Raw genomic sequence first — 54,566 nt, 5'->3', positions numbered from 1 at the left:
CATCACGACGCCCTGACGGGACTGCCGAACCGTTCTATGTTTACCGAGCGGCTACAGCAAGCTCTGAACCAAAAACGCCGGTTTCCAAGCCACAATTTTGCGGTATTGTTCGTTGATCTTGATCGTTTTAAAGATATTAACGATTCCTTAGGCCACTCGGCTGGCGATGAGTTTTTGCTTGAAGCCAGTCGTCGTATCGGTGAGTGTGTGCGTGACAATGACACAGTCGCGCGTCTGGGCGGTGATGAGTTCGTTATACTACTCAACCTAGTGCGGCATATTGACGACGCCAAAGATGTTGCGTCGCGCATTATCGAACACATGCGGCAGCCGTTCGTGTTTGGTGAAACAGAGCATTATTCGGGGGCTAGCGTTGGTATCGCCGAATGCAAGTCACGCAATGATACCGCCGAGCGGTTGCTGCGCGATGCCGATGCTGCCATGTACCAAGCGAAAAGCATGGGCCGCGGACGTTATGTGGTATTTGACGAAAGTATCCACAAAGACCTGGTGGCATCGTTGCATCGTGAAGCGGAATTGCGTCATGCACAATTCGATCAGGACTTTGTGTTGCAACAGTTTGATTTAGTCGCTCTGGAAGATGGTAAGCCGCAGGCACGTGAAGTTCTGGTGCGGTGGCAGCGTGGTGATCAGTTGTTGACTGCACAGAGTTTCCTCAATGTGGCCGAAAAAACCGGCATGATTTTGTCACTCGATCATTGGATGCTGACTCGGTGCTGCGAAATACTTAGTGAACGAAAAGCAGATGTACCGATTTATATCAGCCTATCCACTAAGCATCTGTATAAATTGGCTGATGTGAAAGCCTTGCTCGAGATTATTAAAAACGCTGGCGTATCACCAAAGCGTTTGGTGTTTGAATTTAGTGAAACAGAACTTAGCGACAACTCCAAGCGCCAGTTGGCTGCATTAAAAACTCTGGCAGATGCGGGCGTTGGCTTGGCATTAAATGAATTTGGTCGCAGCTCTGGTGCACTGCAGTATTTGCTCAACTATCCTTTTACTCACGTTAAATTAGACCCTCGTTTCGTCAGTGAAACGGTAAATAATGAGCGCGCAGGTGTAATGGTTCGCAATGTGGTGAAGCTGTGTAACGAGTTGGCGATTACTATTGCTGCGGCGGGTATCGACACCCCAGAGCAACTGCAAGCCTTGCGAGAAGCTGGTGTGCAGATTGGTGTCGGTAAACAGCTTGGCGAACCGGTTTGGCTGCACAGTAAAGAAAAGCAAGAAGTTATTTAAGCGCGTTGCGTAACATCGATAGTCCATCGTTGCGCGACTCTTCTTCGCGCTCAGGTGTTACTGGCGTTTTTCCTTCCCATTCTATATCGTCCTGAGGCAACTCAAATAGGAATCTGCTCGGTTCCGGCCGCAGGATATCGCCATACTGGCGGCGTTCTTTTGCCATAGTAAAAATCAGTGACTGCTGGGCGCGAGTAATACCAACGTACGCCAGGCGCCGTTCTTCCTCGACCATATTGTCGTCAACGCTCGACTGGTGCGGTAATAACCCTTCTTCCATGCCGACCAAAAACACATGAGGAAACTCAAGGCCTTTCGAGGCGTGCAGGGTCATAAGTTGCACTTGGTCGCCAAACTCTTCTTCTTCATGACGTGACATCAAATCACGTAAGCACAACTTGGCAACGGCTTGTTCAAAGTTTAACGGCTCATGGTCCTCGTCACCTTTGAGCATCTCTCCGACCCAGCGCAGTAATTCGTTGATATTTTTATAACGCATCTCCGCAGCACTTTGGCTTGGACTCGCCTCGTACAGCCACTCTTCGTACCCTACATCTTTAATCAAATGGTAAAGCGCGGCCATCACCTCAGTGGTGTCTTCGCAGCGTCGTGCGGTTTTGCTGATTAAATGGGTGAACAACTGCACTGACTGATACTCACGGCTACCCAGACGCGTTTTCAGCGCCTGATGTTGCGCAGCTTCAAGTAAGCTGGTGTGCAGTTCATGAGACAGTTCGCCGATACGTTCGACGGTATGAGGGCCAATGCCGCGCTTCGGCACATTGACGATGCGAATAAAGGCAGTGTCGTCCGTCGGGTTCATCAACAGGCGTAGATACGCCATGATATCTTTGACTTCGGCGCGGGCAAAAAAGCTTTGGCCGCCGGTCATACGATAGGGAATGCGATTGGTCAGTAGCGCTTTTTCAAAAATCCTGGACTGATGGTTGCCACGATACAGCACCGCAAAATGCGAGTAGGGAGTGCGTTCCAAAAAGCGGCGCCGGACAATTTCGGCGACCACGCGCTCGGCTTCATGTTCTTCATTACGACCATAAATGACCCGCAATGGGACGCCATACTCCATCTCGGAGAATAACTTCTTCTCAAAGACGTGGGGATTGTTCTCAATGAGAATATTCGCCGACTTAAGAATGCGACCATGCGAACGGTAGTTTTGCTCGAGCTTGATCACCTGCAAGGTAGAGAAATCTTTTTGCAGCAGTGCCAGATTTTGTGGCTGCGCACCACGCCAGGAGTAAATCGATTGGTCGTCATCGCCAACCACGGTGAAACGCGCGCGCGCACCCACCAGGAGTTTTACCAGCTGGTATTGCGAGGTATTGGTATCCTGATATTCATCGACTAATAAATATTGAAATTTCTTCTGCCAGCGTTCGCGCACTGATTCATTGCTGGCTAACAGTTGGGTAGGTAACAGAATCAGATCGTCAAAGTCGAGGGCGTTGCAGGCGCGCATATTCTGCTGATAGCGGCGGTAAAACTCGGCGAACTCTTGCTCGTCAGGGGTCTGCGCGTGGGACAGTGCTTGTTGCGGCGACCACATGGCATTTTTCCAGCTGCCGATTTGGCTTTGCAGGCGCTTTAGGCTGTCTTTATCACTATCTAATTCAGGCTCGGTTAGTGCTTTTAGCAGGGCAAAGCTGTCCTGGTCGTCAAACAATGAAAAGCCGGGTTTCAAGCCAAGCTGTTGCACCTCTTTACGGATAATACTCAGTCCGAGAGTATGGAAGGTGGACACCGTCAAACCACGAATCTGTTGCCGCCCCAACGTTTTGCTGATGCGCTCTTTCATCTCGCGCGCAGCCTTGTTGGTAAAGGTTACGGCAGCGATGTGGCGCGCCTGGTACTGGCAACGGGTAATCAAGTAAGCAATTTTTTCGGTGATCACCCGGGTTTTTCCGCTGCCCGCACCGGCGAGCACCAGCACAGGACCGCTGATGGCTTCGACCGCTTCTTGTTGGCGAGGGTTTAACTGCATGATGGTCCTGTAAAATTACGGAAAAATGGCGCTGCATCAGCGAACTGAACAGCAGATTTTACGGTAAACTCCTGCTAAGCTAAAAGACTATTCCCTAATTCGCCCAAGGAGTTTTAAATGGACGCGAAGAAAATTGAAGATATCGCGAAACAAATCAATGATAGCATTCCTGCTGGCATGAAAGATTTTGCCGGCAGTATGGAGCAGCGCATCAAACAAATTCTACAGCAACAGCTGAGCAAGCTTGACGTTGTCACCCATGAAGAATTTGACGTCCAACAACAACTTTTGCTGCGTTTACGCCAACGTGTCGAAGAACTGGAAAAACAAGTTCACATCATGCAACAAAACAAAGACGTTTAAGTTTAGCGGCAGGTCACCCAGTTGGCATTAAGATCGATGGCCACAGGCGCCTCCGATAGTTTTGCTGCCGCTGTTTGTAACTGGTTACGGTAGCGAGCAAAGCTCAATTCATTGTCGAGCAAACGGTTAACGTCACGCTCAATAAAGTAGGCCAGCCTACCCACGGCATATAATCCGGATGAGTTATCAGCTCGGAGCAGCGCCGTGGCATTGCTGCTCAGCGCATCAGCACAGCAGTCCTGAACCGCATTACGCAGATTGCGAATCATGGAATCCGGCACTTTCATCTCTTTTGGATTAGAGCTGAAGCGGCGTAACCCCTCTATTTGTTCATAGGCGTGAACGGTGTGCTCAAGTACCTCATGAATTTTAGTAATGGAATCACGTGCCAGATGGTAATTAAGCGCTGTCATTAGTTGTTGACCGTGCTTAGTCTCGTCCGGACGCAGAACCTCGTCTTGTTGCAACGTTCGCCAGCGTTCATTTAGAAAACGAAGCTGTTTGGAATCTGGTTGATTAACATCGAACTGGGCTAAACTGGTGGCAAAATCGCAAACCTGCGGTTTTGAATACCTGTGCACCGGTGTTGATTCCTGTGGTGCTGCTATGCGTTCACCGCAACCGCCTACGGCAAGCAGAGTGAACAGTATCAGAAGGTAGAATTTGCCGAACATGACCTAGCCCTATATTTCAGAAACGCGTACTCTATCAGTAAAGCTAGCATAAAGTTAGTGACATCAATTTATTAATTTGGAAGGTGGTACCCATGGCACAGTGGATGACTGGCGAAGTTATCGAGAATCATGCGTGGAACAATGAGTTATTCAGCTTACGAGTGCGGGTACCTAAGCCGTTTGAGTTTATCGCAGGACAGTTTGTTCGACTTGGACTGCAAGAGAGTGAGCAACGCTTTCAGCGCGCCTATTCACTGGTTAATGGCCCGGATGATCCGATCCTCGACTTTCTCGTGAACCGCGTGCCCGATGGTGACTTTTCACCGCGCTTGCATGACCTACGCGCCGGGCAGTCGATTGAAGTCAGTCAACCACCAAGTGGCTTTTTTACCCTGAACGAAGTGCCGGAAGGGGAGAGTCTTTGGCTGATTTCTACGGGTACCGGCATTGGGCCTTATCTGTCTATGCTGACGACCACTATCCCATACCAGCGTTTTGCCCGGATCCATTTGATTCATGCGGTGCGCTATGAGGCTGACTTAGCCTATCAACAACAAATTTTAGATTGGGTTGCTGAACACCCGGGGCAACTTAGCTACCAACCGATCGTCAGTCGTGAAGATGCCACTGGCGCATTACGCGGGCGTATTCCTACTCTAATCGTTGACGGCCAGCTGGAAGCTGCCCTGGGCGATGAGCTAAACGAAAATGCGCAGATCATGTTATGCGGCAACCCCGAGATGATCCGCGACGCCAAGCAAGTCCTCGCCGACAAAGGTCTGCCGAAAAACCTGCGCCGCAAACCGGGCAACGTGACCGTTGAACAGTACTGGTAGTGTTGATACTTTTTGCTGTCGATGGAGTCAATTATGAATCAACTACTTAACAGGAATCGGCCGCACGCAGTCACGGGTTCGGGGAGGGTACATATGACGCCCCTCCCTACCCAGATAGTCCGATTTTAGCGATTTACAAACCAAACGACGATAGCGTACAGCTAAATCAGTCGCTCTGATGACGTTTCATTCGAGATACCTCGTTATACTTGTTTGATGGAGTGTGCCTGCGGGCGACGGTCAAAGGAGTGACGATGGGATCGATTAGTTTGGCGCGGGTGTTTACCCGGGCATTGTATGGCATGGAAGCACCGTTGGTGACGGTCGAAGTGTGTTTGGCGGCGGGGCTGCCCGCTTTTACGGTCGTTGGAATGCCGCAGGCGGGTGTGCGGGAGGCGCGCGACCGGGTGCGCTCAGCGATTCAGGCAAGCGAGTTTAACTTTCCCCGGGGCAGCAAAATCACCGTCAATTTAGCACCTGCCGATTTGCCAAAGCATGGCGCGCGTTACGATCTGGCTATTGCAATGGGTATTCTCGCTGCCGATGGCCAGTTAAGCGAGAGTTCGGTGGTATCCCGGGAGTTTTACGGTGAGCTGACGCTAAATGGAGAATTGCGCGGGGTAGAGGGTATGTTGCCGGCGTTACTGGCGTGTCGGCGTGAAGGCCGGGAGGCGGTAATTCCGCTAGATAACCTGGCAGAGGCACAGGTCATTCGTGAGCAGCAGTGTGTGGTGGGCGAGAGTCTGCGTGATGTGGTCGAACATTTGTCGGGGCCTCATCGACTGCCACCGGTGAAGCCGATTGCCAAGACCAGCTATGTTTATCCGGGGGGTGATCTTGCTGATGTGATAGGTCAGGAGCAAGCCAAGCGTGCCCTGGTGCTGGCCGCTATGGGCGGCCACCATTTGCTGTTTGTCGGGCCACCGGGCACCGGTAAAACCATGCTGGCCCAACGGTTGCTTGGACTGTTGCCACCGTTAAGCGACGAGGAAGGCTTGGAAGTTGCTGCAGTACGCAGTGTAGCGGGCTACGAACACCGCGCCGCAACCCCACAGAGTTGGCTGCAACGAAGTATGCGGGCGCCGCACCATTCCTGCTCGGCGGCGGCCTTAGTGGGCGGTGGCTCACCGCCGCAGCCGGGCGAAATTTCATTGGCTCATAAGGCTTTGTTGTTCTTAGATGAGCTACCTGAATTTTCCCGGCATGTACTGGACTCGCTGCGTGAACCCCTGGAGTCCGGTCAGGTTTCAATTAGTCGCGCGGGTTATCAAGCGAAGTTTCCGGCGCGGTTTCAGTTAGTGTGTGCGTTGAATCCGTCCCCGTGCGGACATTTTGACGGCACCCTGGCGAGTGCGCGCGCCAGCCCTGATCAGATCACCCGTTATCTGGGTAAACTTTCAGGCCCGCTGTTAGATCGGATTGATATGCAGGTCTCGGTGCCACGACAACCCGCTGTATTGCAACAACAGCATCAGCAACAGGAGCCGCAAACGCCATTGTTGCGCGAACAGGTCGAGGCGGTTCGCGGGTTGCAGTTGAAACGTCAAAAGTGCCTGAACTCTGAGCTGGAAACCGCGCAACTTGCCGATGTTTGTCGGCTAAGTGACGAAGACCACGGTTTTTTGGTCTCCGCCATCGAGCGCTTTAACTTATCGCACCGCGCTTATCATCGGGTATTAAGGCTTGCCCGCACCATAGCCGACGCGGCAGGCGCTGAGCACATCAGCAAAACCCACCTCGCCGAAGCCTTAAGCTACCGGGCTCTGGACCGCCTGCTGCAGCAGTTACAGGACCTTTAACGCGTTCGCGAAGCTGCTGACGATTTGGTCGATAGTAGTGGCCGGAATACCAAGGTGGGTCACCAATCGCATGCGTTGCGATGTGCCAACGATGATGTCGTGCTTGCGTAAGTACTCACTTACTTTTTTGGCGTGGTCAGCTGAAGAAAAGTTGACGTAGACCATATTGGTTTGCGCCGGCTCAACGTCGAGGCCGTCGAGCTGACTTAGGCCCGCGGCCAGTTTTTTCGCATTGGCGTGGTCTTCGGCGAGACGCTCGATATGATGATCCAAGGCATAATCCATGGCAGCGGCCACAATTCCGGCCTGGCGCATACCGCCACCAAGCATTTTGCGCCACCGGTGAGCGCGGGCAATAAATGCGCGATCGCCAACCAGCACCGAGCCAATGGGTGTGCCCAGACCTTTGGAAAAGCAAATTGAAACGCTGTCAAATGGCGCTGCTAACTCAGCCAGTGAAGAGCCACTGGCTACCGCAGCATTAGCGATACGAGCGCCATCTAAGTGCAATTTCAGACCGTGCTTATCAACCAGTTTTCGCGCACGTTCCATGTACGCTTGCGGAATAAGTTTTCCGGTATGGGTGTTTTCCAGCGCGAGCAACCTCGTGATAGGGAAGTGTGGGTCGTCCGGCTTGATGCGCTGCTCGACCGCCGCGAGATCTAAGGTACCGTCGGCTTCGACTTCGAAGGGTTGTGGCACGATACCGCCAAGCACGGCAGCACCGCCGGCTTCATAACGGTAGGTATGGTATTCCTGGCCGACCAGATATTCTTCACCGCGCTGACAATGACTCAGCAACGCCAGCAGGTTAGTTTGGGTGCCACTGCTGGCAATTAGGGCGGCTTCTTTGCCGGTCATAGCGGCGACGCGTTCCTGTAGGGCATTAATGGTCGGGTCGTCGCCGAACACATCATCCCCGACCGGCGCAGCAGCCATAGCATCACGCATGGCGGCGGTAGGTTGAGTCACGGTATCACTGCGTAAATCGAGTACCACGTTGCGCTCCTATTCAGTATAACCCCAAGCCGCAGGCGGCTCAGCGACGGGTTGTGATAAATCGACGGCCACCACAAATTCACGGCCAGGGCGGGTGAGTTCGTAATACATGGTTTCGCCTTCGAAAGAGATGATCCAGGTATTGGTGGTGGAGACGTCCAGTCCGTTCTCGACAAACAACGCTTTACTGGCATCGTCTACGGGAAACGCTTGCATATCAGCACTGCCAATAGCAACGGTGTGCCCGCCATAGGGGGACACCGCATCCGGAGTGCCATCTTCATGCAAATGAATGTGCTGGAAGTCGATGCCATCGGTGGTTCGGGTCAATACCCAGGTGCGCGAGCGATCGTCACCGACGTGCAACGGCATGCGGAGAACGTTCGCTTCGCAATCACGGATGTGGACCACGAGATCCTGCTGCCAGGTTTCGCTCGGTTGATTATCCGCAACGACTTCAGCGGCGTAAGCGTTGCCGCAATAGGGGGTGAATTTAGCCATAAAGGCGTCCTGCGGATCCGCAGCCTGGGGCTGACAAGCGGCGATCCCGATCACGCTACCAAGAATGATCAATGGACGGAGGAAATGTGATGAAGTTGACATGCATCTACCCTAATCAATTAGTGTGTGCTCCTAATGTGCCATAAGTTATGCGAAAAAGCATGATGAAAGAAAAGGTACAAATTGGCATCATCAGGGTGCATCGTGCGATAATACGGTAACTTTAAGAGTGAATGGAAACCACAACATGCGAGTTTATCAAAACGTACTGGAAATGATTGGCAACACGCCAATGGTCAAGGTCAGCCATATCGATACTGGCCCGTGTGAGTTGTATTTAAAATTAGAGAACCTTAACCCGGGTGGCTCGATTAAGGATCGTATTGCGGTAAGTATGATCGAAGCTGCGGAACAATCTGGCCAACTTAAGCCAGGCATGACCATTATTGAAGCGACTGCCGGTAATACCGGTTTGGGTCTGGCGTTGGTTGCGGCGAGCAAGGGTTACCCATTAAAAATCGTTATGCCTGACAAGATGTCGGCAGAGAAGGTAAACAACCTCAAGGCGATGGGCGCAGAAGTACAACGTACCCGCTCAGATGTACAAAAAGGTCATCCGGAATATTATCAGGATGTCGCTGCGCGTCTGGCACAAGAGCATGGCTATTTTTATGTGAATCAGTTTGCTAATGAAGCCAATGTTACCTCGCATTACGAAACCACCGGTCCGGAAATCTGGAATCAGATGGAAGGCGACCTGGACGCTTTCGTTTGTGGTGTAGGCTCTGGCGGTACCTTGACCGGTGTTGGTCGTTATTTACGCGAGCAGAATACAGACATTGATTTGGTTCTGGCAGATCCTGAAGGTTCAATTCTTGAACCGTTGGTGAATCGCAACGAGAATGTTGAAGCGGGCAGCTGGCTGGCGGAAGGTATCGGCGAAGATTTTATTCCGGATATCTGCGATATTAAGCTTGCCAACAAAGCCTATGCCGTGAGCGACAAAGACGCCTTTCGTACGGCGCGTGAGGTACTGGTAAAAGAAGGGGTTATGGTTGGCTCGTCGAGCGGCACCCTGATTACTGCTGCGCTACGTTATTGCCGCGAGCAAACCGAGCCGAAACGTGTTGTAACCTTAGCCTGTGACACCGGTAATCGTTACCTTTCGAAACTATACAATGATGAGTGGATGGCCGCTCAAAATCTGCTGGAGGAGTAAGCATGGCGGACGCCAAGAAGATGAAATTTGCAACCAAAAGTATTCACGGCGGACAAGCCCCTGAGCCAGTAACTGGTGCCGTGATGCCACCAATTTTTACCAGCTCTACCTATATTCAGGAAAGTCCGGGTGTGCATAAGGGGTTTGAATACTCGCGCTCACACAATCCAACGCGATTCGCTTGGGAACGTGCTGTGGCAAGCCTGGAAAATGGTAGCCACGGCTTCGCCTTTGGTTCGGGCATGGCAGCCACTTCGACCATTATGGAAATCCTTAATAGTGGTGACCATGTGGTGGCGATGGATGACCTTTACGGCGGTACCTTCCGCTTATTCGATAAGGTTCGCGGACGCTCTGCAGGACTAGAATTCTCTTACGTTGATCTCAGCGATATGAGTGCAGTGGAAGCTGCAATCACTGATAAGACACGGATGATTTGGGTCGAAACACCAAGCAATCCGATGTTGAAATTGGTGGATATCGAAGCCATCGTAAACATCGCAAAACAACACAACATCATTGTGGTGGTGGACAATACCTTTGCGACGCCTTACAACCAGCTACCGCTCGATCTGGGTGCGGACATTGTGATGCATTCAGCTACCAAATATTTGAATGGCCATTCCGACATGGTTGGTGGTATCGCGGTGGTGGGTGATAACGCAGAGCTGGCGGAGCAAATGGCGTTTTTACAAAATTCTGTAGGTGCTGTGGCAGGGCCTTTTGACAGCTACCTGGCATTGCGTGGCCTGAAAACCTTAGCCTTACGGATGAAGCAGCACAATGAAGCGGCACTGACCATCGCCAAATGGCTTGAACAGCATCCTGAAGTGGAAAAAGTCATCCACCCGGGACTGGCGAGTCACCCGCAGCATGAACTGGCGAAAAAGCAGATGTCTGGCTTTGGCGGGATGATCTCAATCCTGTTGAAAGGCGACATTGAAAAAGCGCGTCGCTTCCTCGAAAAAGTCGAGATTTTTGCTCTTGCGGAAAGTCTGGGTGGGGTTGAAAGCCTGATTGAACATCCGGCAATTATGACCCATGCATCGATTCCAAAAGAGAACCGCGAAAAACTCGGTATTCTGGATAATTTCGTGCGAATTTCGGTCGGTATTGAAGACGTTGATGACTTGATCGATGACCTCGATCAGGCGCTAACTGATTGATAATACAAGCGCATTTACATTCTTTTACAATTGAATAAAGTTACGGTAGGCTTACTCAACAATTATTAGAAACACAAAAACAAGGGTTATCTTATGCCTCTTAGCCTGTTTTTATTACAAGGTTTAGTGGCGGCATTGTTGTTTTATGTGCTGGTCGGGCAACATCATCGTCAGCCATTGTGGAGTATGCTTGCCGTACTAATTTGCGGAATGATTCCGCCGGTCAATTGGGCTGTATTACTGGTTGCTGTTGGTGTCCGAATGTGGCGACGTGCAGCACCACTTATGTCTTCGATTAAAAACTAATTTGAGTACCTGTACCCCATGAGCTCCGATTCTGCTGTACGTCCGTTTCACCTAGCCATTCCTGTCGATAATATCGCCCGTGCGCGTGAGTTTTATGGTGACGTACTTGGTTGTAGCGAAGGGCGTAGTGCTGAAGAATGGGTGGACTGGAATTTTTACGGGCATCAGCTGGTCACCCACCTGGCGCCCGAACAGACGGGTGTTGCGCACCATAACCCAGTCGACGGCCATGCTGTTCCAGTCCCGCATTTTGGTGTAGTTTTAACCATGGAAATCTGGCGTGAACTAGCCGACCGTGTTGCCGCGAAGGGCATTCAATTCGTCATCGAACCTCATGTGCGCTTCGCTGGCAAGTCTGGTGAGCAGGCGACAATGTTTTTTTACGATTACAGCGACAATGCGCTTGAATTTAAAGCATTTAAGGACTTGTCGCAGCTGTTTGCTTCCTGAAACAGCGAGAGCCTCATTCGCTAGACGGGACGTTGCCGCCAGTGATGATGACACCCACATGTTTTTCGGTAAAGATTTCGGGATAGCGCTTAAGTGCAGCGATGGTCGTCGCCGATGAAGGCTCTATCCACATTCCCGTGCATTCTTTAAGCAGCTGCTGGGCGGCTTCAACTTCTTGATCCGAAACCAGTACGACATCCGTGACTTTTTCCTGCAGTATTGCAAAGGTGTGTTTGCCGAGGCTGGTTAACAGGCCGTCGCAAATGCTTTTCGGTGGCATTGCCGGTTGAATTTCACCAAGCTCCAGTGATTTTTTACCATCGGCAGCGAGCTCCGGCTCGACGCCATAGCAAAAGGCGTCGAAATGCTCTGCCACAATGCAACTGCCGCTTAACAGACCACCACCGCCAAGCGGAGTGACAATACCCCATAAACGTGGATGGGCCTCGAGCAACTCTAAAGCCGCGGTACCTTGTCCGGCAATAATGTCTGGATGATCATAGGGCGGAATGATGATGGCACCTTGTGCGAGTTGCTCAGCTAAAAAAGCCTCACGCGCCTCCATGCCTGGTTCAATAGGTATGATCTTTGCGCCATAACGCATCATATTTGTGCGTTTTAACGACGAAGCATTGCTGGCGACACCGACGGTCACTTCAATACCGAGCATTTTGCCGGCACAGGCAAGGGCGGCGCCATGATTGCCGGAAGATACGGTGACCACACCTTGTGAACGCTGCTCAGGAGCGAGCTGTAATAACGCACTGCAGGCACCGCGAAATTTAAAGGCACCGCTTTTTTGCAGGTTTTCGCATTTTAAATACACCCGGCAGCCCAATGCGGCATCAAGTTCATCCGATCGCTTTACTGGGGTGCGCAACGCCCGAGCGGCTATCCGGTCGGCGGCTGCGGCAATAGCTTGAAAAGTTATCATGATTGGTTAACTACGCTGTTGTTGAATCGAATAGAGCGCTTTTCGTGCGCTAATTTTCGTTATCAGAGTACATGGAATTTAGCGGCAGTACTACGGCGTAATTTTGGCACAAACCGTAACCACTGCTATACTTGTGTGAACTATTCATACAGGTTCTTGGAGACTCAGATGTCACGAACAACCAGTGTTACAATTGGCTCACAATTGGACGAGTTCGTTGGCGAGCTTATAGCATCCGGTCGATATGAGTCGACCAGCGAAGTTGTTCGTTCGGCCTTGCGCTTGTTGGAATTGCAGGAGAAGCAAGCGGCTGCGCTTAGGGCAGCAGTGCAAGCCGGCGAGGAAAGCGGTGAAAGCCTTCTGGAGTTGCATGAGATCGCGCAAGAGGTGAAGCGAGCACCGAGTGTATAAGCTCTCCAATTTGGCTGCTAAAGACTTTGCTGCTATTTACGCCTACACACTAAAACATTTTGGTAGCAAGAAAGCAGATAGGTATTTGCACGATCTCGATAGCGTATTGCGGCTGCTGGCCGAAGCGCCCTTAATTGGGCGTGAGTGTGCGGAGCTTGGTGAAGAAATACGGCGACATAATCATCAGAAACATGCAATTTTCTATCGCCAACGGACAAGTGATATTTTTGTCGTTCGTCTCTTACATCAGCAGATGGAACCGTTGAAACACTTTTGGGGAAATTAGGATTTATGGTGTTACCATGAGCGAATAACGAATAACGACCTATGGATTCTAAATGCTAACTACTTTTCAGCGCTTCCGCGAACTTGATTTTGCTTACCAGGTATTGGCTGCGCTTTATCTGTGCGAGCGCATGTACCCGAACTATGAACTCTTTCATCAGGTTACTGGTTTCGGTGATCCGAAACCGCTGCGCGGCGCCTTGAATGCGTGTTGGGATTGGAGTTGGCAGGGCAAGAAAGTGAAGGTTAACTTCGCGCGTTGGCAAGAGAAAGTTGATGATGTGACCCCCAGTGAGCATGGGCATGACATGCTCGGGGTTTATCCAGCTATGGATGCCTGCACCGCGATCAGTATTATGTTGGAAGGTTTTCTCGATTCCAGCGCGGCGGATCTGGTCAGCGTGGCCAAGGTTTCACAGGCTGGAGTGGCCAAGTTCCTGGAACTCACCGAAGGCGCTGAGCTTGATGCTGAAGGGCGTCAGCAACTGGTGCGCGAACACGAGCTCGCGGTTTATGAAATTGATGTGCAGCAAGCCTTGCTGGATTTTCTTGAGGCGATGCAACGCTCAGGGGATAAACCGACGCAATTGATGGTGCGCCAGTTACAAGAAATGGTCGTGACCGAAGGCATTAGCAACATCGGTATGGAACGCGACAGCGAGAGTTAGTCTTGCTGTTTTCGGCGTGGCTGCGCTTGCACAATGGCGAGCCAGCCAACCACGCCAAACAAGAAAATCTGCCAAAAATCACCGCGACGCCACTGAATGTGTTCCCGATAGACGGTAGTGAACATCAATAGCTGCAACAAATGCAGCGCTACTAACACCAACAGTAAGATCAGAAACAGCGGGAAGCCTTTGCCCGGAAACGGCCAAATAATATTGGCCAACATTGCACCCCAAATGACAGCAAACACTAGCCGGCCTACCCATACTAAAGCGTTCATGCGCGTTCCTCTTCATTTGCCACAGTGAATAAACGATAACAGACTTGTCCTGCAGTTTTTTCGCGTTCTAGTTGCCAGTTATCGGGGACCTCGAGCGGCCATTCCTTTTCGGTTTCCAGATAAACCAAGCTTCCCTCATGAAGCAACTGCTGCTGTTGCAGTAACTGGCACGCGGGAGTAGCGAGACCGCTGCGAAAGGGTGGGTCGACAAAGACAATATCAAATGCCGGTACGCTTGCGGTTGCTAGCCATTTTAGGGCATCGGCGTGAACACTCGTTGCGTGGCCATGGCACTGCTCGTTTAACAGCTTGGCATGTTGTGCCAGCATCCCAGCAGCAACTTTATTCTGCTCCACCAGTGTGACTTCGCTGGCGCCGCGTGAGAGCGCCTCAAGCCCCAGCGCACCGGTGCCGGCGAACAGATCGAGACAGCGTTGCTGGGGCAATTCAAATTGCAGCCAGTTAAACACCGTTTCACGCACCCGATCCGTGGTGGGGCGCAACCCTTGCACGTCTGCGACAGCCAGTTTGCGGCCACGCAAAGCACCGCCGATGATGCGTAGTTGACCACTGCCCGTGCGGCCCGAATTTTTCTGCTTGTTTGGGGTGCGACGCATGCTAAAGTAGCCCTCGGATTGACTGATTTCGCGCAGTGATTGACGCTGGCGGGAGATGCCGTACGCCAGCGTACGTGCTAAACTGCTCGCCATTGTAAACTGAGTCGCAGCGAACTTCCAAAGGTAAACAAGGCATGGGTAAAGGATCATTTTTTTCGCGGTTTCTGAAAAAGAAAGAAGATCAGCAGGACGAGCAACAACCAGAGCAGGACAAGCAACAGCAGCACGCCGAGGAATTTACGCCCGAGCAACAGGAGGCAACGCCCTCTGTCGCAGAGATTGTAGCGCCAGACGCTGCTGAAATCTGTGCGCAAGTCACCGCTGAAAGCCGCGCTCCAGAGCCTGAAGCAGAGCCCGAACCAGAAGCAGAGCCCGAACCAGAATCTGCACCTACCAAAGAGCAGTCGAAGCCGAGCTTGTGGCAGCGCTTAACGACGGGCCTGAAAAAAACCTCAACCGCCATCGGTGATGGCCTGTGGGGTATATTTAAAGATAAAAAAATCGATGATGAGCTGTTCGAAGAGCTGGAAACTCAGCTGCTCACTGCGGATATCGGTGTACCAACCACCATGCGCATCGTCGAACGTTTGACCGAACAAGCCGATCGACGTCAGCTAAAAGATGCCGAGACCTTATACCAATTATTGCAAGACGATATGGTCGAAATATTACAGGAAGTGGAGCAGCCGCTGACTATCCCGGAGCAGCAGCAAGGTCCTTATGTGATTCTGATGGTGGGAGTAAATGGCGTCGGGAAAACCACTACCATCGGTAAGCTCGCTCAACAATTGCGCCGTGAAGGAAAATCAGTGATGCTTGCGGCCGGCGATACCTTCCGTGCCGCCGCCGTTGAACAGTTACAAGTATGGGGAGAGCGCAACGCGATACCAGTTATTGCTCAACATACTGGTGCCGATAGTGCCTCGGTTATCTATGATGCGGTGGCCGCGGCGCAAGCACGCAAGGTCGATGTGCTGATTGCTGATACTGCCGGACGATTGCAAAATAAAGCGCACTTAATGGACGAACTGAAAAAAGTCGTGCGGGTGATGAAGAAACTCGATGTGGATGCGCCGCATGAAGTGATGTTGACCCTTGACGCCGGAACTGGGCAAAATGCTATTAGTCAGGCAAAGCTATTTACCGAGGCCGTGGGCGTAACAGGTATCACCCTAACCAAGCTCGATGGTACGGCGAAAGGTGGCGTGATTTTCGCAATTGCAGATCAGTTTAAATTGCCGATTCGTTTTATTGGTGTAGGTGAAGGTATTGATGATTTACGACCTTTCGCCGCAAAACCTTTTGTCCAGGCACTGTTTCAGCGTGCCATTGAGGAACCGCAGCAGCAATGATCAAATTTGAGCAAGTCAGCAAAGTCTACCCAGGGGGCTTTCAAGCTCTGAAGAATGTCAGCTTTCACGTAGAACCCGGGGAAATGGCATTTTTGACCGGCCACTCGGGCGCGGGTAAAAGTACGGTGCTGAAGCTCATTAGTATGATGGAGCGGCCGACGGCCGGACGGGTGATGATCAATGGGCATGATCTGAAGCGCATTGAGCGCAAGCAAATAGCCTATGCGCGACGTGATATTGGGATGATTTTCCAGGATCACCGTTTATTGATGGACCGTACGGTGTTCGATAATGTCGCCCTGCCGTTGATGATCGAAGGCTACAGTCTGGCCGAGGCGCGCAAGCGTGTGCACGCAGCGCTCGAAAAAGTAGGCCTGTCCGATAAAGTGCGACATTATCCACAAATGTTGTCTGGTGGTGAACAGCAGCGAGTTGGGATTGCCCGTGCAGTGGTCAACAAACCACCATTACTGCTTGCTGATGAACCAACGGGTAACCTGGATCCCAAGCTCTCCTCGGAAATCATTAAATTGTTCGAAGATTTTAATCGCGTCGGGGTATCGGTTCTTATTGCCACCCACGATTTAGGCCTCATCGCTCGCTTGCGCTATCGCACCTTGTCGTTGAAAGATGGCCGCATGATCAACGATGGTCTTAGCGAGGAGGCGCTATGAGTGTGCTCTTTCGATCGCGTCAGCAGGGGGCGAAACAGGTCAAGATTTCCGGTTTGCGACGTTTTTTTATGTTCTGGGTACACCATGCGCAGCAATGTATTGGTAGTCTTGGAGAGTTAGCACGCTATCCATTTGCATCTTTGATGACCATGGCAGTATTGGGACTGAGCCTAACCTTACCGGCGACCCTTTATGTGGTCGTGAAAAATACCGATAGCATTGGCGCGAACTGGCAGCAAGCATCTGAAATTACGCTGTTCTTACGGCAGGGACTCAGTCAGCAAGAGGTGCAAACCTTTACTAAACGTACCCAACTTGCTGAAGCAGTGGACAGTGTTCGTCTTATCGATAAGGAACAAGGTCTGGCTGAATTTCGGAAGCGTTCAGGATTTGGTGAAGCGCTTGATACCCTGACCGATAACCCATTACCAAACGTATTAATTGTGGTGCCGCGCGAAAGTCATCGCACGCCAGCTGCGGCTGAGGAATTAGTGCGCAAACTAAGCACAGAACGCGAAGTTGAACAAGCACGTCTGGATCTGGGTTGGTTACAGCGTTTTCAGGCGATGGTGAACTTGGTTCGTGACGGTTTTCTTGCGCTGGCTTTGCTGTTGTGCATCGCTGTGGTGCTGATCGTGGGCAATACGATTCGGCTTAACATCAGCAGTAAACGCGACGAAATTATGGTGATGAAATTGGTGGGAGCCACCGATGCCTATATTCAACGGCCATTTTTGTATACCGGTATCTGGTACGGTTTGGTGGGCGGTATCATTACCTGGTTAGCGACCGGTGCTTTGTTATGGTGGCTAAGCGGGGCGGTGCGAGATATCGCTGATCTTTATGATAGCCAATTTCGTTTAACGGGGTTGAACCTGACCGAAATGGGCGTCGTATGGGGCTTAGCTATTGGACTTGGACTAGTGGGTTCGTACATCGCGGTAAGAAAACACGTTAGTGCTATTGAACCGCGTTGATTTGTCCCCCATGTAAGTTTTATGAAGATCATTAGGATCCCATTGTCAGCAGCGTCAGATTTGCTAGAATGAGGGAACTTTTCAGGCTAAAAAAGGTCTGAACGCGTGACTGCAACATCAATTCAGAGATGCAGTCGCCAGCAAGAGAGGATGGTGTTGAATGAGTACTGAAATGACAAAGATGGCACTAGCAGTTCCACAAGGCGGCGGAAGCCTTGAGGCCTACATTCAGTCGGTCAGTCGCACTCCTATGCTTACTGCGGAAGAGGAACGTGACCTCGCAGTACGATTAACCGAAGAAAACGATTTAGAAGCTGCTCGCCAGCTCATCATGTCGCATTTACGCTTCGTGGTGCACGTGGCGCGGAGCTATTCAGGTTATGGCCTGCCTCAGGCGGACCTGATTCAAGAAGGTAACATTGGCTTAATGAAAGCCGTGCGTCGCTTCGACCCGTCGGTCGGTGTGCGCTTGGTATCCTTTGCTGTGCATTGGATCAAAGCCGAGATTCACGAGTACGTGTTGAAGAACTGGCGCATGGTTAAAGTTGCAACGACCAAAGCTCAGCGTAAGTTATTCTTTAATCTGCGTAAAATGAAAAAGCGTCTAGGTTGGTTCACCCAAGAAGAGGTGAGCACGGTTGCTGAGACCTTAGGTGTTAGCACCAAAGAAGTGATGGAAATGGAAGCACGCATGAGTGCGCACGATCAGGCGTTTGAGCTAAGCTCTGACGATGATGACGCGCGTGAAGGTAGCAATTATTCTCCGGCACAGTATTTGGAAGACAAGCGTTCTGACTTAGCGGAAGAAGTTGAGCAGGAAGAGTGGCAAGATCACACGCAAAAGCGTCTGTTCTCAGCGATTAAAACCCTTGATGAACGCAGTCAGGATATCGTCCGCGCACGCTGGTTGGACGACGATAACAAAACAACCTTGCAAGAGCTTGCTGACAAGTATGAAGTTTCTGCGGAACGTGTACGTCAGCTCGAAGCAAACGCAATGAAAAAGCTGCGTATGGCAATGGCGTAAGCCATGCAATGCCGCGTCGGCTGCGGTGCTTGTTGTATCGCACCATCAATAAGCTCAGCAATACCAGGAATGCCAGCAGGGAAACCCGCTGGCATTCGTTGTATTCACCTTACCGAAAACCATCTATGCGGCATTTTCAATCACCCTGATCGGCCGCAAGTATGCGCCGATTTTGACGCTGAACCTTCAGTGTGCGGCAGTACTCGCAATGAAGCATTAATCTTGCTTACCCGCCTGGAACAAGAAACCTGTTAAAACTAGAACGTAAAAACCTGACTAGTTGGCGCGCGGGAGCAGCTCAGAGAGATAAACCAATTGCACCGAACCTTGCGCAGTCAGCTGAGGTAACTTTTTTTGTAGAAATTCCAAGGTTGCTGGATAGGGATGACCAATAGCGACTGCAAAGCCTTGTTGCTCGGCAAGTGTGATGAGACGGTGCCATTCCAGTAAAATTGCCTCAGCGGTCGGCTCGTTGTCTAAAAAAACGTGGCGGCGCACTGCTGGCAAACCCGCCTTCAGAGCCAGGGTTTCAGCGACTGTTGCGGTGGTCGTGCGACTATCGAGAAAGTAGAGCTGGCGCGACTCGAGTTCCTGCATTAGCCATTGCATTGGCTGTTGTTCTGCAGTTAAGCGGCTGCCCTGGTGGTTATTCAGGCCTTGTGCTTGCGGCAGACGAGAAAACGCGGCGCTCAGCGTCGCAATAAATTGCGCTTTGGTATCAAAGCGGTCAAGTTGGCCCTGTTGCTGACGGTCGTGGTGCTCAGGTTGCATCGGCATGTGGATCATCACTTCGTGACCATGCGCAGTTGCGCGTTGCGCAAGGGCTTCAGCTTTTGGTGTAAACGGCATAATGGCAAGCGTAACAGGCAGCTCAAGGTCAGCGTAGGCAAAGTGGTCTTGATGGTGGCCAAGGTCATCGATGACAATAGCTATTCGCGGAAGCGGTTTAGGTTCTTCAACAGGGGGTACGGAACTGGTTTCAGTGTCGGCATCTGCAGGTAGTGTCATGATCAGGGCGGTGAACAAGATCCCGAAACCTGCGAAGCCAGACCTAGTCATCAGCGACACCATTGCGCCGGATTCACCGCATCGCCCTTAACTCGAATTTCGAAATACAAGGCCGGAGATGAGCGACCACCGCTTTGTCCAACCAGACCAATCTCTTCACCGCGGCGGACCACTTCACCAACGTTAGGCAAAATGGTTTGGTTGTGCCCATACAGGCTCATATAACCATCACCGTGATCGAGTACTAAAAGCAAACCGTAGCCGCGCATCCAGTTGGCGAAAATGACGCGGCCGTCGGCAACGGCTCGCACTGAACTGTCAGCTGGCGCGTCAATCAAAGTACCTTTCCATTTCACCCCGCCACTTCGCGTACGACCAAAGAGATTTTGCACGTTACCTTGCGCGGGCCAGTTCAACTTGCCTTTTAGCTTTGCCAGCCCGTCCAATTGTGGTTCATCACGTAAAGCCGCAATAATCGCTGCTAAAACTTCTTCAAGTTCCTGTTGGTCTTGTTCGAGTTGAGCAACTCGCGACTGGTCCTGTTGTTGTTCTCGTTGCAAACGACGGATCAACTGTTGCTGTTCTTTTTGCTGCTCACGGAGCACACCCTGTTGACGCTTCTGTTGACTCTGCTGCGCGGCAATTTGGTCTCGGGCAATGGCAAGCTTGCCAGCAACGTCCTGCAGTTGTGCTTGAGTGGCTTTGAGTTCATCAAGTTTTTCCAGCCGGGCACGGTTGAAATAGCCGTAATAGCCATGCAGACGCTCGAAGTCGGCGGGATTCTCTTGATTTAAAATCAGTTTTAAAAAGTCATGTTCACCAATGCGATAGGCCATGTTGAGCTGTTTTGCCAACCATCTGGCTTGCTGCTTTTGTTCAGCTTTAAGCTGATCTTGTTGTTGTTCAAGCGCGTCGATACGTTGGTTTGTCTGGTTGAGCTGGGCAGTGGTAGCGGACAATTCACTGGCAACGGTGTTGATTTGCATTTCCAGTTGCTGTAGCTCCCGTTCAGTTAAACTTAACTGTCTGGAGCGCTGCTGCATTGCCGATTGACGTCGTTCGAGCTCGCGCGCGATGGCGTCTATACGTGCCTGAGTTTCAGTCGCAGTCTCAGGCGTCGCCTGCTGCAACGCCAAAACTGCTCCTACGTTGAGCAGCAGTAGTGTCACTATTAGGCGTTTCAGAGTACGCATCATTCCTCGAGAGTAACTATAGGTTTACCGGTCATCTCTGCGGGTTGGGGTAAACCCAGCAGGTGTAACATGGTCGGTGCGACATCCGAGAGAATCCCGCCATCTCGGGCGGTAGCCGCGCGGCCAACATAAATAAAGGGTACCAGTTCACTGGTGTGGGCGGTATGCGATTGCCCGGTGTGATGATCTTCCATCTGCTCCGCATTACCGTGATCGGCAGTAATTAAACACTCCCCGTCGACCTGACGGAGAGCCTCGATGACTCGTCCAATGGAGCGATCAACTGCTTCGATGGCTTGTACAGCGGCGTCGAAATTTCCGGTATGACCGACCATATCGCCATTCGGATAGTTGCAAATGATCACATCGTGTTCGCCGCTTTTGATGGCCGCAACCAACTTATCGGTAAGCTCTTCACTACTCATCTCGGGCTGCAAATCGTAGGTAGCAACTTGTGGTGAAGGCACTAGTAGGCGGGTTTCACCCGGGAATTCCTGTTCACGGCCACCGCTGAAAAAGAAGGTGACATGTGCATATTTCTCCGTTTCTGAAATGCGCAGCTGGGTATAACCGTGCTCACCGAGCCATTCCCCAAGCACGTTATCCAGAGCTTCTGGAGGAAAAGCAACGGTACTGTTGATATCTTTGGCGTATTCGGTAAGTGACACAAAACTTGCTAACTGTGGGCGCCGTGCCGGGTCAAAAGCATCGAACCCCTCAGTCACAAAGGCATGGCTAAGTTGTCGTGCGCGGTCGGCGCGGAAGTTCATGAAAATCACACTGTCGCCATCTTGCATGGGCGCAGCATCGGCAATCCGCGTCGGCTTAACAAACTCATCATTTTCGTCGCGTTCATAGGCTTGCGTCAAAGCTTCGCCGGCACTGGGGGTGGTGAAAGGGGCTTCACCATCAACGATAACTTGCCACGCTTGTTCAATGCGCTCCCAACGCTTATCGCGATCCATGGCGTAGTAACGCCCGCACAAGCTGGCAAAACGACCTACGCCAAGCTTGCTAAACAGTTGTTCGAAACGTTCCAGCGTGGGTTTTGCCGAGCGGGGTGGCGTATCGCGACCATCGAGAAAGCCGTGCAAGTAAATACGTTTTGCACCGCGCTGCGCGGCAAGTTCCACCATCGCGACCAAGTGGTCTTCATGGCTATGCACGCCACCTGGAGAGAGTAAACCCATGATGTGAACTGCGCCGTTATTCGCGTTAGCGTCATCTACGGCCTGCGTAAGCGCGTGGTTAGTGAAAAAATCGCGATCCTGAATGGCTTTACTGACGCGCGTAAAGTCTTGATAGACAACCCGACCTGCGCCAAGATTGACATGGCCAACTTCAGAGTTGCCCATCTGGCCATCGGGTAGGCCTACTGACATCCCCGAGCCATCAACCAAGGTGTGCGGGAACTGCTCTGACAACGTATCCATGTTAGGCGTCTGCGCCGCCGCAATCGCATTGTCGTCTGTTGCTTCACGATGACCCCAGCCATCTAAAATTAACAGCGCCAGGGGAGTGTGTGGCTTTGCCATTTTGCATCCTCAACTTGGTTGCTTCGGGTTGTCATTGATTCGCCATTAGTTTATGCGATTTTACGTCGCAACGCACCCGCTGTCGGTCGAAAAGCCCCCAAATTTTACTGGTATCTGACGCCTCAGCAGGTATACTCTGGTGCTTGATTTTTTCAGCAGGAGTAGTGAGCAATCATGGATCAAATCCTAGCCTTTGCAGCTGACCACTATTTGATGAGTATCTTATGGGTGGTGTTGCTAATCGCGATCATCGTTTCTTATGCACAAGCAGCAACTTCGAAAGTCAAAGCACTTTCGCCGCAAGAAGCGACTTTACAGGTAAACCGCAACGATGGCGTGTTTGTTGATACGCGGTCGGTTGAAGAATTCCGCAAGGGTCATATCCATGGTGCGGTCAATTTACCTGCTGAGCGGATCCGGAAAAATGAAACGGCTGCACTTGAGAAATATAAATCTGCCCCCATCGTGGTGGTATGTGCAACCGGTATGACCGCCAAATCAGTTTCACAAGAGCTGACCAAAGTGGGCTATGAAAACGTTGCCTTATTACAAGGTGGAATCTCTGCCTGGCAGGGCGCTAGTTTTCCGCTCGTTAAAAAATAATTCGTACTATCAAATAATTAATAGGAAGTATAACCATGGCTGATGAACAGCAAGTAAACGGCGCCGCTCAAGGCGACGCGCAAGCATCACAAGAACAAGCATTCGCAATTCAGCGCATTTTCACGAAAGACGTGTCTTTCGAAGCACCGAATTCGCCGCAAATCTTCCGTAAAGAATGGAAGCCAGAATTGAATCTTGACTTGAATGTGAAAAACACCAAGTTGGAAGACAATACCTATGAAGTGGTTTTGAAAATCACTGCAACGAACAAAGTGGATGAAGACGTCGCGTTTTTGGCTGAAGTTCATCAGGCAGGTATCTTTACTATCGCTGATTCTATCGAAGAAGCACAACGTGCTCAGTTGTTGGGTGCGTTCTGCCCGAACATCTTGTTCCCATACGCTCGTGAGTGTTTGTCTAGCTTAGTTAGCCGCGCAACTTTCCCACAATTGAATCTTGCTCCGGTTAATTTTGACGCAGTTTTCGCTCAGCACATGCAGCAGCAACAGCAGCAAGCTGAGCAGCAAAAAGCTGACGCGTAACCAATAAGTATAACGCCAACTGATGCGTGATACTCAAGTAACAGTGCTAGGTGCTGGTTCCTATGGAACCGCCCTAGCACTTTGTTTTGCGCGCAAAGGCACTCCAGTTTGCTTATGGGGCCGTGATGCGCAACAAACCTCTGCGATGGCTGAGCAGCGTGAAAACAAGCGCTATCTGCCTGGTATTCCCCTTCCTGACGCGCTGACAATAACCAGTGATCTGGCGGAAGCTGTAACTGATGCACGGAACATTGTGGTGGTGGTGCCAAGCGGTGGTTTCGCACAAGTACTGCGTGATATCAAACCGCTAATTCGTAATGACGCTCGGGTAGCTTGGGCAACCAAAGGCTTAGAACCTGATTCAGGTCGTCTGTTGTTTGAAGTGGCGGAAGAGATTCTGGGCGCTGAGCACGCGTTAGCTGTGCTGTCAGGACCTACCTTTGCGATGGAAATGGCGAAAGGTCTACCGACCGCGATTTCGATGTCTTCGACGGATCCTGGGTTTGTTCATGAACTGTCAGAATTATTGCATTGTGATCGTAGTTTTCGCGTTTATACCAACGATGACTTCATTGGCGTACAACTTGGTGGCGTGGTGAAGAATGTCATCGCTATTGGCGCTGGTATGGCAGATGGTATTGGCTTCGGTGCAAACGCGCGTACGGCACTTATCACCCGCGGTTTGGCGGAATTGACCCGCTTGGGTTTAAAACTTGGTGCTAAGCCGGAAACCTTCACGGGTATGGCTGGTCTGGGTGACTTAATCTTAACCTGTACTGACAATCAGTCACGCAACCGACGCTTTGGTTTGGCATTGGGCCAAGGCAAAAATGTTGAGCAAGCGATGAGTGATATCGGTCAGGCAATTGAAGGCTATCGCAACACCAAAGAAGTGGTGCTACTGGCCCGTCGCAATGGTGTAGAAATGCCCATTTGTGAACAGATTTACGACGTTCTATACGGTGACACAACGCCCCAGCAGGCGGCAATTAACCTGCTGAGCCGAGCGCGAACTTCAGAGTAATTGGTGGGCAATGGTTTGCCATTGTGTATCGAATTCAGCCGTAGGTGCCTGCTTAAACTCCGAGCGCACAAACTGCGCAATTTTCCCGTCTGCATAAGCCATCAACAAATTCGCCAGGACCGCTTCATCGATGCGGGTAGCTACATTTTCGCGTAATCGGCGTTCGCGCAATGCTTGCTTCAGGTTCGCTTCAATTTTGGCAAACAAGTTTTGTACCCGTGAACGTAATCGATCGTGCTCACCCATCAGCGCGTCGCCGGTCAGAATGCGGGTAATACCCGGGTTACGTTCCACAAAAGTTAAGACCACTCTTAGCGTCATTTCGCAACGTACCAGGGTGTTTTTCTCAACTTCCATGACTTGATTTATGCGCGTTAGAACGGCTTCTTCGGTGAATTCGATGAGGCCTTCAAACATTCGTGCTTTAGACGGGAAATGGCGATACAAGGCAGCTTCTGAGACACCCAGTTCGGCGGCCAGGTTCTTGGTGGTGATCCGTTGCCCGGGGCTGGTCTCAAGCATTGCGGCCAGGGTGCCAAGAATTTGCTCTTTGCGATTCGGTTTGTTGCTGGTCATCGGAAATCTTCTCTCTTTAAGTAGCCCGCAGTTCTACTGCGGGAGAAATTCTAACTCTTCAAATATAGCTGCCACTTTACGACGCGTTACCTAGTATCCAGCAACACCTGAACCTGCCGTAAAATAGCCTCAGCGATTTGAGCTTTTCCGGCCCGCGCTAATTCACGTTGGCATAACTGGCCATCGGCATCGTGCCAATACAACGTCATTGCATTCTCGTCGCTGTTAAACCCAATACTGGTATCACTGACATCATTTGCGGCAATCAGCGCCAGTCGCTTACGCTTGAGCTTGTCTTCAGCGTACTGGGCAATATTCTGTGTCTCTGCTGCAAAGCCAACGCAGAGAGGCGGATTGGCGCGGCTGGCTACGGTGGCCAGAATATCTGGATTACGGACCAACTGTAGATGCATGGAATCCTGTTGTTTTTTGATTTTTTGACCGGCAACTTCCGCAAGTCGATAATCGGCAACTGCGGCACAGCCGATAAAAACATCAGCATTTGCAATAACGCTTTCAACTGCTGCCAGCATTTCTTCCGCACTTTCGACGTGAATAACTTTTACCCCGGCGGGCGGTGCTAACTGGGTAGGTCCACTAACCAAGGTCACCTGGGCACCTAAGCGCTTTGCCTGAGTAGCCAGGGCATAACCCATTTTTCCCGAGCTGTGATTGCTGAGGTAACGCACTGGATCAATAGGTTCGCGAGTGGGTCCCGCCGTGATCACCAGATGTCGTCCGGTTAAAGGGCCTTTACTGGGCGCTAACAGCTCGATGACGGCATCGCGCAGCTCAAGTGGCTCTGGCATGCGTCCGGCGCCTACATCGCCGCAGGCTTGCGCTCCGCTCGCCGGTTCGACGATATGAAAGCCGAGACCTTCCAGTTGGCGCAAATTAGATTGCACGGTGGTCGCTGCCCACATTTGCTGATTCATAGCTGGCGCTAGCATGATGGGCGCGGTGGTTGCTAAACATAAAGTGCTAAGCAAATCATCAGCAAAACCATGAGCGAGCCGGGCCAGGGTATTGGCACTTGCTGGCGCGACCAGGATCACATCGGCCCACTTGGCCAACTCAATATGGCCCATCGCTGCTTCAGCGGAGGGATCAAGTAGATCATCGTGCACCGCATGGCCAGAAACCGCTTGTAGTGTCAGCGGGGTAATAAAAGCATGTGCGCCTTTGGTCATAACGACACGCACAATGGCACCGACATCACGCAGGCGGCGCACTAGGTCGGGGCTTTTATAGGCGGCGATGCCGCCACTGACTGCTACCAGAACATGGCGACCAGATAACGATGTGATAGGGGTTTCCGTCATAGTAAGTCCTCACCAATCAAGGACTCTTAGCCTAGCATGAGATGTTGTCTTTACGGAACTTTAAAGATGTTAATTCAATTGAAAATGACAAAGCCCTCGTGATTGGCGAAGATTTAACCGGCGCTTCGTTGGTATGCTTAGCGACCTTAGTGATCGATGACAGGTTCAAGGAGGAACCATGAGTACAGTCAAATCCTGGCCGGCGCACGAACGTCCCCGTGAGAAAATGACAGAAATGGGCGTGGCAGCGTTAAGTGACGCTGAGTTACTGGCGATTCTGTTGGGCACCGGTGTCCGCGGTAAAGATGTGGTGACCTATGCCCGCGAGCTACTGCAGGCCTTCGAGGGTATCGGTGGCATGCTGGCAGCGCCGACCCAGGAACTACTACAACAACCAGGTTTAGGTCCGGCACGGGTGATGCAGTTGCAAGTAGTGATGGAAATATCCCGCCGTTACTTGGCTTGGCAGTTACGCCGCGATGAGGGCTTTACCCAACCTTCAATGGTGCGTGACTACCTGACTGCACAATTACGTCATCAACAGCGAGAAGTCTTTGTGGTGTTGTTGCTTGATAGTCAGCATCGGCTGCTGAAGTATGTTGAGCTGTTTCACGGTACCATCAATGCGGCACCGGTCTACCCCCGGGAAATTATTAAGTTGGTGATGCATCACAATGCTGCGGCGGTGATTCTCGCCCATAATCACCCCTCAGGAGTTGCGGAACCGAGCAATGCAGATCAACGCGTGACGGATCGCCTTAAGAAAGCCCTGACAATGATCGACGTCGCCTTGCTGGATCACTTTGTCATTGGGAGCGGAGAGCCGGTTTCGTTTGCCGAACGCGGCCTGTTGTAGTAGAGTAGCGCGACCATCAAGACGATCAGAAAAGATCAAAAAAATGCGTCGATCACTTGATTACCGAGTCAGATTACTGTATAAAATGCGCCCTCGGAATCAAGGCAAGGCCGCGATGGGCGACAGGCGAGCTTGAAGCAATTTTTGGAGTAAAAAACGATGTCACGAGTATGTCAAGTTACAGGAAAGCGTCCGGTTAGCGGAAACAACCGTTCACACGCGCGCAATGCGACCAAACGTCGTTTCCTGCCAAACCTACAATCTCACCGCTTCTGGGTTGAATCAGAAAAGCGTTGGGTGAAGCTGCGTATTACCACTAAAGGTATGCGTATTATTGATAAAAACGGTATCGACACAGTGCTTGCAGAGTTGCGCGCACGTGGCGAAAAAGTGTAAGGAATTAAACTATGCGCGATAAGATTCGTTTAGTATCTTCTGCCGGTACTGGTTTTTTCTACACTACCGATAAGAACAAACGTAACATGCCAGAAAAGATGGAAATCAAGAAATTCGATCCAGTGGTTCGTAAACACGTGATGTTCAAAGAAGCGAAAATTAAATAAGCTTTGTTCTAGTATGTTGAAAACCCGGCCTCGTGCCGGGTTTTTTGTGTCAGCGCGTTGGGTCGATGAAGCCGCCGATGCTGGTATTTAACCGGTACCAACCGGTGATGCTATAGCGATCACGCGAGCCGGCAAGTACCTCATGGAGGAACACGTCACTGAGAAAGACAACCAGTTTACCTGCTTCAGGCAACACCGTTTCCAACACCTCACCGTTATCACCATAAATAACCAGTTGCCCGCCATCTTGTTTCCGCCAGTCGGAATTCAGGTAGAACACTGTCGTGAGAATGCGGTTGCTGCGACCCTTAAACGCATCCAAATGTTTCCGATAAAACGCTCCGGGCGGGTAATGTGCGAGGTGACACTCGTAGTCGAAGAGTCCCATAAAAAGCTCACGGTTTAAGTCGAGACGCAGTTGATCCATCATTTCCAGGTAGGCGTTCTCGTAGGGGAAGTCAGATTGTAACCAGCGGATTTTGTCTTGCCGAACCGCGGTGTTGGTTGTGTAGTTATCAGCGCGCCCAATACCGGCTTGCTGCCATGCTTGCGGCTCAAGATGCTGAGCATAATGGTAAAGTTGTGAGCATTGTTCGCGAGCGAGAAAGTTAGGTACAATCACATAACCGCGGGTTGCCAGCTGGTCGATAGCAATCGACTCCGTAGCAAAATCGGCAACCCTTAGTGTCGGGCAGGCTGTGGTCATGGGATTAAAATTCTCCTGTAGTTTCGGCGCGAAATATAGTGGACACCCCAGTTAAAAACAAGAATTAAAAACCAGAATTAATAACCAGAATTATAAACCAGAGAAAGCAGATGCCAGAGTTACCAGAAGTTGAAGTCAGTCGTCTCGGCATTGCGCCGCATCTTGAAGGTCAGCAAATCGCCACAACTGTGGTGCGCGATCGACGCCTGCGCTGGCCGATTCCAAGTGCGGTAGACAATTTGGCCGGCGCCTTTATCAAACAAGTAGAGCGGCGAGCCAAGTACCTCATTTTGCACACTGACAAGGGCTACCTGATTCTACATTTGGGTATGTCTGGTAAGTTGCGGGTGGTGCCTGAAACTAGTTTAGTGGTGAAGCACGATCATTTCGACCTGGTGCTAACTAATGGTCAGTGCTTGCGCTTCAACGATCCACGGCGATTTGGCTGTGTACTGTTTTCACAAAAGCATCCAGCTAGTGCGCATCCGTTGTTGGTGGAGCTTGGCCCTGAACCGCTGACTGAGGCTTTTACCGCAAGCTATTTACACGCGAAAACGCGAGGCAAACAGCAGGCGGTAAAGACCTTCATCATGGATAACCATATCGTGGTCGGGGTGGGAAATATTTATGCCAATGAAGCTTTATTCAAAGCCGGTATTCACCCGAAACGTGCGGCGAGCCGAGTGAGTTTGGCGCGGTATCAACGTTTGGTGCCGATGATCAAAGAAATCCTCTTAGCAGCCATTGCACAGGGTGGAACCACGCTGCAGGACTTCACCCAGGCCGATGGACAACCAGGATACTTTAAACAGCACCTGAACGTTTACGGACGCGGCGGTAAGCAATGCATGGTCTGTAAAACCGAGCTTACCGAAATCCGTTTGGGTCAACGCAGTACCGTGTATTGCAAACGTTGTCAGCGCTAACGCACGCGGTTGAAGAATTCCTGCCAAGCCTGCATAAAGGCGTCAGGATCACTAATGAAAGGTGCGTGACTGCACTGTGGAGCGATAAAGTACGGACTATCGGGTGCAAGCCGCTCAACATGTTCAGCCAGAGCACTGGGCACCAGAGCGTCGAGCCGGCCGTAGATGCGGAAAAAAGGCATCGCAAGTCGATTTAGCTCACCACGTAAATCAACTTGAGCTAGCATATCCAGACCGGCATCTAAGACGTCGACACTGGCCATAGGCTTACTGAACAACCATTCCTTAATAATCTTTACATCTTGCTTGGCATGCGGGCTTCCCAGCGATTGCAAGGCGAGAAAACGTTCCACAGTACGGCGGAAGTCCTTACTAAGCTGTTTACCAAACTGACTGAGAATGCTGGGTTCAATACCCGGCCAATCGGGTGCTTGTGCAGGAAAGTAGGGCGATGATGCTACTGTGGTCAAACTTTGTATTCGCTCTGGCTCGTCTAATGCGATTTGGGTCGCGACCAAGCCACCTAGAGACCAACCGATCAGATGACAGCGTTCGGGTAACGCACTGCGGGTGAGCTCACAGAGTTTGGCAAAGCTAATGGGTTGTGCTGTGGGCCAGGGCGATTCGCCGTAACCCGGCAAGTCGATGCGGGTAAGCCGTCCGAGTGCGGCTAACTCAGCTTGAATCGGCGTCCAGATGGTTGCATTTAAGCCCCAGCCATGGAGTACAACGATATCCGCACCTGTACCACTGACGTCCGTCCAAACCTTGGCTACCATTCTAGTTCCTGTTACTGCTCACGGAGGAGCTTATGGTACCCCCGCAATCTTTCCTTGCCAAGTTCGCTGGTGGTTGTTGCTGGTTGTGTTTGCTACCCCTAACGGCGACTGAGCAACAAGGGTTTTGCCACGCCTGTTATGCGGACTTGCCGCGCTTACCACCGAATTCGCTGCGCTGGCGGGGGCCAGAGCAAGCCGGCAACTTCGGGCGCAACTGGTTCGCAGCTCTGGCGTGGCAAGCTGAGAGCCAACAGTTGATCAAACGGTTCAAATTTCAGCGTTGTCCCGAACTGGCTCAGTTTCTGGCGCCGCTGCTGGCGGCTCAGGTTTGCACCTGTTATCGGCAGCAAGCTGACGCCTGGCCGGATTTGATTGTCGCCATGCCAATGAGTCGCAAGCGCTGGCGTCAACGAGGCTATAATCAAGCCGCGTTGTTGGCCCGTGAAGTAGCGGAATTAGTGCAACTGCCGTTCGCGGCCGGGCTGTTACGGCGTCTTCATGATGAGGGTAAACAGCATGAACTAAGTCGCCAGCAACGTTGGCAAGCGATGGCCCGCGCAGTACATTGCACGCGGTCGGTACAAGGTTTGACGGTAGCTGTGGTAGATGATGTTTTAACGACCGGGGCTTCAGTAACCGCCGCCGCTGCAGCACTGCAACGACGGGGAGCAAAAGCGGTCGATGTGTGGACATTGTGCTACACCGAACCGCATCGGGCGGGAGTTCTCTAGTACTGAGTTAGTGCGCTGCTTCCTCAGCTTCCTCAGCCGCTGCGTCTTTATCGTCGCTGGCGAAAGCATCAATGGCTGGCGCCATAAAGATCGCATTGCTAAGTAGCTTGGCGGTGCCCCAGAAGAATGCGCGGAAGTTAACGTCATCAGCGAATGCAACAACCCGACCGTCGCCTAAACGATGGGCAACGATAGCTGCTTTGTCGGCGATAACTTCGCGGTTTTCCTTGGCGGCATAACCACTAAGTAACGGCTCTTCTAAGTAGCGAGCTACAGTAATAAATGGCGATTTGGGAACCGTCATCGCATTCAGGCTATCTTTGAATACCGGCAACTGTTGGCGGGGGAAGCCAAATGTCATTGGGTGGCTTAAATCAAGGTCGACACCAAAGATTGCGCCTGCAACGCGACGTTTACCGTAGTAGCTGTCACGGTCATTGTAACTTAGGGTTGTGCTATCAAACTTCTCGTCGAAAGCTTTTTCTTCAACAAATTTCGCGGCAAGAATTTCTTTCTCGGAAAGCCATTTAGCACCACCTTGCTGACCGATGACGACACCACCTTTGTGAACCCACTCATTTAGTCGCGAGACACTGGTATCGGTAAGGTTGTGGTAACTACCATCAACCATAAGAATGTGGGTATAGCGACTTAAATCAATGTCATTAAAACGATCGGTGTCGATCATGGACAGTGGGATCCCGACATGCCGATCAAGGTAATACCAAGCCTCACCATTTTCGTACATGCTAGCGCCATCACCTACCAACATCATCACGCTGACCGGCTCAACCGGGCGAAGGTTACGACTACCCAGGTCCATGCCAGATGGCGTCAGGCCAGAGCTAATGCTATGCACCGTCAGACCATTGCGGGCGGTAACTTGTTGCACAATTTGCTGTACTTCAGCCCAAGGTTTTTCCTGGTACGCACGAGTAATAACAACTGCACCAGCAGCAAAGGCATGGGTGCCATTGCTTACTTTCGCGGTAAAGTCGAGATCAGCTTGACGGACATGTACATCAGCTTCTAGCAGTTCTTGCAACGCACGCGGAGCAAAATAGTTGTGCCAGTCGAAGCCATAAGCGTAGGCGTCCGCGGTAATTGCTGATTCAGACTGCGCCGCCGACGGTGTTTGCCAAGCGGTATCACTATGGCGTACACGCGAATTAGTGCGCGCGAAATTCAGGTTAAAGGCTAACGGCAGAGTCCAACCTGAAACATCGTAAAAGGTGTTATCACGGAAGCTCTGCCGAGTGCTGAACATGGCGCGAATCAGGCGATACTGCGGCTGCTGTAACGGCACGTAGTAGCTGCTGCCGGGCTTGAAGGTAACGTCATTTTCTTCAACTTCACTCGTCAACGGATAAACCTTCACGTCGTGTTGAGCGAGTAATTTAAGTAAGCCTTCGACCCGCGCTGGGTCCGTTTCGTCACCAAATAAGTAACCACGGAAATTAGCATCGCCGGCTTGCTCTAAAGCACTATCGAAGAAGCGTTGCTGATAATCCAGGAAGGCGGCTTTGTTAGCATGCGCACCGTACATAGTGGTCAGTGAGGTGGTAAATTGATTTTGGATGGTGAATGGGAATTCAACCACACCATTAATGGATTCTTGCGCATGGCCACGACTGGATGCTTGTTCAAACAAGATACCGATAGCGCCTTGTACATCAGGATAGGTTGAGCCTTTACCGACGTAAAAATCATCGAATGCTTCTTCAGTGAAGTACAAATGACCTTCTTCATCTAATGCTGCAGCATGACCCTCAGCAAGTTTCGCGGTAAGTGTTACGTTTTCCTCTGGGGTATTCGGGTTACGACGGGTTGGAATCCCCGGTTGGAAAAAGAACGTACTATCGGTACCCATTTCGTGGAAATCAGTTAGTACATTCGGCTTCCATTTTTGAAAGTTGGCGATGCGCGCACGTGATTCTGGGTGCTGTAATAACAACCAGTCGCGGTTAAGATCGAACCAGTAGTGGTTGACGCGACCACGCGGAGTGCCTTGCACATGTTCACGGTGCTGCGGGTCAGCAACTAAATTTTGGCTGCGGTGTTGATTTGCCCATTGCGCAAAGCGCGCAAGACCATCGGGGTTGAGGCTAGGGTCAAGCAAAATGATGGAATCACGCAATACGGCTTCAATTTTTTCGCCTTGAGCCGCTGCCAGGTAATAAGCATAGAGCAGAGCGGCGTTACTGCCACTCGACTCATCACCATGGATGCTGTAACCCATGTAGAGCACCAAAGGCGCGGTTTCTGGGTTGCCGTCGCGAGTCGGATCGGCGACCGCAAGGTGAGCATCACGTAAGGTAGCGATATTCTGATGATTTTCTGGCGTTGTTATGGTGATTAAAAGTAACGGACGGTCTTCGTGAGTTCGTCCAGCGTATTCTAACTGGAAGCGATCACTTTTCTCGGCCAATACTTCCATGTAGCGGACTAATTGATCATGCCATACATGCCATTCACCCACTTCGTAGCCCAACACGGATTGCGGGGTTGGAATACTTGGGTCATAGGTTACATCTTGCGGGAGGTAATCTTTTAACGTAGCGCTGATGGCGCTCGTGCTGAACACGAGTAGCGCAATAGCGAGTAACTTCAGATAACGCATAACAACTTCCTAAGCCAATGAAACATCGCCTTAAGCTAGCAAAATAAAGGCTCAACCCCAAGCTGCTTACTATGCAATGACTGATTTTTGCGATAAGATATACCCTACTAAATTACTCAAGTATAGCAGTGAGGTGGTAAACCCATGATTCGTATTACAGAAAGCGCCCAAGCGCATTTTCGCAAATTACTTGCCGAGCAACCGGATAACACCAATGTCCGCGTGTTTGTGGTGAACCCGGGTACCCCGAGCGCAGAGTGTGGCGTGTCGTATTGTCCGCCCGATTCAGTTGAACCGGATGACGAAACTTTACCATTTTCAGGTTTCGATGCGGTGGTAGACTCCGGCAGTGCGCCATTTTTACAAGATGCAGTTATCGACTTTGAAGAACAGGAGTTGGGCTCGCAACTTACGCTAAAAGCACCAAATGCGAAGGCGCGCAAGGTTGATGATGATGCGCCGTTAATCGAGCGGGTCGAATACATGATCCAAGCTGAAATCAATCCGCAACTGGCCAGTCACGGTGGCCATGTCGCAATTAACCAAATTACCGATGATGGCGTTGCTATTCTGCAGTTCGGTGGTGGTTGCAATGGTTGTAGTATGGTTGATGTGACGCTTAAGGAAGGCATCGAGAAAGAACTTCTGCAACGCTTCCCTGATGAACTTAAAGGCGTCAAAGATGCAACTGAGCATCAGGCGGGCGAGCATTCGTACTACTAGTTGCGCATTCATTTGCGTTAGGTCGTTGCTGGAGCAAATGGGTTAGCCCAATAGCGTAAGTAGAGCCATTGGCTAACGCCACGAGCAAGTAGAAAAGCACTTAATGCCAACCACAATCCGTGGTTGGCATTTTCGTTATTGAACCAAACCACTGCGAATTGCCAAAGTGGCACAAACACCACGAGCGCGCTTATCGCCATGGTGTCGCGCATGGCGCGGGTGTAACCCAAGCCAATAAATACACCATCGAAATAATAGCTCCAATGACCCAGCAAAGGCAGTACGTATATCCACGGCAAATACTGTTGTGCGGTGCTTATTACCAGCGGCAGGTCGGTAAGTAAACGCACAACCCCATCGCCAGCAAGCCAGAATATCAGGCTGTAGGCCACTGAAAAAAGTATCGACCATAGCAGTGTCAATCGTAGCCAGTACTTCACTTCATCGCGGCGTTGACGACCCACAGCGGCTCCAGCAAGCGCCTCCACCGCATAAGCAATACCGTCGAGACCCAGTGAAATCAACATTAGGAACTGCATTAGTACCGCATTGACCGCAACATAGATATCGCCGAATCGTGCCGCATAGCCAGTCATGGTTGCCATACAGAGTTGCAGTATTAAAGAGCGTAGGAAAACGTCGCGATTCATACCCAGAAAACGTGAGAAATAACGCCGTTGAAGTAGCCACGACTGGCCCAGGTTTAACACGTTGCGAATCAGATAAAGTCCGAGTAAGGCAGTGCTGACCTCAGCGGTTACGGAGGCCCAGGCGGCACCGGCGACGTTCATATCGAGCCCGATAATCAAAATAACATCAGCGATGACATTGACGGCATTGGCGAAAATCACCAGTATCATTGCGCGACGACTTTGTTGACGGCCTAATAACACGCCTAAGACGACTAGGTTAATGAGCGCTGCAGGAGCTGCCCACATACGAATGCTGATGTAAGAGCTGGCGTAAGTTTGCAAATCGTCGCTCGGTGCTATGAGCCACCATGCCAACTCAAGTAGAAGGGGCGTTAGCAGAAATAGAATAACGCCGAGTGCAATTGCGAAGGTTAACGCATGCAAACTGATCTGCCGTTGTTCTTCGGGCGCTTCGCGACCGAACGCGCGGGCGATTTCGCCGGTCGTGGTCATCCTTAGGAAAATCGCCAGTAAGAAAATAAAGCTCACCACCATTGCCCCAAGAGCTACTGCGCTCAGGTAGATCGCATCGGGCAGATGGCCTATTATGGCAGTATCAACGAGACCCAGCAGTGGTGCAGCGATATTAGAAATGATCATCGGCAAAGCGATAGCAAAAATTTTCCGATGCGCTGACCACGAGCCCCAAAAACTTTGGAGATCAAGAATGCGTTGTTTGCTTTTAGGCGTGATTTGGCTCATCTGTTTCCCTTTCAGCCCGTCGGAAGCTTATGCTGCACAGCATGGAGTGGTGGTGCTGCAGTACCATCATGTCGGTGATGATACACCGCGGGTGACCTCAGTAACAGCCGAGGAACTGGCTGCGCACTTTCAGTTTTTAGCAGAGAACGATTTCAAGGTGGTGTCACTGGTTGACGCCCAGCGATTGCTGGCAAGTTCTGAACCTGTACCAGATAAATTGGTGGCAATTACCTTCGATGATGGCTGGCGCAATGTTTATGACAACGCGCTGCACATTTTCAAAGACTATGGTTTTCCGTTCACTATCTTTGTGAACCCTAAGTTGATGGAGGAGTCGCCGCGACTCTATATGGATTGGGCTCAGTTGGCGGAACTGGAAAGCCATGGCGCGACCATCGCCAATCATTCAAACAGCCATGCACACATGACGTGGCGGCAGCAGCACGAAACTGAGAATGAATGGTTGGAGCGGCAACGCTTCGATATTGTGGACGCTCAAAAGCGGTTGGACAAAGCGCTTGCTGGCGAGCAGCCGAAACAGTTTGCCTACCCCTATGGTGAGTTCAATTCGCAGCTGGCGCAGCTCCTGGTAGAGCATGATTTTATTGCCTTTGGGCAGCATTCAGGGGCGTGGGGCCCCAGTACGCCGTTAACGCAAATACCGCGCTTCCCAGCGTCCGCACAGTACGCTGATTTGTCGACCTTAGAAACCAAATTATTAAGCTTACCGCTGCCGGCTACCACTATTGCACCAACCGAAATGGTCATCGGGCATGCAAGCACAATGGTCGAAGTACAGCTTGCGGTGACTAGCTCGAGTGATTTTGAGAACGCGCGACTGAACTGTTTTTATCAGGGAGAGCGGATCAGGCCTGAATGGCGAAAGCTTAGCCAAGCCAAAGAGCGTGATACTTGGCTGCTTAGCCTAGAGCTGCAACAGCCACCCCTAGGTCGTTCCCGGGTCAACTGCACGGTGCCGAGTCAATCGGCACAAGGTCGTTTTTATTGGTATTCGGTGCCGTTAGTGCGCCCTAATGAGCAGGGGCGATGGCCCGATTAGTATTGGTACTGCTGGATGATGAGCTGAAAGTCTTCAACCATCTGTGTCATGTTGACTGTTGGTAGCTTACCGGGTGTCTGAGTGGCCTTGAAAATGGCATGGCGTTGGCCGTTAGGATTTACCAAAACAATGGCCGAACTGTGATTGACAAGGTAGTCCAATTCGCCCTCATCAGGGATTGAGTACATCAGGCCCAAACCGTTTACGAACGGATAAAGATCCTTGTGTTCAGCGCGGACGCCCAAAAATTCCGTACCAAAATAAGTTGTGTAATCTTCAAGTTTTTCACGAGTATCCCGACGTGGATCTACGCTAATCAACCAAACCTTAACTGGGGTGTTGGCCACCGAAGCTAATTGCGGTAATGCTTTCTTGAAATCGGCCATGGTGGTTGGGCAAATATCTGGACACGATGTGTAACCGGTAAATAGAAATGTCCATTGGCCGGTTAGATCCGGATTGGTCAGGGGTCCACCATTGTGCCCTTCTAAGATAAAGGGCTCCATTTCTCTTGGCGGCTCGTAAACCAGAGCTTGTGGTTCAGGCTGAGGCAAACTGTTAAAGATCACGACACCGGCAACTAAAGCCACTATAGCGATGACACTGAATAATAATCTCTGCATAGTTTTTAAAACCTCTGGTCCTTGTTACCTGGCTGAAGCTTAAAGCGCTGGCGTAGCAACATAATGGTCTACTAACAATAGCACAAACAACGCCATTAATTGCCAAATAGAGAAGCTGAACATCCGATACGCGGTATGTTTAGTGGGGGAAAACTTAAGCTTCCAGGCATAGCCTAAAAACCAAATACTCAACACGCTGGACCCCACCAGGTAGATAACCCCTGACATACCAACGATATAGGGAAGCAGGCAAATAATCGCTAGTAAAATAGTGTACAGCAAGATGCAGGTTTTGGTGAATTCAATACCGTGGGTTACCGGTAGCATGGGTATGTTGGCTTTGGCGTAATCTTTCGCCCGGTGCACAGCCAATGCCCAAAAATGCGGTGGCGTCCAGGTGAAAACAATCATTACTAATAAAATAGCATGGGGGTGTATCTCGTTGGTCACCGCAGTCCAGCCAAGTAATGGCGGTGCAGCACCAGCTAATCCGCCGATGACAATATTCTGTGGTGTTGCGCGCTTCAAATACATAGTGTAGACGATGGCGTAACCAACGAGGCTGGCTAACGTAAGCCATGCGGTGAGCATGTTGACCCACAGCGCAAGTACGGCAAAGCCAAGTGCACCAATAACTGCAGCAAAGCTAAGTACATGGCGTGGTGAGAGTACCCCAGAAGGTAACGGACGACGCAAGGTTCGCGCCATTTGTGCATCAATGTGGCGATCAACTAAATGGTTGACGGCGGCGGCTGATCCAGACATTAAGCCGATACCAATCATAGCCGGTACCACCACATTCCAGCCCACCCATGTTGGACTCGCCAAACAAATACCGACGAGGGCGGTAAGCAACAGTAGCAACACCACGCGCGGCTTAGTCAGTTCTAAATAATCACGCCATTGGGCATGTCTTTTATAGGTCATTTCTGTCATACAACTTACTTCCTTTTCGCACGCGATTATTATTATTTTAGGCGTGGCGTACGAGTTTATAATTTAAACCGACCAAACTTAGTAGTAATAATGCACCAACTAAGTTATGGGCAACGGCGACACTTAACGGCAACATGAATACGATGTTGCTGAGCCCCAGTGCAATTTGTAGTACCAGCGTTAAGCTAACCCAGGTCAAGCTCGTGCGAATCACCGCTGATTGTGCCATACGATACCCCCGTAAGAGCAAGATGCCTACTACAATTAACGTCAGAATCGCACCGATACGGTGAGCGACATGCATGGTCATACGTTCAGCATAATCATGGGCACCATACTGGTAGGTTACCGCTTCAGGAACTGAGAACGCCCCAGCGATATCCAGCTGGCTCTGCCAATCACCTTCACAAATGGGTAAATCGGTACAAGCTAATGCCGCATAGTTGGCTGCGACCCAACCGCCAAGTGCGATCTGACCGATAACCACCAGTAAGGCAAACAGCGCAAAGCTTGAAAGACTACGAACCTTTGGATCACCCATAGGCAGGTGGATGCGTTTCAGCCGTAATCGCAGCAAGTACAATAACGATAAGGTTGTGAAACCACCGAGTAAATGTCCCATCACCACCAGTGGCTGCAGATTCAGAGTTACTGTCCACATACCTAGCGCGGCCTGAAAAATAACCAGAAAAAGAAGCAGAATAGGTAGCTTAACAGGGGTTTCAGCATGTCTTCGAACGCGCACCACCGCACTGATGGCAATAAAGAGAATAAACAGACCGAGGGTGCCGGCGGCGTAACGGTGAACCATTTCGTTCCAGGCTTTTTCATGTTCCAGCGGCGCATCGGGAAACAGTGCTTGTGCGGCTGCAGCTTTTTCCGCGTCCATCGGCACGCTGAGGTGACCATAACAGCCAGGCCAATCAGGACAGCCTAAGCCAGCATCAGTCAAACGAGTATAAGCGCCGAGTACGATCACGATCAGGGCTAAAATTAAACTTAAGTTTACGAGAGTACGCATAAATCACCCAATTCGTGAAAGTTTCAACAACGTGCGCAAATCAGATAAAAGGTTTTTAGCTTCGGTCCGCATCGCCTCTTCATCACCATAGGTTGCGTAATGCAACATTACGTTACCAAGCGGGTCAATGATGAACAGTCGGTAAGGCGGCAAGTTTGCAAAAGCTTCGACGAACTCAGGAGCAATGATCGACTTGACCATCGGGGTTTGAGTTAAATCGAAATCAAGTTGCTGACGGCTGAAAACTAAAGGCTTCACACGACTACTTTCTTTGCCAAGTGCAATATCAAGTTGATTCATTGCATACAGCCCCTGTTCGCAAGGCGCTCCGCAGTTATTGTCAGCCACCAGTGCCACCCGCCAGCCTTCAGGTAGCCGAGTTTGTAACTCATCACTGAGTTCGATAGGCGGCACTAACATTGTGCCTTTATTCGTCGCAGCACCTTGATACCAGCTTTGGTCGAGTACAAACTTTGCGCCAATCACCGGCAGCGCAAACGCCAAAACCACGCCAATAAAAGTGGCACGGGATTTTTTTACAGAAGTCATTCACATTCCTTTTTTGTTTTCGTTATGGAACGTCGAGCGAATATAAAAACGACTAAGCAGGCAATTGCTAGCGAAAACCACTGCAGGGCGTAAGCCTGATGTTTAGCGGGCGTCATCACTTGGGGTTGCCATTGACGTGGCCAGCCGTAACTTGCAGCTTCTGAGAGTAGCACTAGATAGTTAGCAATGGGAAGCTCCAGCGCGCTGCCAATAGCATTAAAGTCGAGCTGCTGCACGCGCCATGGAGCAGGGCCTGGCTCGACGATTTGCTCAGCCAGGGTAAAGGCATCTTCCGCAGGGCGGTAAAGCCAGCCGATAACCTCTTGTTCAGTCGATGGAAGTTCCAACATAGGTAATTTACGACGATCCGGTCCTACCGGAACCCAACCCAAATTAACTGGTACCAGTTCGCTACGGTCGTTGGCATTAAGCAAACCAATGACATGATAGCCAGCGTTACCCTGATGAATTTTGTTATCAAGCAACAGATAAGAATCAGCAAAGGTACCGGTGACTTTAACTGGTGTATAACGAGCGCTGGTGCTTGGGTCTTGAGGTAATGGTTGAAATGCGGTTTGTGCGGCGGCAAAGTCATCAAACAACTTCTGTTTTTCGGCAGCCCGCTCAAGTTGCCAAAATCCTAGCTTGACCAAAAAGACAATTGCCAGCAAAGTGATAAGCGTTGCTAATGTGGTGCCGTGGCGCATCAGCTTTCACCTAAATAGGATTTTAAAATGGTTATTACTGCAAAAGTCATCTTGGTGTTACTCATGTTATTTATGGTCTTTAATCTCATGCGCGCGCTATTAGCGATGCTGCGTGATGATCCGACCAAACCATCGATGACTCGCTTTCTTGGTCGCCGCGTGGGTGCTTCGGCATTAGCTATTTTAATCATCTTGGTGTTATTGGCTACTGGTGTGCTAGAGCCAAATCCGCGACCGTACTGAGCTTAGCTCAGCAGGTCGCAGCAGCAGATCTGCTTAAAGAATATAAACAAAGATAAATAAGCACACCCAAACCACGTCAACAAAGTGCCAATACCAGCTTGTCGCTTGGAATGCGAAGTGACTTTCTGGAGTGAAATGGCCTTTCACTACGCGCAGGAACATCACAATCAGCATGATGGTACCTAAGGTCACGTGCATACCGTGGAAACCGGTCAACATGTAGAAGGTGTTACCATAAATACCTGAATCTAGTGTTAAGCCAAGATCTTGGTAAGCGTGAACATACTCAGCGCCTTGCAAATACAAGAAGATGAGACCTAAGACAATAGTGATACCGAGCCATGCCGTCAGTTGCTTACGTTTACCTTTTTCAAGGCCGACATGCGCAAAGTGACAGGTGAATGACGAAGTAATAAGAATTAGGGTGTTGTAAAGCGGTAAGCCGAACCAACCCATAGCTCCAGACTCGGTTCCGCCCGGAGTTTCGGTTAGCGGCCACATGGCTGCAAAGTCCGGCCAAAGAACTTCGTTGGTCATGGCGTTGTTACCAGCGCCGCCGAGCCATTCGACTGCAATCACCCGCGCATAAAAAAGCGCGCCGAAGAAGGCTGCGAAAAACATGATCTCTGAAAAGATAAACCATGCCATACCCTGGCGATAAGAGTGCCCTAACTGTTTGCTGTAAAGCCCCGACATTGACTCGTTAATTTGGTCACGGAACCAACCAAAGAGCATCACTAAAATGACCGCAATACCGGCAAGTAGGACGTTCAGGCCCCAACCGTCGGTCTCGTTGCTCATGTCGATGACTGTATGTCCAGCGCCGAAGGCGATAAGCCCCAGACCTATGGCACCAACGATAGGCCATGGACTTGATGCTGGCACATAGTATTTTTCGTGTTTTTGTTCTGCCATTGCAAAAATCCTCAGTTCACCGGCTTGGTTAACGCAGCCAGTGCATCAGGTGTAGCGTTCTCTGTCATATCGTACATGGTGTATGACAGGGTAACCGTGTGAATATGTTTTGGAATTTCAGGATCGAGATAAAACTGCATCGGCATTGCCGTTTTCGTACCTGCTGCCAGTGGTTGTTGGTTGAAGCAGAAACATTCGACTTTGTTTAAATAAAGCGAAGCTTCGCCTGGCGCCACAGAGGGAATGGCTTGTGCAACCATATCGCTACCCGTGGGGTTATTCGCCAGAAAATTAACCACTTTGGTTTCGCCCGGATGAATTCGTACAGAGCGAACCTCTGGTTCGAAACCCCATGGCATTCCTTGATTCACACGCGTAATAAATTGCACGTTTACGGTTCGACTAGTATCCACTGTTTTGGTGTTCGCGGCCGCTTGACCATCGGTGAAGCGGCCATTAAAACCAGTTAGATCGCAGAACACGTCGTACAGTGGCACCAAGGCGAAACCGAAGGCAAACATACCGATTACCGTCAACAGTAGTCGACGGATGATGCGGGTGTTATCTGGTTTCGCTTGTTGCTCGCTCATGTTACTTCACCTCAGGTGGGGTATCGAAGGTGTGGTACGGAGCCGGTGACGGTATGGTCCATTCCAATCCTTCAGCAGCTTCCCACGGGTTAGCAGCGGCTTTCTCGCCACCTTTCACACACTTGATAACAACCCAGAGGAAGATCAATTGCGCTAAACCAAACGCGAAGCCACCAATACTTACGATCTGGTTAATATCGGCAAACTGTATTGAGTAGTCTGGGATACGTCGCGGCATACCCGCCAGGCCAGCAAAGTGCATTGGGAAGAACAGCACGTTTACGGATATCAATGAGGTCCAGAAATGCAGTTTTGCCAAACCTTCGTCGTACATGTGTCCTGTCCACTTAGGTAGCCAGTAGTAAGCTGCGGCCATAATGGAGAAGATCGCGCCGGTAACCAAAACGTAATGGAAATGCGCGACGACGAAATAGGTGTCGTGGTATTGAAAGTCCACCGGAGTGATTGCCAACATCAAGCCGGAGAAACCACCAATGGTAAACAGGATTACGAAGGCTAAAGCGAACAGCATCGGCGTTTCAAAACTGATGGCGCCACGCCACATGGTGGCGACCCAGTTAAAGACTTTGACACCGGTCGGTACCGAAATCAGCATGGTACAGTACATAAAGAAGAGTTCAGCGAATACCGGCATCCCGGTCGTGAACATGTGGTGCGCCCACACTAAGAACGATAACCCAGCAATTGCCGCAGTGGCATAAACCATCGATGCGTAACCAAACAGTGGTTTACGGGAGAAGGTCGGAATAATCGCTGAAACAATACCAAAGGATGGCAAAATCATGATGTACACTTCGGGGTGACCAAAGAACCAGAAAATGTGCTGGAACATGACTGGGTCACCACCTCCTGCAGCATCAAAGAAGCTGGTGCCAAAGTATTTATCGGTCAGGACCATGGTTACCGCACCGGCAAGTACAGGCATTACTGCAATCAACAGGAAGGCGGTGATAAACCACGTCCACACGAATAGCGGCATCTTCATATAGGTCATGCCAGGGGCGCGCATATTCATAATGGTTACGATGACGTTAATCGCCCCCATAATCGATGAAATGCCCATAATGTGCACTGAGAACACGAACAACGCCGTGGAGTCACTACTATAGGTGGTCGATAACGGAGCGTAGAAGGTCCAGCCAAATGCCGGACCGCCACCTTCCATAAACAATGACGCTAATAAAATGGCAAATGCGAACGGCAGAATCCAGAAACTCCAGTTATTCATCCGTGGTAAAGCCATATCTGGCGCGCCGATCATCATTGGGATCAGCCAGTTTGCTAAGCCTGTGAAGGCCGGCATAACTGCACCGAATACCATAATAAGACCGTGTACCGTGGTCATCTGATTAAAGAAGTGTGGTTCAACCAGCTGTAGTCCGGGCTGGAACAGTTCGGCGCGAATAACCATCGCCATGGAACCGCCAACCAGGAACATGATGAAACTGAACCATAGATACATCGAACCGATGTCTTTGTGGTTCGTAGTGAAAAGCCAACGGGTAATACCCGACGGCGCATGGTGGTGATGATCGTCGTGCTGATCTACCTCGCCAACAACTGTGCTCATAGTCAGGTCTCCCTTATTCGTTTATGAAAGCGTTAATATCAGCGGCTTGTACGGTCTCACCGGTATCGTTACCCCAAGCGTTACGCTCGTAGGTGATTACCGCTGCAAGTTCTCGTAAGCTCAACTGATTACCAAAAGCCTGCATAGAGGTGCCGGATTTGCCGTTTACAACGATATCGATGTGGCCTTGCATATCGTTAAGCGCCATAGGTGAGCCTTTCAATGCAGGGAACACGCCTGGAATACCTTCACCGTTGCCCTGATGACAGGCTGCACAGCTACCAAGGTAAACTTGCTCGCCGAGATCCATCAGCTCGTCGATGTCCATAGACATAGCCATTAAGCGTTGTTCTTCTTCTTTGGCCTGGCGTTGAATTGCTTCTTGCTCAGCAATCCAAGCGTCATATTCGGCGGGCTCTTTGGCGATAACAACCACTGGCATAAAGCCGTGGTCTTTGCCACAAAGCTCAGCACACTGGCCGCGATAGATGCCGGGTTCATTGACCTTGGTCCAAGCTTCGTTAATAAAGCCAGGGTTTGCGTCTTTTTTCACCGCGAAATCGGGTACCCACCAAGAATGGATAACGTCATCTGAGGTAATCAGGAAGCGTACTTTACGGTCAGTTGGAATCACAAGGGGACGGTCGACTTCAAGCAAATAGTTCTCGCCTTTCTCAAGCTTGTTTTCGATTTGTTGGCGCTGAGTGGCAAGCAAACTAAAGTACTCAATATCATTCTCGAAATACTTGTAGTGCCATTTCCATTGTGAACCTGTCACCAGAACTGTGACTTCGGCTTCGGAGCTATCTTCCATAGCAATCAAGGTTGAGGTGGCTGGAATAGCCATACCAATCAGAATCAAAAACGGAATCACAGTCCATAGAATTTCGACTTTTACGTTTTCGTGGAAGGTGGCAGGTTTCCGGCCCTTTGATTTGCGGTGGCGAATCATGGACCAGAACATTGCACCGAACACGACGACGCCAATCACACAACAGATATAGAATATCGTCATGTGTAAGTCGTACACGCGTTGGCTAATCTCAGTAACACCCTGAGTTAGGTTCAACTGCGATTGCGCTTGCACAGCGATGGGACTCATTGCTGTAAGCGCGGTGATGAGTCTAATACTCACGCGACATCTCCTCTCATTCTTCCGACGCGGTCAATTCCGCGAATACACCGAAGTGCGAGCCTGAAGAACAACGAGGGGAGCAGAAAAAGGAACAACATTTCTTTGAAGAAAAATCGCTTTTCCTACTAACCCTTTGTTGTTATGTATCAATAGTTATTTTTATTAAGTGTGTTAGCAGTAAGCTGCTGGAACAAAATACCATGAGTAGCTGAAAAAGCCACCGCCAAAGTCAACATTTTTTGGATTCCGGCGAAAAAAAAGGCTGCCGAAGCAGCCTTGCAGGGAAACCTTCACAATTAGTGGAGTGGGGATTGCGAAGATTGTTTGTGGAAAATGAAACTATGGGTTTGGCTAACTTTGGTCGCCATTTTCAAGCGTTGGGCAACCCGTGGTGCCGAAAAGCCGTCTAAAAAACTGACTACAACGCTGCTGGTGCCTGCAAGTAATGCTTGCTCTGTCGCCCACTCTCGTTGATCAGCATCGCGGCCGGCAACCCAACGAATTCGCGAGCGACTGACGCCTGCATTTACAAGTTGCTGAATAGCCTCTCGGCTTCCGCCAATGACAGTTACCCATTGCTTGGTGCGCAGCGCGAGTGATTGAATGCGTGGCATCAGGCCCGCAAAGTCTTCGGTGCACAAAGCGTTAGCCTCATTAAAGGCCAGTGTGTTTATCGCAAGTTCGCGACTTGCATGTGGGTAGTTGTATCTCATAGCCAGGCTCCATTTCGAATCACGCCGACCGCCAAGCCTTCAATGGTGAAGTACTGTTGCGTCAGGTCGACTTGGATAGGTGAAAATTCTTCATTTTCTGGATGCAGTAGAATCAAATTTCCTTTTCTTTCGAAACGCTTAACTGTTACGTCATCTTCAACACGTGCCACAATGATTTGACCATTGCGTGCTTCATGTGTTTTGTGCACAGCGAGCATGTCGCCATCCAAAATTCCTATATCTTTCATGCTCATGCCATTCACGCGTAGAAGGAAGTCTGCGTGAGGGCGAAACAGGTTTTGATCGACTTGAAAATGGCTTTCAATGTGTTGTTGCGCCAAAATGGGCTCCCCTGCAGCGACCTGCCCAATCAAAGGTAAGCCTTCGGGAATATCCTCATCGTTCACACCAATGAGGCGTAAGCCGCGAGACATTCCCGGTAACATTTCAATCACGCCTTTTTTCGCTAGCGCTTTCAAATGTTCTTCTGCCGAGTTAGCTGAACGAAAACCCAACCGTGTGGCAATTTCAGCGCGTGTTGGCGGCATGCCTGTCACTTCGATCGTGTCTTTGATTAAATCAAGAATTTCTTGTTGTCTAGGCGTTAAAGGTCGCATGTTTATACCTGTTTATTCATACAGTAATACTGTGAGTATATACAGGTGTTTTTAGATCGCAACTTTTTTGTGCAATTTTTTTCTAACAGCAAACCCTATAGATCAATGTTATCCTTTAAGAGGTTGAATTTTGCAGGGGAATTCCATGAGTTGGAGAGGCTTCGTTGCCAAATTATTGTATTGGCCAGTGCGTTGGTTAACACGCTTTGAAGTAATTTTCGACGAAACGATTAGTGCTGACGTCAGCCCTGATAGTGGGTCGCAGCATGTCGTTTATGTCATGCGCTCGACGTCAATTACCGATCTGCTGGTCGCAAGACGTGCGCTGCGTAAGGCGGGTCTTCCTGATCCGGCCGAACCGTTGCTGATTAACGGTAGCCGCCATGCTCGTGTGATGTATCTGGAGCAAACCCGCGCCGAAACAAATGAGGTTGCGGTGGAAGAGTTTCTGCAGTTACTACATAGTCATGAAAAAGAACGCCAGTTAAACGTGCAGGTGGTTCCCTTAGGTCTGTTCTGGGGAAGAAAAGCCGGGCAAGAGCCGCGAGAAGGGAACACCATGGTGGCTGATCTTGATAACCCTGGGCGCTGGCGCAAATTTTGGTTAGTGATGTTTTCCGGTCGTCATATCCTGGTTCGCGGTAGTCGGCCGGTGAGCTTACGCCAAATGACGGATCAGCATGGCGCAAGTCGGCGCATCGCGCACAAGCTGGCGCGCGTCGCACGTGTACATTTTGTACGTTTACGGCATGCCGTCGCAGGACCTAAGGTTGCGAATCGCGAACGCGTTATCAGTGAACTTCTGGCAAGTGAAGCACTACAAAAAGCGATTGCCGAAGAGGTTCGAAGTAAAAAAATAAGCCCTGAAAAGGCCCGCAAACGCGCCCATGACTACCTGGATGAAATTGCCGCGAATTACAGTGATACCTTGGTTCGCATGTTGGACCGGTTTATGGGCTGGATGTGGAGTCGTATCTATAATGGTATCCATGTTGAAGGCGGCGAGCGTATTCGCAGTTTGGCGCAGGCTGGCCATGAAGTTATCTACGTACCTTGTCACCGTAGCCACATGGATTATCTGCTACTAAGTTATGTTATTTACAAAGAGGGATTAGTGCCGCCGCATATTGCAGCAGGCGTCAACCTCGACTTTTTCCCCGCCGGTCCGCTGTTTCGCCGCGGTGGCGCGTTTTTTATTCGCCGCAGTTTTAAAAGTAACAAGCTTTATTCGACGGCGTTCCGAGAGTACCTTAATCGCCTATTCCAAAAAGGTTACCCGGTCGAATATTTCACCGAGGGTGGACGCAGCCGTACTGGACGTTTGTTAACTCCGAAAACCGGCATGATAGCGATGACCATTCAAGGTATGTTACGCGGCCAACAGCGGCCGATTTCGATTGTTCCGGTCTACCTTGGTTACGAGCACGTAATGGAGGTCGGCACCTACCTGAAAGAGCTCAAAGGGAAGTCGAAAGAAAAAGAATCTGCGTGGAAAGTACTATCAAGCCTGCGCCATTTACGTAATTTCGGTCAAGGTTATGTCACCTTCGGTGCGCCTATTAATGTTGGTCAAACGCTGGATAAACTGACTCCGAGTTGGCGCGACTCCATCACTTACGGTGCTCAAGAGCCAGCGCGGCCGAAGTGGTTAACACCAACGGTCAACCTTGTGGCAGAACAAATTATGCAGCGGATCAATGATGCCGCAGGCATGAATAGTGTCAATCTGAGTGCCTTGGCGTTACTGAGTGCTGAGCAGCATACCTTGTCACGCGAAAAATTAGTGGCACAACTTAATGTTTATACTCAGTTGCTTCGTGACGTGCCTTACAGCAGCGATGCTTATGTGCCCGCGGAGTCAGGCGAGGAGCTTTGGCAACTAGCGAAACGGCAAGACAAATTCACTGTGGTGGCGGATACCATGGGCGAAATGATTCGCCTGGAAGGGATCTCAGCGATTGCCATGACCTATTACCGCAATAACATCATGCATATGGTGATTGTACCGGCGATGATCGCAGCATTTGCCTGTGCTCATCAACGCTTCAAACTGGCAGACGTGGTGAACTTGCTAGAACAAGTGCAACCCTTATTAAAAGAAGAGCTATTTATCAGCCATGCGCGGGAGGATATGCAGTTATGGGCGCAGGCGATCGTCGACCACTTACATAGCGCGGGTATGCTCAACGTGGTAGCGGATGGCGAGTACGTTACGGTCGCACGCGATACCTCGGCCTATTTCCAATTGCAGTTGTTAGCACGCGCTGCGGGTGAAACCTTGCAGCGTTATGCGATCTTGTTCGAGCTATTACAACAGGGCGGGGCACAAGGACGCGCAGTGCTGGAGCAAGCTGCAGTGGAGTTGGCCGAACGATTGAGTGCCATGCATGGCGTCAATGCACCTGAGTTTTTCGATAAGAAACTGCTTAGCGCGCTAATTTCCACATTAAAGCGTGAAGATTTGATTGAAGTAAACAGCGACGGTAACTTTGTTGCGCACGCCGATGTTGGTGAACTCAGTGATACCATCGACCGCTTGCTGGAGCCGGCGGTGGTGCAAACTATCCGCCAGTCGGTGCAACGTCGTTTAGAGGCTTAGTACCAGTAGCTCGCAGCAATTGCTGCTGCGAGCACCCAACCGACATGGTTGTTATGCAGAAAAGCACGAAAGCAGCGTTGCGATTCGCGATACCAAATCAAGCCGTGTTGCCAGGCAAACAGCAGCGCCATTAAGATTAAACCACTCCAGTAAATCCAGCTAAAGCCTAAGTCGTAACCGAGCCAAAGCAGTAATCCTAAAGTTGCGAGTTGCAGCAGTGCAATAGCAAGACGATCAAATCCGCCAAACAGGATTGCCGTCGACTTAACCCCGATTTTAATATCATCGTTACGGTCAGCCATGGCGTATTGGGTGTCGTAAGCTACGGTCCAGCAAATATTGGCGGCAAACAATAGCCATGCTGCCAAGGGCAAACCTTGCTCCAGAGCGGTGAACGGCATAAGCACACCAAAGCTAAAGGCAACTCCCAGCACCACTTGTGGTAGTTGCGTAAACCGTTTACAGAAGGGGTAGAGTGTAGCGACGCCAGCGGCGGCAAAGCTCAATAAAATCGTGGTTTTATTAAATTGCAACACGATGAGGAACGCGATGACCAGTAAGCCAGCAAAAAGTACTAAAGCCTGCCAGCTTTTTATCTCACCGGTAGCAAGCGGGCGTTGTTTGGTGCGGGTGACTCGGCCATCGATCTTACGATCGGCGAAATCATTGATCACACAACCGGCTGAGCGCATGACAAATGCACCGACTAAAAATAACACCACGATTTTTAACGGCGGGTTGCCAGCACCGGCAATGATGAGCGCGCCAAGCATTGGCCAAGCGAGCAGTAGGGTGCCGATAGGGCGATCGGCGCGCATCAGACGCCAGTAGGGGTTAGACATGATTCTGCTCCTGTGCCAGTGGCGAGGCCCCGATAAACACTTCAGCGACTAAAACCTGTTGCCCAGCTGCTGTGAAGCAGCTTCGTCGGCCCCAAAGTGTAGCAGGCCGGAAACCAAGTTGTTGATGCAGTTGGCCCACTTTTGATTCACTGGTGAAGCTAGAAACTTCTACCGCACTGCGGGTCAGATCCGGTTGTTTAAACAGGTGCTCGCCCAAAGGTTTGTTGCCTAAATCGTCGAGCCGCAACTGTTGTTGAGCCAGCGCTTGCATAGGAAAAACACTGCGCGCAAAGATCCAAGGCTTATGGTCACACCAAAGAATGACTTCGCGTACCACACCGCTTTGTTGGTGGCCGAGCCAGCGTCGCTCGTCGGCCAATAAGGGGACTTGATGTTGTCCTAAAAGTTGCACTGCAAATTGTGTTGTGCGCGCTTTCAGCTTCGCGGTCAGCGAAGCTGGGTCAAGTAGCCAGTCACGGGCGCAATCAGACCACTTGCCCGGCGCTGCTGGGGCATGCCAATCCGCTTCACCGCCCCATCGCACGACAGGGAAATCAACCTCGGGAAACTCAACGGCCATGAGCGGTTTTAGTTTTATTGATATGTTCGATTATGCGAATCGCAATCCCCAGTACTAAGCCGGCTATAAGCCCAGCAGAGTGTGCGGTGTTGGCGACGTTAACCCACAACAGGTCGGTATAGCCGAGCAGCAACCACACCAGCATAAAGCCGATCAAACCGATGGGTAAATAAAGTGGATGCCGAGGCCGTTGCCAGGCTACGACCACGGCGATACCGAATAGGCCATAAACCACGCCCGAAAGGCCGCCGAAATAAGGTCCACTAGCCATAAACTGCATTAGATTTGACAACACCGCGCAACTGACCAGGGCAATTAGCAGATACACTGAACCATAAGCGCGTTCGAAACGCCCACCCAAATACCACCACCAGAACACGTTAAACAAAAAATGTAACAGGCTAAAATGCAGCAGGGTTGGGGTCAGGAATCGCCAGGGTTGTTGCCATGGTAAGTCACTAAAAGTATCGCTGATGCGCAGGTTCTCAAATATGGGCATGGCTAATTGGGTATTGAGAGCGATAAACACCAGGCTCACTAAAGCTGCATAAGTAATGGTGACTAATCCGGCTTGACTGAGCAGTTGTTGAGGCAATGAGGCATTTTTAGGGGGTGCGGACGAAGTCGCTGAGGTTGTTGACTGCAATTCAGCTTCGGCACCGTCGGGGTCCGCCTTAAACTCTGCGATCAAATCCTTTGCTAGCGCGCTGTAACTGGATTGTACGAGCCAGAGTTCGAGTTGGTTACCGTGTTCACTGACCGTTACTGGAACCCCGCGGCGTTGGAGAAAGCTGTGCAGGCGTTTCATCATATCGGCATTACGGGTGGTCAGTAATTTTTGCATGTTAGTTGTGCTCCACCGCGTCAGGATAAAATTGTGCCCAAGCGGTGAAGCCGCCGTCAAGGCTGCTGACCGGCTCTACACCTTGCTGAGCTAAATACTGCGCCGCTCCCTGACTGCTGTTGCCATGATAGCAAACCACCACTACCGCTTGGTCGTCATCAAGATCTTCAAGGAAATCACTGAGCGAGGCATCGGTCAGATGAACTGAACCCGGTATGTGACCCAAAGCGAATGAACGCGGATCACGAATATCGGCAAATGCTGTTTGGCCACTTTGCCACAACTCATGGGCTGTGGCGGTATTGATGCGGCTGAACTCACTCATTGATTCGTCCTTTCTGGTTGCTGACTTAGGTTCGGTAATTTAGGCTTCCCAGTCGAGAATAACCTTACCAGACTGTCCAGAAGTCATAATTTCAAAACCTTTTTCAAAATCGGCTACCGGCATGTGATGCGTCAAAATCGGCGACAAATCGAGTCCGGATTGCAGTAAGCTCGCCATTTTGTACCAAGTTTCGAACATTTCACGGCCATAAATGCCTTTTATCGTGAGACCTTTGAAAATGACCTGGTTCCAGTCAATAGCAACGCTCTGCGGCGGAATACCCAGCATGGCTATTTTGCCACCGTGGTTCATGGTCTCGAGCATTTGGCTGAAGGCCGAAGGCACACCCGACATTTCCAATCCAACATCGAAGCCTTCCTTCATACCCAGTTCGGTCATGACATCGCTGAGCTTCTCTTTGCTTACGTCAACCGCTCGGGTAGCACCCATTTTGGTCGCTAGTTCTAACCGGTACGGGTTTATATCGGTAATCACCACATGGCGCGCTCCGACATGACGTGCGACTGCCGCAGCCATGATACCAATCGGACCAGCACCGGTAATGAGCACATCTTCGCCAACCAAATCAAATGCAAGAGCAGTGTGCACTGCGTTGCCAAAAGGGTCAAAAATCGCAGCAAGATCGTCACTGATATCGTCGGGCAATTTAAAGGCGTTCTCCGCGGGAATCACCAGGTATTCTGCAAACGCACCAGGGCGGTTTACTCCAACGCCAACAGTGTTGCGACATAAATGCCGACGGCCGGCACGACAGTTGCGGCAATGGCCGCAGGTGATGTGGCCTTCGCCGGAAATCCGGTCGCCTGGTTCAAAGCCGCGGACGCCGTCGCCCATAGCCGCCACCACACCAACATATTCATGACCTACAACCATAGGAACCGGAATCGTTTTTTGCGACCACTCGTCCCATTTATAGATATGCACATCGGTACCACAGATTGCAGTTTTCTTAATCTTAATCAAAATATCGTTGTAGCCATATTCCGGCTTGTCGGTATCGGTCATCCAAATACCGGGTTCAGCATGTAATTTCGCTAAAGCTTTCATCAGCTCCTCCGCGTTTAAATGACGCCTAAATCTTTACCAATACGAATAAAGGCGGCGATGGCACGTTCCAGTTGCTCGCGTGAGTGACCGGCAGACATTTGGGCACGAATACGTGCTTTACCACGCGGTACCACTGGGAAAGAAAAGCCGATCACGTAAATGCCTTGTTCAAGCAGACGGTCAGACATCTCGGACGCCAGTTTAGCATCGCCAATCATAACCGGAATAATGGCATGGTCAGCACCACTTAAAGTGAAGCCAGCTTTGGTCATTTCGGTACGGAAGAAATTGGCGTTATCCCACAAACGCTGACGTAGCTCACCGCCTTCTTCAAGCATTTCTATTACGCGAATGGACGCTTGAACGATCGCTGGTGCGACCGAATTAGAAAACAAGTACGGCCGGGAGCGCTGACGTAACCAGTCAACTACTTGCTTTTTACCTGCGGTATAGCCACCAGAGGCACCACCAAGTGCTTTGCCTAAGGTGCCGGTAATGATGTCGACACGGCCCAACACACCGCAGTATTCGTGGGTACCTTTGCCGTTAGCACCTAAAAAACCGGTGGCGTGACAATCATCCATCATGGTCAGGGCACCATACTGTTCGGCAAGATCACAAATGCCTTGCATATTGGCAATGACGCCGTCCATGGAGAACACACCGTCCGTCGCAATTAAAATGTGACGGGCGCCATCTGCTTTTGCTTGTTTAAGCTGCGCTTCTAAGTCCGCCATATCGTTGTTCTTGTAACGATAGCGCTTTGATTTGCTTAGCCGAATACCGTCAATGATGCTGGCGTGGTTGAGTTCGTCACTAATAATGGCATCTTCTGGACCCATTAATGTTTCGAATAAACCGCCATTAGCGTCGAAGCACGATGAATAAAGAATAGTATCTTCCGTGCCTAAGAAATCACTGAGTTTGCTTTCCAGCGTTTTGTGAATATCTTGCGTGCCGCAAATAAATCGTACAGAGGCGGTACCAAACCCGTGCTCGTCAAGGCCTTGCTTAGCGGCGGCGATGAGGTCGGGGTGATTGGCCAAACCTAAGTAGTTGTTGGCACAAAAATTAAGCACCGACTTGTCGTCGCCTACTTTAATCTCGGCTGCTTGTTCGCTAGTGATAACGCGTTCTTTTTTGTACAAGCCTTCTTGCGTGAGCTCTTCGAGCTGGGTATCTAGCTGTTGATAAAAATCGTTCTTCATGTAATTCTCCGTGCTTTGAATAGCGTACGCGGATGTAGTAAATAGGATTTGTCCTATAGTTTACCTGATCTGCAGGGTATCGCGCATCCTCATTTCTGTTGCCGGAGAAAATTCATGCACAAGCGTGCTATCTATCCAGGAACTTTTGATCCTATTACCAATGGTCACGCGGATCTTATCGAGCGTGCGGCAAACCTTTTTAGTGAGGTGGTGGTAGGTATTGCTAATAATCCGAGTAAAAATCCGATGTTCAGCCTTGAAGAGCGGGTAGAGTTGGTGCGGCAGGTTACGGATCAGCTGCCTAATGTTAGCGTGGTTGGTTTTAGCGGATTATTGGTCGATTTTGCCAAAGAGCATGGCGCAACAGTTTTGATCCGTGGACTGCGAGCGGTATCCGACTTTGAATATGAGTTTCAAATGGCGAATATGAATCGGCGGCTGTATCCAGGGCTTGAAAGCGTTTTCCTGACACCTTCTGAAGAAAATTCATTTATCTCA

62 protein-coding genes (2 of these 62 running past the window's edge) are annotated in these 54,566 nt (G+C 50.6%); 29 read left to right on the top strand and 33 right to left on the bottom strand.

Features of this window, described 5'->3' with window-relative positions; all coding sequences use genetic code 11:
• Positions 1-1,263: the 3' end of a sensor domain-containing phosphodiesterase gene (locus ACQ5ES_RS07230; protein WP_445015253.1), read on the top strand. The gene continues 1,296 nt to the left of window position 1, outside the view; the window shows 1,263 of its 2,559 coding nt (coding positions 1,297-2,559); its start codon lies off the left edge, out of view; its stop codon occupies positions 1,261-1,263.
• Here ACQ5ES_RS07230 and rep read toward each other — a convergent pair.
• Positions 1,256-3,265 (bottom strand): DNA helicase Rep, encoded by a 2,010-nt coding sequence (gene rep / locus ACQ5ES_RS07225; RefSeq protein ID WP_445015252.1) that lies wholly within the window; start codon positions 3,263-3,265, stop codon positions 1,256-1,258. The two genes, ACQ5ES_RS07230 and rep, sit on opposite strands and share 8 nt — an antisense overlap.
• A gap of 117 nt (positions 3,266-3,382) precedes the next feature.
• Between rep and ACQ5ES_RS07220 the strand changes: the two genes are divergently transcribed.
• On the top strand, positions 3,383-3,628 hold the full coding sequence (locus ACQ5ES_RS07220; protein WP_445015251.1) for an accessory factor UbiK family protein: 246 nt from the start codon (positions 3,383-3,385) through the stop codon (positions 3,626-3,628).
• Between the two features lie 2 nt (positions 3,629-3,630).
• On the opposite strand, the gene ACQ5ES_RS07215 is transcribed toward ACQ5ES_RS07220, so the two are convergent.
• Positions 3,631-4,302: a hypothetical protein gene (locus ACQ5ES_RS07215; protein WP_445015250.1), complete on the bottom strand. Its 672-nt coding sequence runs from the start codon at positions 4,300-4,302 to the stop codon at positions 3,631-3,633.
• 92 nt (positions 4,303-4,394) lie between these two features.
• Here ACQ5ES_RS07215 and ACQ5ES_RS07210 point away from each other — a divergent pair, with 92 nt between their 5' ends.
• Positions 4,395-5,138 (top strand): ferredoxin--NADP reductase, encoded by a 744-nt coding sequence (locus ACQ5ES_RS07210; RefSeq protein WP_445015249.1) that lies wholly within the window; start codon positions 4,395-4,397, stop codon positions 5,136-5,138.
• Positions 5,139-5,401: 263 nt separating this feature from the next.
• Entirely contained in the window at positions 5,402-6,937 is a 1,536-nt protein-coding gene (locus ACQ5ES_RS07205; RefSeq protein WP_445015422.1) for a YifB family Mg chelatase-like AAA ATPase, read from the top strand.
• Here the strand turns inward: ACQ5ES_RS07205 and ltaE are convergent.
• A complete protein-coding gene (ltaE, locus tag ACQ5ES_RS07200; protein WP_445015248.1) occupies positions 6,923-7,936 on the bottom strand; it encodes a low-specificity L-threonine aldolase in 1,014 nt (337 codons plus the stop codon). The two genes, ACQ5ES_RS07205 and ltaE, sit on opposite strands and share 15 nt — an antisense overlap.
• Before the next feature lie 9 nt (positions 7,937-7,945).
• Complete coding sequence (locus tag ACQ5ES_RS07195) at positions 7,946-8,539, bottom strand: hypothetical protein (RefSeq protein ID WP_445015247.1); 594 nt, start codon at positions 8,537-8,539, stop codon at positions 7,946-7,948.
• A 145-nt stretch (positions 8,540-8,684) separates the two neighbouring features.
• Here ACQ5ES_RS07195 and ACQ5ES_RS07190 point away from each other — a divergent pair, with 145 nt between their 5' ends.
• From ACQ5ES_RS07190 to ACQ5ES_RS07175, 4 genes are all read left to right on the top strand, one after another.
• On the top strand, positions 8,685-9,656 hold the full coding sequence (locus tag ACQ5ES_RS07190) for a PLP-dependent cysteine synthase family protein (protein ID WP_445015246.1): 972 nt from the start codon (positions 8,685-8,687) through the stop codon (positions 9,654-9,656).
• A 2-nt stretch (positions 9,657-9,658) separates the two neighbouring features.
• Entirely contained in the window at positions 9,659-10,822 is a 1,164-nt protein-coding gene (locus tag ACQ5ES_RS07185; RefSeq protein WP_445015245.1) for a cystathionine gamma-synthase, read from the top strand.
• A 93-nt stretch (positions 10,823-10,915) separates the two neighbouring features.
• Positions 10,916-11,128 carry a hypothetical protein gene (locus ACQ5ES_RS07180; RefSeq protein ID WP_445015244.1) on the top strand — a complete coding sequence of 71 codons (213 nt, stop codon included), beginning with the start codon at positions 10,916-10,918 and terminating at the stop codon, positions 11,126-11,128.
• An 18-nt stretch (positions 11,129-11,146) separates the two neighbouring features.
• Entirely contained in the window at positions 11,147-11,578 is a 432-nt protein-coding gene (locus tag ACQ5ES_RS07175) for a VOC family protein (RefSeq protein ID WP_445015243.1), read from the top strand.
• Positions 11,579-11,591: 13 nt separating this feature from the next.
• Here ACQ5ES_RS07175 and ACQ5ES_RS07170 read toward each other — a convergent pair whose 3' ends face one another.
• The gene (locus ACQ5ES_RS07170) at positions 11,592-12,512 is read right to left on the bottom strand and encodes a threonine ammonia-lyase (protein WP_445015242.1); all 921 of its coding nucleotides are present in this window, start codon (positions 12,510-12,512) and stop codon (positions 11,592-11,594) included.
• 168 nt (positions 12,513-12,680) lie between these two features.
• Between ACQ5ES_RS07170 and ACQ5ES_RS07165 the strand changes: the two genes are divergently transcribed.
• Genes ACQ5ES_RS07165 through ACQ5ES_RS07155 form a run of 3 tightly spaced genes read left to right on the top strand, consistent with a single transcriptional unit; the run spans position 12,681 to position 13,876 of the window.
• Positions 12,681-12,923 (top strand): type II toxin-antitoxin system ParD family antitoxin, encoded by a 243-nt coding sequence (locus ACQ5ES_RS07165; RefSeq protein WP_445015241.1) that lies wholly within the window; start codon positions 12,681-12,683, stop codon positions 12,921-12,923.
• Positions 12,916-13,209 (top strand): type II toxin-antitoxin system RelE/ParE family toxin, encoded by a 294-nt coding sequence (locus ACQ5ES_RS07160; protein ID WP_445015240.1) that lies wholly within the window; start codon positions 12,916-12,918, stop codon positions 13,207-13,209. Before ACQ5ES_RS07165 ends, ACQ5ES_RS07160 begins: the two co-directional genes overlap by 8 nt.
• A 52-nt stretch (positions 13,210-13,261) precedes the next feature.
• Positions 13,262-13,876: a YjaG family protein gene (locus ACQ5ES_RS07155; protein WP_445015239.1), complete on the top strand. Its 615-nt coding sequence runs from the start codon at positions 13,262-13,264 to the stop codon at positions 13,874-13,876.
• Here ACQ5ES_RS07155 and ACQ5ES_RS07150 read toward each other — a convergent pair.
• Together ACQ5ES_RS07150 and rsmD are read right to left on the bottom strand one after the other, a co-directional pair.
• The gene (locus ACQ5ES_RS07150; protein ID WP_445015238.1) at positions 13,873-14,154 is read right to left on the bottom strand and encodes a DUF1145 domain-containing protein; all 282 of its coding nucleotides are present in this window, start codon (positions 14,152-14,154) and stop codon (positions 13,873-13,875) included. The genes ACQ5ES_RS07155 and ACQ5ES_RS07150 overlap by 4 nt on opposite strands.
• Positions 14,151-14,864, bottom strand: coding sequence for a 16S rRNA (guanine(966)-N(2))-methyltransferase RsmD (gene rsmD, locus ACQ5ES_RS07145; RefSeq protein WP_445015237.1), 714 nt, complete (start codon positions 14,862-14,864; stop codon positions 14,151-14,153). The genes ACQ5ES_RS07150 and rsmD overlap by 4 nt, the downstream gene beginning before the upstream one ends.
• A 41-nt stretch (positions 14,865-14,905) precedes the next feature.
• On the opposite strand from rsmD, the gene ftsY reads away from it, so the two are divergent.
• The 5 genes from ftsY (at position 14,906) to ACQ5ES_RS07120 (ending at position 19,056) form a co-directional block, all read left to right on the top strand.
• Positions 14,906-16,123 carry a signal recognition particle-docking protein FtsY gene (ftsY, locus tag ACQ5ES_RS07140; protein ID WP_445015236.1) on the top strand — a complete coding sequence of 406 codons (1,218 nt, stop codon included), beginning with the start codon at positions 14,906-14,908 and terminating at the stop codon, positions 16,121-16,123.
• The gene (ftsE, locus tag ACQ5ES_RS07135; RefSeq protein ID WP_445015235.1) at positions 16,120-16,797 is read left to right on the top strand and encodes a cell division ATP-binding protein FtsE; all 678 of its coding nucleotides are present in this window, start codon (positions 16,120-16,122) and stop codon (positions 16,795-16,797) included. Before ftsY ends, ftsE begins: the two co-directional genes overlap by 4 nt.
• Positions 16,794-17,774 (top strand): permease-like cell division protein FtsX, encoded by a 981-nt coding sequence (gene ftsX, locus ACQ5ES_RS07130; RefSeq protein ID WP_445015234.1) that lies wholly within the window; start codon positions 16,794-16,796, stop codon positions 17,772-17,774. The genes ftsE and ftsX overlap by 4 nt, the downstream gene beginning before the upstream one ends.
• 160 nt (positions 17,775-17,934) lie before the next feature.
• Positions 17,935-18,801, top strand: coding sequence for an RNA polymerase sigma factor RpoH (rpoH, locus tag ACQ5ES_RS07125; RefSeq protein WP_445015233.1), 867 nt, complete (start codon positions 17,935-17,937; stop codon positions 18,799-18,801).
• A gap of 3 nt (positions 18,802-18,804) precedes the next feature.
• The gene (locus tag ACQ5ES_RS07120; protein ID WP_445015232.1) at positions 18,805-19,056 is read left to right on the top strand and encodes a YkgJ family cysteine cluster protein; all 252 of its coding nucleotides are present in this window, start codon (positions 18,805-18,807) and stop codon (positions 19,054-19,056) included.
• A gap of 21 nt (positions 19,057-19,077) precedes the next feature.
• On the opposite strand, the gene ACQ5ES_RS07115 is transcribed toward ACQ5ES_RS07120, so the two are convergent.
• The 3 genes from ACQ5ES_RS07115 to gpmI are packed head-to-tail and all read right to left on the bottom strand — an operon-like array spanning position 19,078 to position 22,537.
• Positions 19,078-19,860: a divergent polysaccharide deacetylase family protein gene (locus ACQ5ES_RS07115; protein WP_445015231.1), complete on the bottom strand. Its 783-nt coding sequence runs from the start codon at positions 19,858-19,860 to the stop codon at positions 19,078-19,080.
• The gene (locus ACQ5ES_RS07110) at positions 19,860-20,945 is read right to left on the bottom strand and encodes a murein hydrolase activator EnvC family protein (protein WP_445015230.1); all 1,086 of its coding nucleotides are present in this window, start codon (positions 20,943-20,945) and stop codon (positions 19,860-19,862) included. The genes ACQ5ES_RS07115 and ACQ5ES_RS07110 overlap by 1 nt, the downstream gene beginning before the upstream one ends.
• A gap of 56 nt (positions 20,946-21,001) precedes the next feature.
• Entirely contained in the window at positions 21,002-22,537 is a 1,536-nt protein-coding gene (gene gpmI / locus ACQ5ES_RS07105; protein ID WP_445015229.1) for a 2,3-bisphosphoglycerate-independent phosphoglycerate mutase, read from the bottom strand.
• A 174-nt stretch (positions 22,538-22,711) separates the two neighbouring features.
• Between gpmI and ACQ5ES_RS07100 the strand changes: the two genes are divergently transcribed.
• From ACQ5ES_RS07100 to gpsA, 3 genes are read left to right on the top strand one after another with little or no spacing between them, the layout of a single operon-like run.
• Positions 22,712-23,140, top strand: a complete 429-nt coding sequence (locus tag ACQ5ES_RS07100) for a rhodanese-like domain-containing protein (protein WP_445015228.1) — start codon at positions 22,712-22,714, stop codon at positions 23,138-23,140.
• Between the two features lie 35 nt (positions 23,141-23,175).
• Positions 23,176-23,682, top strand: a complete 507-nt coding sequence (gene secB / locus ACQ5ES_RS07095; RefSeq protein ID WP_445015227.1) for a protein-export chaperone SecB — start codon at positions 23,176-23,178, stop codon at positions 23,680-23,682.
• A 22-nt stretch (positions 23,683-23,704) separates the two neighbouring features.
• Entirely contained in the window at positions 23,705-24,706 is a 1,002-nt protein-coding gene (gene gpsA / locus ACQ5ES_RS07090) for an NAD(P)H-dependent glycerol-3-phosphate dehydrogenase (RefSeq protein WP_445015226.1), read from the top strand.
• Here gpsA and slmA read toward each other — a convergent pair.
• The gene (gene slmA, locus ACQ5ES_RS07085; RefSeq protein ID WP_445015225.1) at positions 24,698-25,282 is read right to left on the bottom strand and encodes a nucleoid occlusion factor SlmA; all 585 of its coding nucleotides are present in this window, start codon (positions 25,280-25,282) and stop codon (positions 24,698-24,700) included. The genes gpsA and slmA overlap by 9 nt on opposite strands.
• Positions 25,283-25,368: 86 nt before the next feature.
• Positions 25,369-26,604 carry a bifunctional phosphopantothenoylcysteine decarboxylase/phosphopantothenate--cysteine ligase CoaBC gene (gene coaBC / locus ACQ5ES_RS07080; RefSeq protein WP_445015224.1) on the bottom strand — a complete coding sequence of 412 codons (1,236 nt, stop codon included), beginning with the start codon at positions 26,602-26,604 and terminating at the stop codon, positions 25,369-25,371.
• Positions 26,605-26,782: 178 nt separating this feature from the next.
• Between coaBC and radC the strand changes: the two genes are divergently transcribed.
• The 3 genes from radC (at position 26,783) to rpmG (ending at position 28,023) form a co-directional block, all read left to right on the top strand.
• A complete protein-coding gene (radC, locus tag ACQ5ES_RS07075) occupies positions 26,783-27,460 on the top strand; it encodes a RadC family protein (protein ID WP_445015223.1) in 678 nt (225 codons plus the stop codon).
• A gap of 159 nt (positions 27,461-27,619) precedes the next feature.
• Complete coding sequence (gene rpmB / locus ACQ5ES_RS07070) at positions 27,620-27,856, top strand: 50S ribosomal protein L28 (protein WP_445015222.1); 237 nt, start codon at positions 27,620-27,622, stop codon at positions 27,854-27,856.
• Positions 27,857-27,867: 11 nt separating this feature from the next.
• A complete protein-coding gene (rpmG, locus tag ACQ5ES_RS07065; RefSeq protein ID WP_173920127.1) occupies positions 27,868-28,023 on the top strand; it encodes a 50S ribosomal protein L33 in 156 nt (51 codons plus the stop codon).
• A gap of 49 nt (positions 28,024-28,072) precedes the next feature.
• Here rpmG and ACQ5ES_RS07060 read toward each other — a convergent pair whose 3' ends face one another.
• Complete coding sequence (locus ACQ5ES_RS07060) at positions 28,073-28,729, bottom strand: 2OG-Fe(II) oxygenase (protein WP_445015221.1); 657 nt, start codon at positions 28,727-28,729, stop codon at positions 28,073-28,075.
• 110 nt (positions 28,730-28,839) lie between these two features.
• Here ACQ5ES_RS07060 and mutM point away from each other — a divergent pair, with 110 nt between their 5' ends.
• A complete protein-coding gene (gene mutM / locus ACQ5ES_RS07055) occupies positions 28,840-29,655 on the top strand; it encodes a bifunctional DNA-formamidopyrimidine glycosylase/DNA-(apurinic or apyrimidinic site) lyase (protein WP_445015220.1) in 816 nt (271 codons plus the stop codon).
• On the opposite strand, the gene bioH is transcribed toward mutM, so the two are convergent.
• Entirely contained in the window at positions 29,652-30,434 is a 783-nt protein-coding gene (gene bioH, locus ACQ5ES_RS07050) for a pimeloyl-ACP methyl ester esterase BioH (RefSeq protein ID WP_445015219.1), read from the bottom strand. The two genes, mutM and bioH, sit on opposite strands and share 4 nt — an antisense overlap.
• Positions 30,435-30,466: 32 nt before the next feature.
• On the opposite strand from bioH, the gene ACQ5ES_RS07045 reads away from it, so the two are divergent.
• Positions 30,467-31,165, top strand: coding sequence for a ComF family protein (locus ACQ5ES_RS07045; RefSeq protein WP_445015218.1), 699 nt, complete (start codon positions 30,467-30,469; stop codon positions 31,163-31,165).
• A 7-nt stretch (positions 31,166-31,172) separates the two neighbouring features.
• On the opposite strand, the gene ACQ5ES_RS07040 is transcribed toward ACQ5ES_RS07045, so the two are convergent.
• The gene (locus ACQ5ES_RS07040; RefSeq protein WP_445015217.1) at positions 31,173-33,785 is read right to left on the bottom strand and encodes a M14 family zinc carboxypeptidase; all 2,613 of its coding nucleotides are present in this window, start codon (positions 33,783-33,785) and stop codon (positions 31,173-31,175) included.
• 144 nt (positions 33,786-33,929) lie between these two features.
• Between ACQ5ES_RS07040 and nfuA the strand changes: the two genes are divergently transcribed.
• Positions 33,930-34,508 carry a Fe-S biogenesis protein NfuA gene (gene nfuA, locus ACQ5ES_RS07035; RefSeq protein WP_445015216.1) on the top strand — a complete coding sequence of 193 codons (579 nt, stop codon included), beginning with the start codon at positions 33,930-33,932 and terminating at the stop codon, positions 34,506-34,508.
• A 17-nt stretch (positions 34,509-34,525) separates the two neighbouring features.
• On the opposite strand, the gene ACQ5ES_RS07030 is transcribed toward nfuA, so the two are convergent.
• The gene (locus ACQ5ES_RS07030) at positions 34,526-35,902 is read right to left on the bottom strand and encodes an MATE family efflux transporter (protein ID WP_445015215.1); all 1,377 of its coding nucleotides are present in this window, start codon (positions 35,900-35,902) and stop codon (positions 34,526-34,528) included.
• On the opposite strand from ACQ5ES_RS07030, the gene ACQ5ES_RS07025 reads away from it, so the two are divergent.
• A complete protein-coding gene (locus ACQ5ES_RS07025) occupies positions 35,868-36,962 on the top strand; it encodes a polysaccharide deacetylase family protein (RefSeq protein WP_445015214.1) in 1,095 nt (364 codons plus the stop codon). The genes ACQ5ES_RS07030 and ACQ5ES_RS07025 overlap by 35 nt on opposite strands.
• Here ACQ5ES_RS07025 and ACQ5ES_RS07020 read toward each other — a convergent pair.
• Genes ACQ5ES_RS07020 through ACQ5ES_RS07000 form a run of 5 tightly spaced genes read right to left on the bottom strand, consistent with a single transcriptional unit; the run spans position 36,959 to position 40,798 of the window.
• Positions 36,959-37,585, bottom strand: coding sequence for an SCO family protein (locus tag ACQ5ES_RS07020; protein ID WP_445015213.1), 627 nt, complete (start codon positions 37,583-37,585; stop codon positions 36,959-36,961). The two genes, ACQ5ES_RS07025 and ACQ5ES_RS07020, sit on opposite strands and share 4 nt — an antisense overlap.
• A 39-nt stretch (positions 37,586-37,624) precedes the next feature.
• The gene (gene cyoE / locus ACQ5ES_RS07015) at positions 37,625-38,521 is read right to left on the bottom strand and encodes a heme o synthase (RefSeq protein WP_445015212.1); all 897 of its coding nucleotides are present in this window, start codon (positions 38,519-38,521) and stop codon (positions 37,625-37,627) included.
• Positions 38,522-38,558: 37 nt separating this feature from the next.
• Complete coding sequence (locus tag ACQ5ES_RS07010) at positions 38,559-39,542, bottom strand: COX15/CtaA family protein (RefSeq protein ID WP_445015211.1); 984 nt, start codon at positions 39,540-39,542, stop codon at positions 38,559-38,561.
• A 3-nt stretch (positions 39,543-39,545) separates the two neighbouring features.
• The gene (locus ACQ5ES_RS07005) at positions 39,546-40,091 is read right to left on the bottom strand and encodes a redox-active disulfide-containing membrane protein (RefSeq protein WP_445015210.1); all 546 of its coding nucleotides are present in this window, start codon (positions 40,089-40,091) and stop codon (positions 39,546-39,548) included.
• Positions 40,088-40,798 carry an SURF1 family protein gene (locus ACQ5ES_RS07000; RefSeq protein WP_445015209.1) on the bottom strand — a complete coding sequence of 237 codons (711 nt, stop codon included), beginning with the start codon at positions 40,796-40,798 and terminating at the stop codon, positions 40,088-40,090. Before ACQ5ES_RS07000 ends, ACQ5ES_RS07005 begins: the two co-directional genes overlap by 4 nt.
• Before the next feature lie 27 nt (positions 40,799-40,825).
• On the opposite strand from ACQ5ES_RS07000, the gene ACQ5ES_RS06995 reads away from it, so the two are divergent.
• Positions 40,826-41,041 (top strand): DUF2909 domain-containing protein, encoded by a 216-nt coding sequence (locus tag ACQ5ES_RS06995; RefSeq protein ID WP_445015208.1) that lies wholly within the window; start codon positions 40,826-40,828, stop codon positions 41,039-41,041.
• Between the two features lie 33 nt (positions 41,042-41,074).
• Here ACQ5ES_RS06995 and ACQ5ES_RS06990 read toward each other — a convergent pair whose 3' ends face one another.
• The 6 genes from ACQ5ES_RS06990 to lexA form a co-directional block, all read right to left on the bottom strand.
• The gene (locus ACQ5ES_RS06990) at positions 41,075-41,956 is read right to left on the bottom strand and encodes a cytochrome c oxidase subunit 3 (RefSeq protein WP_445015207.1); all 882 of its coding nucleotides are present in this window, start codon (positions 41,954-41,956) and stop codon (positions 41,075-41,077) included.
• Positions 41,957-41,967: 11 nt separating this feature from the next.
• Positions 41,968-42,546, bottom strand: a complete 579-nt coding sequence (locus ACQ5ES_RS06985) for a cytochrome c oxidase assembly protein (RefSeq protein ID WP_445015206.1) — start codon at positions 42,544-42,546, stop codon at positions 41,968-41,970.
• Position 42,547: 1 nt separating this feature from the next.
• Positions 42,548-44,137: a cytochrome c oxidase subunit I gene (gene ctaD / locus ACQ5ES_RS06980; RefSeq protein ID WP_445015205.1), complete on the bottom strand. Its 1,590-nt coding sequence runs from the start codon at positions 44,135-44,137 to the stop codon at positions 42,548-42,550.
• Between the two features lie 13 nt (positions 44,138-44,150).
• Positions 44,151-45,239 (bottom strand): cytochrome c oxidase subunit II, encoded by a 1,089-nt coding sequence (coxB, locus tag ACQ5ES_RS06975; protein ID WP_445015420.1) that lies wholly within the window; start codon positions 45,237-45,239, stop codon positions 44,151-44,153.
• A 329-nt stretch (positions 45,240-45,568) separates the two neighbouring features.
• Entirely contained in the window at positions 45,569-45,985 is a 417-nt protein-coding gene (locus ACQ5ES_RS06970) for an SOS-response cell division inhibitor (RefSeq protein ID WP_445015204.1), read from the bottom strand.
• Positions 45,982-46,602 (bottom strand): transcriptional repressor LexA, encoded by a 621-nt coding sequence (gene lexA / locus ACQ5ES_RS06965; protein WP_445015203.1) that lies wholly within the window; start codon positions 46,600-46,602, stop codon positions 45,982-45,984. Before lexA ends, ACQ5ES_RS06970 begins: the two co-directional genes overlap by 4 nt.
• Before the next feature lie 145 nt (positions 46,603-46,747).
• Here lexA and plsB point away from each other — a divergent pair, with 145 nt between their 5' ends.
• Entirely contained in the window at positions 46,748-49,201 is a 2,454-nt protein-coding gene (gene plsB, locus ACQ5ES_RS06960) for a glycerol-3-phosphate 1-O-acyltransferase PlsB (protein ID WP_445015202.1), read from the top strand.
• On the opposite strand, the gene ubiA is transcribed toward plsB, so the two are convergent.
• The 6 genes from ubiA to ACQ5ES_RS06930 are packed head-to-tail and all read right to left on the bottom strand — an operon-like array spanning position 49,198 to position 54,068.
• A complete protein-coding gene (ubiA, locus tag ACQ5ES_RS06955) occupies positions 49,198-50,043 on the bottom strand; it encodes a 4-hydroxybenzoate octaprenyltransferase (RefSeq protein ID WP_445015201.1) in 846 nt (281 codons plus the stop codon). The two genes, plsB and ubiA, sit on opposite strands and share 4 nt — an antisense overlap.
• A complete protein-coding gene (locus ACQ5ES_RS06950) occupies positions 50,036-50,623 on the bottom strand; it encodes a chorismate--pyruvate lyase family protein (protein ID WP_445015200.1) in 588 nt (195 codons plus the stop codon). The genes ubiA and ACQ5ES_RS06950 overlap by 8 nt, the downstream gene beginning before the upstream one ends.
• Entirely contained in the window at positions 50,613-51,467 is an 855-nt protein-coding gene (locus ACQ5ES_RS06945; RefSeq protein WP_445015199.1) for a rhomboid family intramembrane serine protease, read from the bottom strand. The genes ACQ5ES_RS06950 and ACQ5ES_RS06945 overlap by 11 nt, the downstream gene beginning before the upstream one ends.
• A 1-nt stretch (position 51,468) precedes the next feature.
• Positions 51,469-51,792, bottom strand: coding sequence for a thiosulfate sulfurtransferase GlpE (gene glpE, locus ACQ5ES_RS06940; RefSeq protein WP_445015198.1), 324 nt, complete (start codon positions 51,790-51,792; stop codon positions 51,469-51,471).
• 39 nt (positions 51,793-51,831) lie between these two features.
• The gene (gene tdh, locus ACQ5ES_RS06935; RefSeq protein ID WP_445015197.1) at positions 51,832-52,860 is read right to left on the bottom strand and encodes an L-threonine 3-dehydrogenase; all 1,029 of its coding nucleotides are present in this window, start codon (positions 52,858-52,860) and stop codon (positions 51,832-51,834) included.
• A 14-nt stretch (positions 52,861-52,874) separates the two neighbouring features.
• Positions 52,875-54,068, bottom strand: coding sequence for a glycine C-acetyltransferase (locus ACQ5ES_RS06930; RefSeq protein WP_445015196.1), 1,194 nt, complete (start codon positions 54,066-54,068; stop codon positions 52,875-52,877).
• A 114-nt stretch (positions 54,069-54,182) separates the two neighbouring features.
• On the opposite strand from ACQ5ES_RS06930, the gene coaD reads away from it, so the two are divergent.
• Positions 54,183-54,566: the 5' portion of a pantetheine-phosphate adenylyltransferase gene (gene coaD / locus ACQ5ES_RS06925; protein ID WP_445015195.1), read on the top strand. It continues 102 nt past the right edge of the window; only the first 384 of its 486 coding nucleotides appear in the window; the start codon lies at positions 54,183-54,185; its stop codon lies off the right edge, out of view.

Source organism: Pseudidiomarina xizangensis, assembly GCF_052541995.1.
Note: the sequence above shows the minus strand (reverse complement) of the source record. Positions and strands in the feature narration are given on the sequence as shown.

Bases quoted from the DNA above. Each gene is read 5' to 3' on its own strand.
- rep (WP_445015252.1), bottom strand. From the start codon at position 3,265: ATGCAGTTAAACCCTCGCCAACAAGAAGCGGTCGAAGCCATCAGCGGT.
- ACQ5ES_RS07220 (WP_445015251.1), top strand. From the start codon at position 3,383: ATGGACGCGAAGAAAATTGAAGATATCGCGAAACAAATCAATGATAGC.
- ACQ5ES_RS07215 (WP_445015250.1), bottom strand. From the start codon at position 4,302: ATGTTCGGCAAATTCTACCTTCTGATACTGTTCACTCTGCTTGCCGTA.
- ACQ5ES_RS07210 (WP_445015249.1), top strand. From the start codon at position 4,395: ATGGCACAGTGGATGACTGGCGAAGTTATCGAGAATCATGCGTGGAAC.
- ACQ5ES_RS07195 (WP_445015247.1), bottom strand. From the start codon at position 8,539: ATGTCAACTTCATCACATTTCCTCCGTCCATTGATCATTCTTGGTAGC.
- ACQ5ES_RS07190 (WP_445015246.1), top strand. From the start codon at position 8,685: ATGCGAGTTTATCAAAACGTACTGGAAATGATTGGCAACACGCCAATG.
- ACQ5ES_RS07185 (WP_445015245.1), top strand. From the start codon at position 9,659: ATGGCGGACGCCAAGAAGATGAAATTTGCAACCAAAAGTATTCACGGC.
- ACQ5ES_RS07180 (WP_445015244.1), top strand. From the start codon at position 10,916: ATGCCTCTTAGCCTGTTTTTATTACAAGGTTTAGTGGCGGCATTGTTG.
- ACQ5ES_RS07175 (WP_445015243.1), top strand. From the start codon at position 11,147: ATGAGCTCCGATTCTGCTGTACGTCCGTTTCACCTAGCCATTCCTGTC.
- ACQ5ES_RS07170 (WP_445015242.1), bottom strand. From the start codon at position 12,512: ATGATAACTTTTCAAGCTATTGCCGCAGCCGCCGACCGGATAGCCGCT.
- ACQ5ES_RS07165 (WP_445015241.1), top strand. From the start codon at position 12,681: ATGTCACGAACAACCAGTGTTACAATTGGCTCACAATTGGACGAGTTC.
- ACQ5ES_RS07155 (WP_445015239.1), top strand. From the start codon at position 13,262: ATGCTAACTACTTTTCAGCGCTTCCGCGAACTTGATTTTGCTTACCAG.
- ACQ5ES_RS07150 (WP_445015238.1), bottom strand. From the start codon at position 14,154: ATGAACGCTTTAGTATGGGTAGGCCGGCTAGTGTTTGCTGTCATTTGG.
- rsmD (WP_445015237.1), bottom strand. From the start codon at position 14,864: ATGGCGAGCAGTTTAGCACGTACGCTGGCGTACGGCATCTCCCGCCAG.
- ftsY (WP_445015236.1), top strand. From the start codon at position 14,906: ATGGGTAAAGGATCATTTTTTTCGCGGTTTCTGAAAAAGAAAGAAGAT.
- ftsE (WP_445015235.1), top strand. From the start codon at position 16,120: ATGATCAAATTTGAGCAAGTCAGCAAAGTCTACCCAGGGGGCTTTCAA.
- ftsX (WP_445015234.1), top strand. From the start codon at position 16,794: ATGAGTGTGCTCTTTCGATCGCGTCAGCAGGGGGCGAAACAGGTCAAG.
- rpoH (WP_445015233.1), top strand. From the start codon at position 17,935: ATGAGTACTGAAATGACAAAGATGGCACTAGCAGTTCCACAAGGCGGC.
- ACQ5ES_RS07120 (WP_445015232.1), top strand. From the start codon at position 18,805: ATGCAATGCCGCGTCGGCTGCGGTGCTTGTTGTATCGCACCATCAATA.
- ACQ5ES_RS07115 (WP_445015231.1), bottom strand. From the start codon at position 19,860: ATGACTAGGTCTGGCTTCGCAGGTTTCGGGATCTTGTTCACCGCCCTG.
- gpmI (WP_445015229.1), bottom strand. From the start codon at position 22,537: ATGGCAAAGCCACACACTCCCCTGGCGCTGTTAATTTTAGATGGCTGG.
- ACQ5ES_RS07100 (WP_445015228.1), top strand. From the start codon at position 22,712: ATGGATCAAATCCTAGCCTTTGCAGCTGACCACTATTTGATGAGTATC.
- secB (WP_445015227.1), top strand. From the start codon at position 23,176: ATGGCTGATGAACAGCAAGTAAACGGCGCCGCTCAAGGCGACGCGCAA.
- gpsA (WP_445015226.1), top strand. From the start codon at position 23,705: ATGCGTGATACTCAAGTAACAGTGCTAGGTGCTGGTTCCTATGGAACC.
- slmA (WP_445015225.1), bottom strand. From the start codon at position 25,282: ATGACCAGCAACAAACCGAATCGCAAAGAGCAAATTCTTGGCACCCTG.
- coaBC (WP_445015224.1), bottom strand. From the start codon at position 26,604: ATGACGGAAACCCCTATCACATCGTTATCTGGTCGCCATGTTCTGGTA.
- radC (WP_445015223.1), top strand. From the start codon at position 26,783: ATGAGTACAGTCAAATCCTGGCCGGCGCACGAACGTCCCCGTGAGAAA.
- rpmB (WP_445015222.1), top strand. From the start codon at position 27,620: ATGTCACGAGTATGTCAAGTTACAGGAAAGCGTCCGGTTAGCGGAAAC.
- rpmG (WP_173920127.1), top strand. From the start codon at position 27,868: ATGCGCGATAAGATTCGTTTAGTATCTTCTGCCGGTACTGGTTTTTTC.
- ACQ5ES_RS07060 (WP_445015221.1), bottom strand. From the start codon at position 28,729: ATGACCACAGCCTGCCCGACACTAAGGGTTGCCGATTTTGCTACGGAG.
- mutM (WP_445015220.1), top strand. From the start codon at position 28,840: ATGCCAGAGTTACCAGAAGTTGAAGTCAGTCGTCTCGGCATTGCGCCG.
- bioH (WP_445015219.1), bottom strand. From the start codon at position 30,434: ATGGTAGCCAAGGTTTGGACGGACGTCAGTGGTACAGGTGCGGATATC.
- ACQ5ES_RS07045 (WP_445015218.1), top strand. From the start codon at position 30,467: ATGGTACCCCCGCAATCTTTCCTTGCCAAGTTCGCTGGTGGTTGTTGC.
- ACQ5ES_RS07040 (WP_445015217.1), bottom strand. From the start codon at position 33,785: ATGCGTTATCTGAAGTTACTCGCTATTGCGCTACTCGTGTTCAGCACG.
- nfuA (WP_445015216.1), top strand. From the start codon at position 33,930: ATGATTCGTATTACAGAAAGCGCCCAAGCGCATTTTCGCAAATTACTT.
- ACQ5ES_RS07025 (WP_445015214.1), top strand. From the start codon at position 35,868: ATGCGTTGTTTGCTTTTAGGCGTGATTTGGCTCATCTGTTTCCCTTTC.
- ACQ5ES_RS07030 (WP_445015215.1), bottom strand. From the start codon at position 35,902: ATGAGCCAAATCACGCCTAAAAGCAAACAACGCATTCTTGATCTCCAA.
- ACQ5ES_RS07020 (WP_445015213.1), bottom strand. From the start codon at position 37,585: ATGCAGAGATTATTATTCAGTGTCATCGCTATAGTGGCTTTAGTTGCC.
- cyoE (WP_445015212.1), bottom strand. From the start codon at position 38,521: ATGACAGAAATGACCTATAAAAGACATGCCCAATGGCGTGATTATTTA.
- ACQ5ES_RS07010 (WP_445015211.1), bottom strand. From the start codon at position 39,542: ATGCGTACTCTCGTAAACTTAAGTTTAATTTTAGCCCTGATCGTGATC.
- ACQ5ES_RS07005 (WP_445015210.1), bottom strand. From the start codon at position 40,091: ATGACTTCTGTAAAAAAATCCCGTGCCACTTTTATTGGCGTGGTTTTG.
- ACQ5ES_RS07000 (WP_445015209.1), bottom strand. From the start codon at position 40,798: ATGCGCCACGGCACCACATTAGCAACGCTTATCACTTTGCTGGCAATT.
- ACQ5ES_RS06995 (WP_445015208.1), top strand. From the start codon at position 40,826: ATGGTTATTACTGCAAAAGTCATCTTGGTGTTACTCATGTTATTTATG.
- ACQ5ES_RS06990 (WP_445015207.1), bottom strand. From the start codon at position 41,956: ATGGCAGAACAAAAACACGAAAAATACTATGTGCCAGCATCAAGTCCA.
- ACQ5ES_RS06985 (WP_445015206.1), bottom strand. From the start codon at position 42,546: ATGAGCGAGCAACAAGCGAAACCAGATAACACCCGCATCATCCGTCGA.
- ctaD (WP_445015205.1), bottom strand. From the start codon at position 44,137: ATGAGCACAGTTGTTGGCGAGGTAGATCAGCACGACGATCATCACCAC.
- coxB (WP_445015420.1), bottom strand. From the start codon at position 45,239: ATGAGTCCCATCGCTGTGCAAGCGCAATCGCAGTTGAACCTAACTCAG.
- ACQ5ES_RS06970 (WP_445015204.1), bottom strand. From the start codon at position 45,985: ATGAGATACAACTACCCACATGCAAGTCGCGAACTTGCGATAAACACA.
- lexA (WP_445015203.1), bottom strand. From the start codon at position 46,602: ATGCGACCTTTAACGCCTAGACAACAAGAAATTCTTGATTTAATCAAA.
- plsB (WP_445015202.1), top strand. From the start codon at position 46,748: ATGAGTTGGAGAGGCTTCGTTGCCAAATTATTGTATTGGCCAGTGCGT.
- ubiA (WP_445015201.1), bottom strand. From the start codon at position 50,043: ATGTCTAACCCCTACTGGCGTCTGATGCGCGCCGATCGCCCTATCGGC.
- ACQ5ES_RS06950 (WP_445015200.1), bottom strand. From the start codon at position 50,623: ATGGCCGTTGAGTTTCCCGAGGTTGATTTCCCTGTCGTGCGATGGGGC.
- ACQ5ES_RS06945 (WP_445015199.1), bottom strand. From the start codon at position 51,467: ATGCAAAAATTACTGACCACCCGTAATGCCGATATGATGAAACGCCTG.
- glpE (WP_445015198.1), bottom strand. From the start codon at position 51,792: ATGAGTGAGTTCAGCCGCATCAATACCGCCACAGCCCATGAGTTGTGG.
- tdh (WP_445015197.1), bottom strand. From the start codon at position 52,860: ATGAAAGCTTTAGCGAAATTACATGCTGAACCCGGTATTTGGATGACC.
- ACQ5ES_RS06930 (WP_445015196.1), bottom strand. From the start codon at position 54,068: ATGAAGAACGATTTTTATCAACAGCTAGATACCCAGCTCGAAGAGCTC.